The organism is Streptomyces sp. NPDC047917 (assembly GCF_043204345.1).
In the GTDB taxonomy this organism is placed as follows: domain Bacteria; phylum Actinomycetota; class Actinomycetes; order Streptomycetales; family Streptomycetaceae; genus Streptomyces; species Streptomyces sanglieri.
Genome location: NZ_JBIDCA010000022.1, coordinates 1 through 54,797, shown reverse-complemented (window position 1 = coordinate 54,797; position 54,797 = coordinate 1). Strand labels below are relative to the sequence as shown.

At 69.0% G+C, this 54,797-nt stretch carries 59 protein-coding genes and 4 pseudogenes (1 of these 63 running past the window's edge); 40 read left to right on the top strand and 23 right to left on the bottom strand.

Features of this window, described 5'->3' with window-relative positions; all coding sequences use genetic code 11:
• From ACGF8B_RS39395 to ACGF8B_RS39380, 4 genes are all read left to right on the top strand, one after another.
• A protein-coding gene (locus tag ACGF8B_RS39395) for a protein kinase (RefSeq protein WP_392747430.1) crosses the window boundary here: on the top strand, positions 1-970 show its 3' portion. 185 nt of this gene lie to the left of the window's left edge; the window shows 970 of its 1,155 coding nt (coding positions 186-1,155); its start codon lies off the left edge, out of view; its stop codon occupies positions 968-970.
• A 468-nt stretch (positions 971-1,438) separates the two neighbouring features.
• Positions 1,439-2,980 carry a hypothetical protein gene (locus tag ACGF8B_RS39390; protein ID WP_392747429.1) on the top strand — a complete coding sequence of 514 codons (1,542 nt, stop codon included), beginning with the start codon at positions 1,439-1,441 and terminating at the stop codon, positions 2,978-2,980.
• Between the two features lie 372 nt (positions 2,981-3,352).
• The gene (locus ACGF8B_RS39385; RefSeq protein ID WP_392747428.1) at positions 3,353-5,797 is read left to right on the top strand and encodes a UvrD-helicase domain-containing protein; all 2,445 of its coding nucleotides are present in this window, start codon (positions 3,353-3,355) and stop codon (positions 5,795-5,797) included.
• 140 nt (positions 5,798-5,937) lie between these two features.
• Positions 5,938-6,186: a hypothetical protein gene (locus ACGF8B_RS39380; RefSeq protein WP_392747427.1), complete on the top strand. Its 249-nt coding sequence runs from the start codon at positions 5,938-5,940 to the stop codon at positions 6,184-6,186.
• 704 nt (positions 6,187-6,890) lie between these two features.
• On the opposite strand, the gene ACGF8B_RS39375 is transcribed toward ACGF8B_RS39380, so the two are convergent.
• The gene (locus tag ACGF8B_RS39375) at positions 6,891-7,643 is read right to left on the bottom strand and encodes a cytochrome c biogenesis CcdA family protein (protein ID WP_392747504.1); all 753 of its coding nucleotides are present in this window, start codon (positions 7,641-7,643) and stop codon (positions 6,891-6,893) included.
• A gap of 565 nt (positions 7,644-8,208) precedes the next feature.
• On the opposite strand from ACGF8B_RS39375, the gene ACGF8B_RS39370 reads away from it, so the two are divergent.
• The 5 genes from ACGF8B_RS39370 (at position 8,209) to ACGF8B_RS39350 (ending at position 10,916) form a co-directional block, all read left to right on the top strand.
• Positions 8,209-8,487, top strand: coding sequence for a DUF6233 domain-containing protein (locus ACGF8B_RS39370; protein WP_392747426.1), 279 nt, complete (start codon positions 8,209-8,211; stop codon positions 8,485-8,487).
• A 56-nt stretch (positions 8,488-8,543) separates the two neighbouring features.
• Entirely contained in the window at positions 8,544-9,422 is an 879-nt protein-coding gene (locus ACGF8B_RS39365; RefSeq protein WP_392747424.1) for a DNA ligase, read from the top strand.
• A 130-nt stretch (positions 9,423-9,552) separates the two neighbouring features.
• Positions 9,553-10,170: a hypothetical protein gene (locus tag ACGF8B_RS39360; RefSeq protein WP_392747422.1), complete on the top strand. Its 618-nt coding sequence runs from the start codon at positions 9,553-9,555 to the stop codon at positions 10,168-10,170.
• Positions 10,171-10,281: 111 nt separating this feature from the next.
• Positions 10,282-10,539, top strand: a complete 258-nt coding sequence (locus ACGF8B_RS39355; protein ID WP_392747420.1) for a hypothetical protein — start codon at positions 10,282-10,284, stop codon at positions 10,537-10,539.
• Positions 10,540-10,547: 8 nt separating this feature from the next.
• Positions 10,548-10,916 (top strand): hypothetical protein, encoded by a 369-nt coding sequence (locus tag ACGF8B_RS39350; protein ID WP_392747503.1) that lies wholly within the window; start codon positions 10,548-10,550, stop codon positions 10,914-10,916.
• A 50-nt stretch (positions 10,917-10,966) separates the two neighbouring features.
• On the opposite strand, the gene ACGF8B_RS39345 is transcribed toward ACGF8B_RS39350, so the two are convergent.
• Positions 10,967-11,773 (bottom strand): hypothetical protein, encoded by an 807-nt coding sequence (locus ACGF8B_RS39345; protein WP_392747418.1) that lies wholly within the window; start codon positions 11,771-11,773, stop codon positions 10,967-10,969.
• Between the two features lie 47 nt (positions 11,774-11,820).
• Complete coding sequence (locus ACGF8B_RS39340) at positions 11,821-14,508, bottom strand: ATP/GTP-binding protein (protein WP_392747417.1); 2,688 nt, start codon at positions 14,506-14,508, stop codon at positions 11,821-11,823.
• A gap of 119 nt (positions 14,509-14,627) precedes the next feature.
• On the opposite strand from ACGF8B_RS39340, the gene ACGF8B_RS39335 reads away from it, so the two are divergent.
• The gene (locus ACGF8B_RS39335) at positions 14,628-14,924 is read left to right on the top strand and encodes a hypothetical protein (protein WP_392747415.1); all 297 of its coding nucleotides are present in this window, start codon (positions 14,628-14,630) and stop codon (positions 14,922-14,924) included.
• Here ACGF8B_RS39335 and ACGF8B_RS39330 read toward each other — a convergent pair.
• Complete coding sequence (locus ACGF8B_RS39330) at positions 14,902-16,689, bottom strand: zeta toxin family protein (protein ID WP_392747414.1); 1,788 nt, start codon at positions 16,687-16,689, stop codon at positions 14,902-14,904. The two genes, ACGF8B_RS39335 and ACGF8B_RS39330, sit on opposite strands and share 23 nt — an antisense overlap.
• 939 nt (positions 16,690-17,628) lie before the next feature.
• Between ACGF8B_RS39330 and ACGF8B_RS39325 the strand changes: the two genes are divergently transcribed.
• Together ACGF8B_RS39325 and ACGF8B_RS39320 are read left to right on the top strand one after the other, a co-directional pair.
• Positions 17,629-18,081, top strand: a complete 453-nt coding sequence (locus tag ACGF8B_RS39325) for a MarR family transcriptional regulator (RefSeq protein WP_392747502.1) — start codon at positions 17,629-17,631, stop codon at positions 18,079-18,081.
• Positions 18,078-18,389: a replication initiation protein, RepL2 gene (locus ACGF8B_RS39320; protein ID WP_392747412.1), complete on the top strand. Its 312-nt coding sequence runs from the start codon at positions 18,078-18,080 to the stop codon at positions 18,387-18,389. The genes ACGF8B_RS39325 and ACGF8B_RS39320 overlap by 4 nt, the downstream gene beginning before the upstream one ends.
• A 72-nt stretch (positions 18,390-18,461) precedes the next feature.
• On the opposite strand, the gene ACGF8B_RS39315 is transcribed toward ACGF8B_RS39320, so the two are convergent.
• Both ACGF8B_RS39315 and ACGF8B_RS39310 read right to left on the bottom strand, forming a co-directional pair.
• Entirely contained in the window at positions 18,462-18,836 is a 375-nt protein-coding gene (locus tag ACGF8B_RS39315; RefSeq protein WP_392747410.1) for a hypothetical protein, read from the bottom strand.
• Between the two features lie 524 nt (positions 18,837-19,360).
• Positions 19,361-19,570, bottom strand: a complete 210-nt coding sequence (locus ACGF8B_RS39310; RefSeq protein WP_392747500.1) for a hypothetical protein — start codon at positions 19,568-19,570, stop codon at positions 19,361-19,363.
• Between the two features lie 94 nt (positions 19,571-19,664).
• Between ACGF8B_RS39310 and ACGF8B_RS39305 the strand changes: the two genes are divergently transcribed.
• The gene (locus ACGF8B_RS39305) at positions 19,665-20,240 is read left to right on the top strand and encodes a transcriptional regulator (protein ID WP_392747409.1); all 576 of its coding nucleotides are present in this window, start codon (positions 19,665-19,667) and stop codon (positions 20,238-20,240) included.
• A 306-nt stretch (positions 20,241-20,546) separates the two neighbouring features.
• Here ACGF8B_RS39305 and ACGF8B_RS39300 read toward each other — a convergent pair whose 3' ends face one another.
• Both ACGF8B_RS39300 and ACGF8B_RS39295 read right to left on the bottom strand, forming a co-directional pair.
• Positions 20,547-20,702 (bottom strand): hypothetical protein, encoded by a 156-nt coding sequence (locus ACGF8B_RS39300; RefSeq protein ID WP_392747407.1) that lies wholly within the window; start codon positions 20,700-20,702, stop codon positions 20,547-20,549.
• Positions 20,703-20,746: 44 nt separating this feature from the next.
• Positions 20,747-21,322, bottom strand: coding sequence for a hypothetical protein (locus ACGF8B_RS39295; RefSeq protein ID WP_392747405.1), 576 nt, complete (start codon positions 21,320-21,322; stop codon positions 20,747-20,749).
• Between the two features lie 112 nt (positions 21,323-21,434).
• Here ACGF8B_RS39295 and ACGF8B_RS39290 point away from each other — a divergent pair, with 112 nt between their 5' ends.
• From ACGF8B_RS39290 to ACGF8B_RS39275, 4 genes and pseudogenes are all read left to right on the top strand, one after another.
• Entirely contained in the window at positions 21,435-21,632 is a 198-nt protein-coding gene (locus ACGF8B_RS39290) for a hypothetical protein (RefSeq protein ID WP_392747403.1), read from the top strand.
• A 17-nt stretch (positions 21,633-21,649) separates the two neighbouring features.
• Entirely contained in the window at positions 21,650-22,480 is an 831-nt protein-coding gene (locus ACGF8B_RS39285; protein WP_392747402.1) for a phosphopantetheine-binding protein, read from the top strand.
• A gap of 84 nt (positions 22,481-22,564) precedes the next feature.
• Complete coding sequence (locus ACGF8B_RS39280; RefSeq protein WP_392747400.1) at positions 22,565-23,074, top strand: NUDIX domain-containing protein; 510 nt, start codon at positions 22,565-22,567, stop codon at positions 23,072-23,074.
• Positions 23,075-23,127: 53 nt separating this feature from the next.
• Positions 23,128-23,308: pseudogene (locus ACGF8B_RS39275) on the top strand (DegT/DnrJ/EryC1/StrS family aminotransferase); the annotation flags it as partial.
• Between the two features lie 271 nt (positions 23,309-23,579).
• Here ACGF8B_RS39275 and ACGF8B_RS39270 read toward each other — a convergent pair.
• Together ACGF8B_RS39270 and ACGF8B_RS39265 are read right to left on the bottom strand one after the other, a co-directional pair.
• Positions 23,580-23,927, bottom strand: coding sequence for a hypothetical protein (locus ACGF8B_RS39270; protein WP_392747398.1), 348 nt, complete (start codon positions 23,925-23,927; stop codon positions 23,580-23,582).
• 437 nt (positions 23,928-24,364) lie between these two features.
• Entirely contained in the window at positions 24,365-25,609 is a 1,245-nt protein-coding gene (locus ACGF8B_RS39265) for an endonuclease domain-containing protein (RefSeq protein WP_392747397.1), read from the bottom strand.
• Positions 25,610-25,786: 177 nt separating this feature from the next.
• Between ACGF8B_RS39265 and ACGF8B_RS39260 the strand changes: the two are divergent.
• The 3 genes and pseudogenes from ACGF8B_RS39260 to ACGF8B_RS39250 form a co-directional block, all read left to right on the top strand.
• A pseudogene (locus ACGF8B_RS39260) lies at positions 25,787-26,008 on the top strand (transposase); the annotation flags it as partial.
• A gap of 94 nt (positions 26,009-26,102) precedes the next feature.
• The gene (locus ACGF8B_RS39255; protein ID WP_392747396.1) at positions 26,103-26,243 is read left to right on the top strand and encodes a hypothetical protein; all 141 of its coding nucleotides are present in this window, start codon (positions 26,103-26,105) and stop codon (positions 26,241-26,243) included.
• A 99-nt stretch (positions 26,244-26,342) separates the two neighbouring features.
• The gene (locus tag ACGF8B_RS39250; protein ID WP_392747395.1) at positions 26,343-26,699 is read left to right on the top strand and encodes a nuclear transport factor 2 family protein; all 357 of its coding nucleotides are present in this window, start codon (positions 26,343-26,345) and stop codon (positions 26,697-26,699) included.
• Positions 26,700-26,701: 2 nt separating this feature from the next.
• Here ACGF8B_RS39250 and ACGF8B_RS39245 read toward each other — a convergent pair whose 3' ends face one another.
• Positions 26,702-27,658, bottom strand: coding sequence for a helix-turn-helix transcriptional regulator (locus tag ACGF8B_RS39245; protein WP_392747394.1), 957 nt, complete (start codon positions 27,656-27,658; stop codon positions 26,702-26,704).
• Positions 27,659-27,721: 63 nt separating this feature from the next.
• Here ACGF8B_RS39245 and ACGF8B_RS39240 point away from each other — a divergent pair, with 63 nt between their 5' ends.
• Positions 27,722-28,867: an epoxide hydrolase family protein gene (locus tag ACGF8B_RS39240; RefSeq protein WP_392747393.1), complete on the top strand. Its 1,146-nt coding sequence runs from the start codon at positions 27,722-27,724 to the stop codon at positions 28,865-28,867.
• A 115-nt stretch (positions 28,868-28,982) separates the two neighbouring features.
• Here the strand turns inward: ACGF8B_RS39240 and ACGF8B_RS39235 are convergent, their stop codons facing one another.
• Positions 28,983-29,702: a hypothetical protein gene (locus ACGF8B_RS39235; RefSeq protein WP_392747391.1), complete on the bottom strand. Its 720-nt coding sequence runs from the start codon at positions 29,700-29,702 to the stop codon at positions 28,983-28,985.
• Positions 29,703-29,838: 136 nt separating this feature from the next.
• Here ACGF8B_RS39235 and ACGF8B_RS39230 point away from each other — a divergent pair, with 136 nt between their 5' ends.
• Positions 29,839-30,105, top strand: a complete 267-nt coding sequence (locus ACGF8B_RS39230; protein ID WP_392747390.1) for a hypothetical protein — start codon at positions 29,839-29,841, stop codon at positions 30,103-30,105.
• A 140-nt stretch (positions 30,106-30,245) separates the two neighbouring features.
• Here ACGF8B_RS39230 and ACGF8B_RS39225 read toward each other — a convergent pair whose 3' ends face one another.
• From ACGF8B_RS39225 to ACGF8B_RS39215, 3 genes and pseudogenes are all read right to left on the bottom strand, one after another.
• Positions 30,246-30,515 carry a hypothetical protein gene (locus ACGF8B_RS39225; RefSeq protein WP_392747389.1) on the bottom strand — a complete coding sequence of 90 codons (270 nt, stop codon included), beginning with the start codon at positions 30,513-30,515 and terminating at the stop codon, positions 30,246-30,248.
• 235 nt (positions 30,516-30,750) lie between these two features.
• Positions 30,751-30,865 (bottom strand): annotated as a pseudogene (locus ACGF8B_RS39220) (IS5/IS1182 family transposase); the annotation flags it as partial.
• Between the two features lie 43 nt (positions 30,866-30,908).
• Positions 30,909-31,805, bottom strand: a complete 897-nt coding sequence (locus ACGF8B_RS39215) for a helix-turn-helix transcriptional regulator (protein WP_392747388.1) — start codon at positions 31,803-31,805, stop codon at positions 30,909-30,911.
• Between the two features lie 264 nt (positions 31,806-32,069).
• Here ACGF8B_RS39215 and ACGF8B_RS39210 point away from each other — a divergent pair, with 264 nt between their 5' ends.
• The 9 genes from ACGF8B_RS39210 (at position 32,070) to ACGF8B_RS39170 (ending at position 39,252) form a co-directional block, all read left to right on the top strand.
• Positions 32,070-33,086, top strand: coding sequence for a zinc-dependent alcohol dehydrogenase family protein (locus ACGF8B_RS39210; RefSeq protein WP_392747386.1), 1,017 nt, complete (start codon positions 32,070-32,072; stop codon positions 33,084-33,086).
• A gap of 34 nt (positions 33,087-33,120) precedes the next feature.
• Positions 33,121-33,537: a cupin domain-containing protein gene (locus ACGF8B_RS39205; protein WP_392747384.1), complete on the top strand. Its 417-nt coding sequence runs from the start codon at positions 33,121-33,123 to the stop codon at positions 33,535-33,537.
• Between the two features lie 45 nt (positions 33,538-33,582).
• The gene (locus tag ACGF8B_RS39200) at positions 33,583-34,620 is read left to right on the top strand and encodes an NAD(P)-dependent alcohol dehydrogenase (RefSeq protein WP_392747383.1); all 1,038 of its coding nucleotides are present in this window, start codon (positions 33,583-33,585) and stop codon (positions 34,618-34,620) included.
• Between the two features lie 350 nt (positions 34,621-34,970).
• A complete protein-coding gene (locus ACGF8B_RS39195; RefSeq protein WP_392747382.1) occupies positions 34,971-36,242 on the top strand; it encodes a multidrug effflux MFS transporter in 1,272 nt (423 codons plus the stop codon).
• A gap of 63 nt (positions 36,243-36,305) precedes the next feature.
• The gene (locus ACGF8B_RS39190; RefSeq protein ID WP_392747380.1) at positions 36,306-37,295 is read left to right on the top strand and encodes an aldo/keto reductase; all 990 of its coding nucleotides are present in this window, start codon (positions 36,306-36,308) and stop codon (positions 37,293-37,295) included.
• Between the two features lie 146 nt (positions 37,296-37,441).
• Complete coding sequence (locus ACGF8B_RS39185) at positions 37,442-38,107, top strand: SDR family NAD(P)-dependent oxidoreductase (protein ID WP_392747379.1); 666 nt, start codon at positions 37,442-37,444, stop codon at positions 38,105-38,107.
• Positions 38,108-38,277: 170 nt separating this feature from the next.
• A complete protein-coding gene (locus tag ACGF8B_RS39180) occupies positions 38,278-38,628 on the top strand; it encodes a cyclophilin-like fold protein (protein WP_392747378.1) in 351 nt (116 codons plus the stop codon).
• Between the two features lie 166 nt (positions 38,629-38,794).
• Positions 38,795-39,034, top strand: a complete 240-nt coding sequence (locus ACGF8B_RS39175; RefSeq protein WP_392747376.1) for a hypothetical protein — start codon at positions 38,795-38,797, stop codon at positions 39,032-39,034.
• The gene (locus ACGF8B_RS39170; RefSeq protein ID WP_392747375.1) at positions 39,031-39,252 is read left to right on the top strand and encodes a LexA family protein; all 222 of its coding nucleotides are present in this window, start codon (positions 39,031-39,033) and stop codon (positions 39,250-39,252) included. Before ACGF8B_RS39175 ends, ACGF8B_RS39170 begins: the two co-directional genes overlap by 4 nt.
• A gap of 5 nt (positions 39,253-39,257) precedes the next feature.
• Here the strand turns inward: ACGF8B_RS39170 and ACGF8B_RS39165 are convergent, their stop codons facing one another.
• A complete protein-coding gene (locus ACGF8B_RS39165; RefSeq protein ID WP_392747373.1) occupies positions 39,258-39,548 on the bottom strand; it encodes a hypothetical protein in 291 nt (96 codons plus the stop codon).
• Positions 39,549-40,179: 631 nt separating this feature from the next.
• On the opposite strand from ACGF8B_RS39165, the gene ACGF8B_RS39160 reads away from it, so the two are divergent.
• The 5 genes from ACGF8B_RS39160 (at position 40,180) to ACGF8B_RS39140 (ending at position 42,591) form a co-directional block, all read left to right on the top strand.
• Entirely contained in the window at positions 40,180-40,521 is a 342-nt protein-coding gene (locus ACGF8B_RS39160; protein ID WP_392747372.1) for a hypothetical protein, read from the top strand.
• Between the two features lie 2 nt (positions 40,522-40,523).
• A complete protein-coding gene (locus ACGF8B_RS39155) occupies positions 40,524-40,856 on the top strand; it encodes a DUF6233 domain-containing protein (RefSeq protein WP_392747371.1) in 333 nt (110 codons plus the stop codon).
• A 56-nt stretch (positions 40,857-40,912) separates the two neighbouring features.
• Positions 40,913-41,572, top strand: a complete 660-nt coding sequence (locus ACGF8B_RS39150) for a DNA ligase (RefSeq protein WP_392747370.1) — start codon at positions 40,913-40,915, stop codon at positions 41,570-41,572.
• 213 nt (positions 41,573-41,785) lie between these two features.
• Positions 41,786-42,244, top strand: a complete 459-nt coding sequence (locus ACGF8B_RS39145) for a hypothetical protein (protein WP_392747369.1) — start codon at positions 41,786-41,788, stop codon at positions 42,242-42,244.
• A gap of 149 nt (positions 42,245-42,393) precedes the next feature.
• Complete coding sequence (locus tag ACGF8B_RS39140) at positions 42,394-42,591, top strand: hypothetical protein (RefSeq protein ID WP_392747368.1); 198 nt, start codon at positions 42,394-42,396, stop codon at positions 42,589-42,591.
• A gap of 366 nt (positions 42,592-42,957) precedes the next feature.
• Here the strand turns inward: ACGF8B_RS39140 and ACGF8B_RS39135 are convergent, their stop codons facing one another.
• The 3 genes and pseudogenes from ACGF8B_RS39135 to ACGF8B_RS39125 form a co-directional block, all read right to left on the bottom strand.
• On the bottom strand, positions 42,958-43,812 hold the full coding sequence (locus tag ACGF8B_RS39135; RefSeq protein ID WP_392747367.1) for an IS5 family transposase: 855 nt from the start codon (positions 43,810-43,812) through the stop codon (positions 42,958-42,960).
• A gap of 54 nt (positions 43,813-43,866) precedes the next feature.
• Entirely contained in the window at positions 43,867-44,295 is a 429-nt protein-coding gene (locus ACGF8B_RS39130) for a RacP protein (protein WP_392747366.1), read from the bottom strand.
• A gap of 3 nt (positions 44,296-44,298) precedes the next feature.
• Positions 44,299-45,417: pseudogene (locus tag ACGF8B_RS39125) on the bottom strand (DUF6192 family protein).
• Positions 45,418-45,998: 581 nt separating this feature from the next.
• On the opposite strand from ACGF8B_RS39125, the gene ACGF8B_RS39120 reads away from it, so the two are divergent.
• Positions 45,999-46,181, top strand: a complete 183-nt coding sequence (locus ACGF8B_RS39120) for a hypothetical protein (protein WP_392747365.1) — start codon at positions 45,999-46,001, stop codon at positions 46,179-46,181.
• Between the two features lie 22 nt (positions 46,182-46,203).
• Here ACGF8B_RS39120 and ACGF8B_RS39115 read toward each other — a convergent pair whose 3' ends face one another.
• On the bottom strand, positions 46,204-46,938 hold the full coding sequence (locus tag ACGF8B_RS39115) for an HNH endonuclease family protein (protein WP_392747364.1): 735 nt from the start codon (positions 46,936-46,938) through the stop codon (positions 46,204-46,206).
• Positions 46,939-47,782: 844 nt separating this feature from the next.
• Here ACGF8B_RS39115 and ACGF8B_RS39110 point away from each other — a divergent pair.
• The 3 genes from ACGF8B_RS39110 to ACGF8B_RS39100 are packed head-to-tail and all read left to right on the top strand — an operon-like array spanning position 47,783 to position 49,265.
• On the top strand, positions 47,783-48,025 hold the full coding sequence (locus tag ACGF8B_RS39110; RefSeq protein WP_392747362.1) for a hypothetical protein: 243 nt from the start codon (positions 47,783-47,785) through the stop codon (positions 48,023-48,025).
• Positions 48,026-48,032: 7 nt separating this feature from the next.
• Positions 48,033-49,019, top strand: coding sequence for a helix-turn-helix domain-containing protein (locus tag ACGF8B_RS39105; protein ID WP_392747361.1), 987 nt, complete (start codon positions 48,033-48,035; stop codon positions 49,017-49,019).
• A 24-nt stretch (positions 49,020-49,043) separates the two neighbouring features.
• Positions 49,044-49,265: a hypothetical protein gene (locus ACGF8B_RS39100; RefSeq protein ID WP_392747359.1), complete on the top strand. Its 222-nt coding sequence runs from the start codon at positions 49,044-49,046 to the stop codon at positions 49,263-49,265.
• Positions 49,266-49,532: 267 nt separating this feature from the next.
• Here the strand turns inward: ACGF8B_RS39100 and ACGF8B_RS39095 are convergent, their stop codons facing one another.
• From ACGF8B_RS39095 to ACGF8B_RS39085, 3 genes are all read right to left on the bottom strand, one after another.
• A complete protein-coding gene (locus ACGF8B_RS39095; RefSeq protein ID WP_392747358.1) occupies positions 49,533-49,736 on the bottom strand; it encodes a hypothetical protein in 204 nt (67 codons plus the stop codon).
• 366 nt (positions 49,737-50,102) lie between these two features.
• The gene (locus tag ACGF8B_RS39090) at positions 50,103-50,915 is read right to left on the bottom strand and encodes a hypothetical protein (protein WP_392747356.1); all 813 of its coding nucleotides are present in this window, start codon (positions 50,913-50,915) and stop codon (positions 50,103-50,105) included.
• An 871-nt stretch (positions 50,916-51,786) separates the two neighbouring features.
• A complete protein-coding gene (locus tag ACGF8B_RS39085) occupies positions 51,787-54,288 on the bottom strand; it encodes a Helicase associated domain protein (RefSeq protein WP_392747498.1) in 2,502 nt (833 codons plus the stop codon).
• Positions 54,289-54,797: the final 509 nt, after the last annotated feature.

Below are 54,797 nucleotides of genomic sequence, written 5' to 3'. Positions count from 1 at the left end.
CGGGCTCGCCCACCCGAACATCGTCACCGTTCACGACTTCGGCTCCACGCCAACGCACGACGGGCAGACATGCGTCTACCTGGTGATGGAGCTCCTGGCCGGCCATCCGCTCAGCGCCGCCCTGGAAAAGGGAAGACTGCCCCTGCCGAAGGCCCTGTACATCGCGGCCTGCGTTGCCGACGCCTTGAAAGCTGCACACCGCGCAGGCCTGACCCACCGGGACATCAAACCGTCCAACATCATGATCCGGAGCAACGGCAAGGCCACCGTCGTGGACTTCGGCATCACCAAGAGCAACGACCGCCGGCACGATGTCACCACCACCGGCGTCCTGATCGGCACCCCGGCCTACATGGCACCCGAAGCGCTGGCCGGAACCTTCGACCAACGCTCCGACCTGTACTCGCTCGGATGCGTGCTCTACGAAATGGTCACCGGCCGCCGGCCCTTCACCGGAACGTCCTGGCACCTGATCAACCAACACCTCCAGGAGCAGCCCGCGCCGCTGCGCACCCTGCGCCCGGACGTGCCCGTGGAACTGGAGCGGTTCGTCAGCCGGCTCCTGGCCAAGGAACCGGCTCAGCGGCCGGACTCCGCCAGGGTCCGGGACGCCCTCAAGAAGATCAGCGACCGTCACTTCGGGGCCACACCGCCCCGCCGCGGCGCGGACCTCGCGCATGACATCTACGTCAGCCAGGCGGAAGCCACGGACGGCGCGATCATCCCTTTGCGGATCACGGTCCATCGGACGTGCCCCGCATGCGCCACCCGGGCCGACGAGAAGGCGGCACGGGCCTGCACCACCTGCAAGGGGGAGGGCCGGATCATCCACGAACAACACACCCACAAGGTCCGCATTCCCGCGGGCATCAGGCAGGGCCAGAAACTCCGTATCCGCGAACTCGGCGGCCCCGGCGAGCATGGTGGCGCCCCCGGGGACCTGTACGTGACCGTGCACGTCGACGACTGATCTGCCGCGCGGTATTCGGCCGGGGCCGGTCATGCGCACAGAATGCCGGGCCGGGCGGCGTTGCTGATGGAGAGTTGGCTGTACCCCGGGCCAGAGAGCTGATCCGGGGTACAGCCGGCCTCGTGGCAGGTCGTGGCCCAGTGACAACTCCCGGGCACGGGTCCTGCAACGCCTCGCCGTCGAACGAGCCGGACTGTACAGCCGCTGATTCTGGCACCGTGGGCCTATGGAAATGGCTTCTCTGAATGGCCGTAACTTGCTAGTTCGGGCGTGGTGTTTGTTCCCGCTGGGCGACCATTGAATTGGTGTTGAGCTGCACCGATGGTTGCGTTCAAATTCGTGTTCGAATACCTGAGTTGGTGTGTTTTCAGCCTCGCCTGGAGCTGTCCGGAGATGCTGCGCCATTCGTTTTGTCAGTGCCTCGCTCTACCTTGAGTTTCAAGGGGTTCCCAGGGGAGGGCGGTAGGGGTGACGAACGGTGTATGGCACTCCGGGTTGAATCTGATTCTCGAGCTCGACAAGGAAGATCTCGGGCTTCCCTGCAATAGCGGAATCGGTGCCGCTGATCTGCGTTCGGAGATCCTTCTCCGTGTTGCCGACCGGCCACGGGATCTTCTGGTCTGTGTGGAGCGCAGTCTCGGCCGGGAGTGCAAGGCCGAGCTGCTGGGCGTCAAGAGTCCTTACATGTATGTGCGTCAGCATCGTGGGCCGGACGGGCTCTTGCGGTTACGGGCTGTGCACCTGCCCACCCCGCACGAGATGACAGCTGAGGAAAGTGACCGCCACAAGGCGATGAAGGATTTCGTCGCGCGCCACTGTCAGTCCGCAGGCATCGAATCGAAGATTGAGAAGACCACGAGGAGCCGTACTTCCCGGCCGGATGTCACGGTCATCGGGAGCGGGGGTGTCAGCCTCGGGTGCGAGGCCCAGTTTTACAACGCCAGCCCCGGTTCTGTTCTGCGCCGGTCCGGGGCACACGGCGATGCCGGTCTTGTCGCCAACTGGATCACTCATGACGACACCTTCCATCTTGTTGACAGGGCCAACTGGATGCTGATCCGTGACGCCTCCTGGCAGGAGATCGCCCGGGCTGCCGATCTTCCGCTTTTCGGTGGGTACCGTGTCCTCGCCGACTGGCATTGCACAGCTGCTGCCGAGCGGCCGTGTCCGGCAGGCGTGGTGAAGACCGGGTGCGGTAAGCGTCACTTGCAATGGGACACACCCCGTCGCCTGGACGGTGAAGCAACCGGTTGGACCGGCTACCGGGGCGACCGGCTGGGTGTCACCGTCGGCCGCACCCTCATCGGTGCTGCCACCGGGAGCGTCGTGCCCCTTTTCGTTCCGGGGCGCAAGGATCGCCGGGCCGGAAGCCATATGTGGGTTCCCGTCGAGGACCGGGACACCTGGGCCGAGCACCTTAGAGAGCAGCCTCCGGCCGAGGAGCCGCAACCGGAGGTGAGTCAGGAGCTGCATTTCTCAGGCAGGGAGGCCGACAGAGGGTGCCGGTTCGGGGAGAAGACCTGGGTTCCGAGCGCGCCGCTGCCGCGCCGGGGCATCGCCGGCGTTGAGCTCACGATGACGGTGGACGTTTGGATTCCTCAGCAGCGCATCCCCAAACAAGAAATCGAACACACATATCATTCTGGTATGGCTGAGACAACGTTCCCCGATGATCTTCGCGCTGCGCAGGTCCGTTTGCACCAGGCCACCGCAGAGCTCACCGCGTTCGGGCGCACGCTGCCCTGGTCCGTGGAGCCGCACGAGGGATGGCCAGGGAAGGAGCATTCACATACTGGTGAGGTCACGGGCGGCCGGCCACCGTCGCCTGGCTGGACGGACGAGCAGAAGGAGACCATCAGCGGGCTCCGCCAGGAGTGCCTGACCCTGTCTGTAGCCGTCGTTACCCACCCGTACTGGAAGTCGCTCACCGGCGAGGACCTGGTGAAACGACGGATGGAACTCAAGTCGACCACTCGGCTGGAGGCTGTTCCCACAGCTGGCGCAGCCTGACTCGGCGGCCCCTGTCGACAGCCCACACCGCTATGTGTTTGTAAGCGGGACACCCTGGCCTGACGGCTGGGCTCTTCCCGAGGTGGACTGACCGTGCGGCCGACCGCCAGATTCATGCTCTGAAGAACGCGCACGACGGGCGCACGACGCGGCGGCGCAGCCCCGTTCCAGCGTTCGGCTCAATGCGCACGTCGCGGCGACGCGGTGTGGAGCTCACGGTCCTGCTTTCGCCCTGGTCCAGCCCGCCAACGCGGAGGGCGAGCTGCTGGTTCGAAGTCAGCTACACCGAGAGTGTGGTTGACCATGGGTGGATCACCCATTCACGCTCTGTGTAGCGGTCGATGAAGCCGCTTTACCCAGAGGGGGAAGACTGTGGCTATCAAGCCGACGGAAGAGCAGCAGGCTGCCTGCGACGCATTCACCACCAGCGGGGATCTCGCCCTCGTCGCGGGAGCCGGTACGGGGAAGACCTCGACCCTGGTGTTGATGGGGGCCGCCGCGGGGAGACGGCGCGGGGTGTATGTCTCCTTCAACCGGGAGATCGCCGATCACGCGAAGACTGTGTTCGGCCCGAACGTGGAGTGCCGTACCGCGCACTCCTTCGCCTACCGGGCGGTCGGGCGCCGGTACGCCGACCGCATCCAGAAGTCCGCGCACCTGCCGCCGGCGGAGACCGCCCGCCGCCTGGGCCTGCGCCGCGACCTGGTCGTCAACGGCCGCGTGATCAAGGTCAACCATCAGGCCCGTCTGGTGATGGGCATGGTGCGCCGCTTCTGCTACACCACCGCCGAGAAAGTGATGGCACGGCATTTGGAGCCGGTCAACGGCTTAACTCCCGAAGAGCAGGACTACCTGGCCGCAGTGCTGCACCCGTACGCAGCAAGGGCCTGGGAGGACATCCAGTCACCCCAGGGGAACTTGCGGTTCGAGCACGACCACTACCTGAAGATGTGGGCCCTGACCCGCCCGGTACTGCCCGGCGAGTTCGTGCTGCTGGACGAGGCACAGGACACGAATCCGGTACTGGAGGAGATCTTTCTCGGCCAGCGGGCGCAGCGGGTGTGCGTGGGTGATCCCGCCCAGCAGATCTACGCGTGGCGGTTCGCCAAGGACGTCATGTCAGGCTTCCCGGCAGTGCAGCTGCGGCTGACCAAGTCGTTCCGGTTCGGGCCGGCGGTCGCGGAGCAGGCCAACCGCTGGCTGGAGCATGCTGGTTCCGATCTGCGCCTGGCCGGGTTCGAGGCGCGCTCTTCCCGGCTGGCGGAGCTGCCGGAAGCGGACGCGGTGCTGGTGCGCAGCAACAACGATGCGGTTGCGGAGATCATCGGCTACCAGAAGCTCGGGGTGCCGGTGGAGCTGTGCGGTGGGGGCAACGCCCTGCGTCGTATTGCCCAGGCCGCGCAGCAGCTCAAGGAGGGCAAGGGCAGCTCTCACGCGGAACTGTTCTTGTTCCGGACGTGGGAGGAGGTGCAGGAGTACGTCGAGCACGACCGTGCGGCGGCCGATCTGCGCACGCTGGTGAGGCTGGTGGACGCCTACGGGCCGGAGGCGATCGTCCAGGCGGTGGACCGGCTCGCTCCCAAGGGGCAGGGCAGGGTGGTGGTCTCCACCGTGCACAAGGCGAAGGGGCGGGAGTGGGCGCGGGTGCGGATCGGGCCTGGCTTTCACCCGCCGGCGGCGGATCACAACGAGGTGCCGCAGCCGATCCGCCTGGACGAGGCGAGGCTGGCTTATGTGGCGGTCACCCGTGCCAGCGACACCCTGGACATGGAGGGGCTGTCGTGGCTGAACGAGCACGAGCAGCAGCTCGCCGCGCTCGCCGACGACAGCGGCAGGCTCACCGCACAACTGATCGCCCTGCCGCTGACCAAGCAGCTTGCCTACCCGGGCGCGCCCGTTTCCCGTTTCATGGCCCGTCATCTGCCCGGCAACCAGGCTGTGCGGGACGACTACCTGCGCCGGGCCGCCGACCTGCCCCCGGCTGTGCAGCCGCTGGACGCCCGCTCCCCGAACTGGCCCAGCCTCGGGCATGTGATCGACTACCGGCTGCGGCTGTCCCTGGGCTCTTCGCTCGGCGGGGCGGTGCCCTACGGTGTGCTGCTGGTCCAGGACGAGAGCGAGCCGCTGCGTGGCACCGCCCTGCGGGGGGTGGCCCGCAAGAGCCTCGGCGCGGCCGGCCAGGAACTCCTTGAACGCCTCGCCGTCTACCAGCGTCGCCCCGACACCATGGACGACGATGAGCTGACCCGCCTGTGCTATGTCGCGTCCCAGTTCGAACGCGTCTACCGGGAAGGCGGCATCGAGGCCACCAGCCTGCTGGCCGGCCTGCGCCACGAGGTCACCCTCGATGGCCTGCTGACCCGCGTGCCCACTTACGCCGTGGACGACGCCGCGGCCCAGATGCGCCTGGCCCAGCCCGTCTTCGAGCGCTTCTGGCAACTGCCGCCCGAGAAGATCAAGTGCGCCCCGGTGCCCGAGGGTGCGGCAGACCTCGGCGGAGCGGATGGCGACTTCGTCCTCGACGGGCTGCTGCTGGACTGCAAGTCCACCCTCTACCCTCGCCGGATCGGCCGCGAGGAGATCTACCAGCTCGCCGGATACACCCTGCTCGACTACGCGGGCGCCTTCGGCATCACCAGGGTCGGCTTCTACCTCTCCCGCCAGGGAGCCCTCATCGACTGGCAGCTGGAGGACTTCCTCGCCCTGCTCGGCGCGTCAAAGCCCACGCACAAGCTCCGCCAACTCCTCAAGGCCGAACTCTGGCAGGTCGGCCGCCAGCGCCCCGACCTTCCCCTGCGCGTCAACGGCGCGCACTGACGAGCGGCCACAGCTCCTGGAGCCCGAAACGAGGCGCCGACTGTCGACGGCCAACCTGGAGCGCACTGACCGCTCCATCTGGCCCGGGTGCGTGAAGGACGGAAGAAGCCCGGATAGCTACATCGAAGCTCTTCGAGACCGTGGCCAGCACCTGGACCTCCGTGGTCGCCGAACGGCGCCCCTCGGCCTGCGCGTGGCAGTGGTTCACCCAGACCGTCGCACGCCGCAGCGGCCGCACCTCCACCGCCATCGAGGACACCCACCTCCTGCACCACAGACTGAGGCTGAGCATCGATCAGATCGCCACCGTGACAGGAGCCGAGCCCGCGACCGTCTGCGCCCGCCTGGCAGCCGCCAGGCGAGAACAGATCTCCGGGGACGCCGGCTGACCAGACACCGAGGCTGCTCCGGACGGACGGCCCTGCCGTGCCTCGGGGCGGCCGTTGCCCCGAGGCACGGCAGGGCGGGCTCACCCGGCCGAGAAGATTGTGGCGCTGCAGCAGTGCCCGCCCGCTCCGACGCCGACGGGATGCCGCAGGTGCGCTCCGCGCCCGCGAATCCGGACACTGGGGAGAAGGCCGGTGCCTCCGACAAGACCGGGCGTGGGAAGAAGCCTGCCGCGAAGAAGCACGCCAAGCCATTGGGTCACTTCGGTCGCTGACCAAGACCGAGCTGTACGAGAAGGCCACCAAGGCCGGAGTCAAAGGACGCTCCGGCATGACCCACGACCAGCTCGCCGACGCCCTCGCCAAGGGCACCTGAAGTGCTTCGGCGACGGGCGGGGAACCCTTGCCCTCTCACGGCCCTTCCTCAGGTGCCTTGGGCCCGATGCGGGGCGGTGGCGGCTCGGGCTTCGCCGAGTCGGGCGCGCGCCACCGCGATGTCGACGCCGCCGTCGGGGGTGGTCAGTGGATCACAGCCGTTGTCCAGGCTGCGTGGAAGACGTGGGTGTCCTGCGGTCTGGAGAGGGCGAGGATGCGGACGGCTGGGATGTCGAGAAGCAGGGCAGGTCGAACGCGTACGCGACCTGTTGCGCACCATCACCCGCTGACCCCCACCCCAGGCCGCCCCGGGCATGGAGAAGTCGCCTCCGTCAGATTCCAACGGTGAAGTCGCTGGACCATGTCTGCATCTGTTGCACCAGGAGGTCCCAGGTGCCGGTCAGCAGCAGCACGCCGGTGGCAATCATCATCGTGCCGCCAGTGCGCATGACCCACACATAGTGGCGCTTGGCCCAGCTGAAGGCACCAAGTGCCTTACGGAAGGCGATTGCGGTGAGGATAAAAGGAACACCGAGACCGAGACAGTAGGCGATGGTCAGTATCGCGCCCCGGCCCGCGCTCGCCTGCTCGGAGGACAAAACGATCACGGAGCCGAGAGTGGGACCGACGCACGGCGTCCAGCCGATCCCGAACAGGGCTCCGAGGACGGGGGCGCCGATCAGCCCGGCAGTGGGCCGCTTGTGGAAGCGGAACTCACGCTGCGTGAGCCAGGGCATCAGCCCCATGAAGAACACACCCAGCAGGATCATCAGCACGCCAAGTACCTTGGACAGCGTGCCCTGGTACTCCAGCAAAGTGGAGCCGAAGAAGCCGAAGAGCGCTCCGCCGGAGACGAACACGGCGGTGAAACCGAGGACGAACAGGAAGGCGCCGGTGGCCATCCGCCCCCGCCGCGCCTCCGCCAGGTCGGTACCGACGACGCCGGTGACATAGGAGAGGTAGCCGGGGACGAGCGGCAAGACGCAGGGAGAGAAGAAGGATACGAGCCCGCCGAGCAGAGCGATCGGCAGAGCGAGGAGCAGGGCACCGTGCTCCACTGTCGCGTTCTGTGCGGCCAGCGTCATGAGTGCGGACACGTTATTTCTCCCCAACGATCGGCTGCACCATCTTCAGCAGGGCGCTTCTGCCGAGCGCTCCTATTGCTCGTGCCGCGACTCTTCCGTGCCGATCGATGACGAGTGTGGAGGGAACCGACCAGCGACTCCGTACCCGTCGGCCGTAGTGTCGACCGCTTCCAGCCTGTCCCCGTTGGGGATCCAGTACGCGGCGCCCACCGCCTTGCCGTTATGGACGACCAAAAAACCCATCATTCCGTCGCTCGTAGGGCCCTGATAGCTGAACGAAACACCCGATGGCGTCGCCGCAGCGGCAGTGCCTGCGCCCAGCATCAGCGCACTCCCTGCCAGGATGCTTGCGGCCCCGAGGACGGCAGTGGCGCGCATGCGTATGGAGCTGTTCATTTCCCCTCGTTTCTTCGTACTGCAGGTCGATGATCACCGTATGCGAACTAGCGTTCACTTAGGTGAAATTGAGTCATCATCAGATCAGCTGCATGCGTTCAGCTCGTCACGACGGCTGCATCCGCGCCCGGGCCCAGGCTCCGCTGCGCAGCACCGGCGAGCGCAGTGGTTGGAGTGGCAGCTCCGCCAGGTCAGAGGCCGGATCCGGGAGCTGGAGGTCGCGGAGCAGCGGGAGCGGCGGCGTCAGGAGCAGGCGCATGCCGCGCTGCGGTGGAAGATCCAGCCGCAGCGGTCGTCGTCGGCGGCTCTGGTGCACCGTGGGGACTGCGCCCTGTATCCGGTCGAGGGCGGATTCCTCGACCGTGAGGAGGCGGTGATCGCTTTGGCGGAGCCTGACATCGAGCCCTGCCAGATCTGCAATCCGCAGACGGGCCTGGCCGGCGGGTAGGGCCGTACGGACTGTCCGGCGCGCTTCGGGGGCGCCGGGCTCGCAGGATCGGTTCCGTGGAGTTCCCGATCAAGGTGGCGCTGGCCCAGGCGGTTCCGGTCCTGCCCGAGGGTCCGGGCTGGTGGTACGAGCCGAAGCTCGACGGGCACAGGACTGTGCTGCGTCGTACCGACGAGTCCGTCGTGCTGTACGCCCGGTCCGGCAGGGTCGTCACCCAGCACTGGATGGACCTGGCCGTCGCCGGCATGGAACTGCGCCCCGGCACGGTCCTGGACGGCGAGGCGGCGATCTGGCGGGACGGCCGGCTCGACTTCGCCGCGGCGCAGTCGAGGGCCGCGTCGTCCGTGACCCGGGCCCGCGCCCTGGCGGCCCGGTACCCGGCTTCCTACATCTGCTGGGATGTGCTGCAGCACCCGGACCCGGCGATCGGCGACTGCCGAAGCCGCCCGTACACCGAGCGCCGCGCCCTACTCCTGGATCTGCTTGCCGATGTCGGGCCGCCGATCCAGGCCGTCCCGGCAACCGACGACCGGGACGTCGCTGTGCTCTGGTACGACGCCCTGCGGGAGCAGGGCATCGAAGGAATTGTCTGCAAGCGGGGCGGCGCGAGCTATCCGTCGGGGCAACGCAGGGGGTGGGTCAAGGTACGGCACGCGGACACCGTGGACGCCCTGGTGCTGGGGTTTACCGGCCCTCGGCTCAGGCCGCATCACCTGGTTCTGGGGGTGGGGGACGAGGGCGGTCCGGCCAGAGTGTCCGCACGTCTGGAGCCCGTTCTCGCGGCCCGTGTCGGTGAGGTGCTGGACGGGGCGGTGGTGGTGGGGGAGCGGAGGGCGGAGGGGGAGCCGTATACGCGGGTGGAGACGGATCTGGTCGTGGAGGTGCTGGCCGGGTCCGGTCGGCACGGAACCCTCACTGTGGTCCGGATGCGGTGAGAGTGCCGTGCCCGCTGGTCAGGAGTGTGTCAGCGCCGAGGCCGGCCCGCTCGGCCGCACGACGCTGCAGAGCACGGACGCGGTCACCCGCAGAACGACACTCTTCCCTGACGAGGTCGTTGGGTGAGGCATGTACCCCGTCCTTGCCCCGGGCTCCAAGACAGCCCAGGTTCCATCTCCGACTGATCCCGGCGAAGCGAAGAAGGGAGAACCTGCCTGCGACGACGCAGCAACCGCCCGTGAGCTGGCCCGTCAGGCACACGCCGCCTGGGCCCAGGGCGACCGTGCCGCCGCCCGTGCCATGGCCGATGTCGCCCGTGTCTACGCCTGTCTCGCCGAACGACCGGACCACACGGCCGCCCGCCTGGACCTCGCCGCCGCCCAACTGAGAGCGGATATCGCACGTGCAGAGGCTGTTGCTGAGGCCGCTGACGACTACGCCCGACTCACTCCGCGCCAGCGATCAGCACGTCGGGTGGCTCGGATGCTGCAGGCCGCACAGCCAGACACGCCGGTCGACAAGATCGATCACGAGGCTGTCCCACTCACCACGGTTACAGAACGGTTGAACGTCTCCCAGAGCACTGCCTGCGAGATCCGCAAGGAGGCCGCGGCGCTGCTGCTGTCCGGCTACAGCCACCGCGACGCCGGTGCCGATGCCGCCTACGAGACGGGCGAACCACGAACTCCCGCCGTCTTCCCAGACAGCGAGCTCGGCGCGCACTCCACCTCCACGGAGAAGACATAGCATCCACCGCTTGCGCCCGGCCCGTTCTGCCTGGGCGTCCGCAGGGAAGAACAGCAGGGTACGGATACGGGTACGTACCCGTATCCTCGGGGGATGGGAAGGAGTACGACGATGTCTGATGCCAATGTCCGTATCCCCGAGGCGGCCAGGGACCGGCTGGCCGCGATCGCGGCCGCCGAAGGCCTCTCGCTGCGCGCGTACCTGGCGCGGCTTGCCGAAACGATGCTGACTCCGGCAGAACGTGCCGACCGGGCCGAGAAGGCACGGACCGCGCTGGAGAAGTGGAACGGCTACGCCCCCACCGGTTCCGAGGAGGATGCCCTGGACAGTGAGCTGGACCGGCGCCTGGCCCGGGTGACGAGCCGGTGAGCGACGCCATGCACATCGTCCTGGACGACACCGCGATGACCGCGGCCGGCCAGGGCAACGTCCTTGCCTCCCGTCTCATCCACCGGGCCCACGCCGAACCCGGGTGGTTCCTGTACGCCCCGGCGTGCGCGCTCGTCGAGGCCGACCGGGCGCGGCCCGGTACGGCCGAGCACCTGGCCGCGCTGCCGGGCATCACCGTTCTGGACCTGGACCTGTCCGCCGCGCTGGCTCTCGCCCGGCAGGAGACGTGGGCGGCGGCCCACAGCCATTTCGCGGCGCAGCCCACCCCCGACCGCCCGGACGGGGCGATCATCGCGACCACGGCCCCGAAGCGGTGGGAGGGCGAGCCGGTGCGCGTTCTGGACCTCAACACCTGAGCAGCGGTTCCCGAAGGCCGCCGGCCCTGTCGTGGACGGGGCCGGCGGCCTCATCGCGTGGTGTCGAGCTGGGCACGTGCCGCTTCCAGGAACGCTGCTCGTGCTTGATCGAGGAATTCGAGAGAGTCGTGTGTCTGTTGGCTCATCTCGAACCGTCCTTGGTGGGCGGCGTCGTGCAGCAGGGTGCGTGCCTGGGCGTCGGAGACAGCCGGGCAGTTGGCGAGTGCGGCAGCTGCGGCGGTATGGGCCTGCTCGATCCGTTCGTACACGGCCTCGGGTTCGGTGCCCGGGTCGGGAGCCCAGAGCACAGGATCGGGTCGTTCCGCCGTGTGCCGGACGCCGCGCATCAGTGGCACCAGTGTCGAGAGTGCTGCCTGCGCGTCGTGGGCGGGGGTGGGTGCGTTGCTGAATAGGTTTGCCCGTTCTTCCTGTGCCGCCCTTTCCAGGGTGTGCCATGCGCGGGAGGCCAGCAGGTCGCCTTCGACGAGCTCCAGGTAGTCGTTGCATTTGAGCCGTAACCGGTTGGCGGCCTCCACGACGGGAGGCGGCCCTTCCAGCTCAAGGACCACCAGCGTTGTCCTCATGGCGCGGCGCAGCGCGGGGAGGTCCTCGTCGGTGCCGTTGAGGGCTGAATGGCCGGAGCTGATGGCGTCTTCGACGGCGAGGAGGAATGCGGCCCAGGTGTCCCGGCGGATGCCGCGGCGCCATTGCTCGTGGGTGGCTGTCGTCTGGGCGGCGGCTTGGTCGAGCGCTGCGCGGTAGGTGGCTTCGGCGCTGCGCAGGGCTGCGCGCATCTGCCATCTGCCGACCAGGACGGTCGCGGGGATTCCTACGGCGGCGACGAGCATGGCTCCCATCGCGCCGATTCCTTGAAGGTCCATCGGTGTTCGTGTTGTCGGGCCGGTCAGCCTGCTGCGTTCGGAGTGTTGCGGTGGGCCGCGGTGGCCAGGGTCCGCCACCGCTGCCGGGTGGCCTGCTGTGTGTCCAGCCAGTGCGTCGGCGAGGGGCCGGTGGCGGGGAGGCCGGTGATGAAGTGGGCGATGTCGGTGTAGTACGTGTAGTCGCCGCCGCGGGTGAGTTCTTCCAGCCGGGCGATGTCGCCCCGGGCTGCGGTGTCGTCGCCGCGCACGGTGTGGTGCAGGACGAGCGCGAGTTCGAGCAGCAGCGCGGCGGCGGTGATTCCGGCGGTGGTGATCTCTGCCCGCAGCAGCGCGGCGCGGTCCACGACATCCGGGCCCGGTGTACCGGCGTCGCGGACGAGGGCGGCGATCTTCGTGGTCAGGGTGGTGGCGCGCTGGTCGAGCCCGGCCAGGAGCTGCTCGGCGAGGGCGATCTCCCGTTCGGCACGGCCGGGGTAGGTGAACGCGAGGGTGAGGGCGAGGTGGGCCTGGGCGATGGCCTGTTCGCCGGTGTTGCTGTGCTGTTCGGCTTCGGTGCGGGCACTGGTGTAGGCGGTGGCGGCCTGGGCCATGTCGCCGTGGGCGAAGTGGATGTCGCCCAGGACCCGTTGGCCGCGGCCGGGCCAGCCCAGGGTGCGGGCGGTGGCCAGTGCGGTGGGGAAGTCGCCGGTGGCGCGGGCGAGGTGGGCGAGTCCGCGGGCGGCGTCGGGGGCGAGGCGGCCGCCGCTGTCGGCGACCTGGCGCATGCCGTCGCGGGAGGCGGTGCTCTGGCCGAGGTCGCGGTGTGCCTTGGCCCGGTAGTACAGGGCCATCTCCGTCAGTTCGGCGGGCAGCAGGCCGGTGTCCAGGATGGTGGTGAGCCGGTCGGCGGTGCGGGCGCGGTGTTCGTGCTGGCGCCGGGACAGGGTGCTGAGGAGTTCGGCCAGGGCGTCCGCAGGGGTGGTGAGCGCGTCGTCGCCGTCGTCGGTGCGGGCGGGAAGGGGGAGGGGTTCCCAGACGTAGTCGTCGGTGTAGGCGTAGGCGGCATCCGTGAGCCAGCCGAGGTCGAGCCGGTGATCGCGGGCCAGGGCGAGGCCCTGGCGCAGGCACCCGACGAGCAGGCGCCGGCCCGGCCCGGGGACCGTACGCCACTGTTCGCCGAGTGCATGCAGGGCCCGTTCAGCGGCGGCCTGCCAGTCGGCGTCGGTCCAGCGGTCGTCGGTGGCGTCGTCCGCAGTACGCAGGGTGGAGCGGATCAGGGCGTGCAGGTGGTAGGGCCACAGCGCGTACGGGTCCTCGCGGACGAAGGGCCGCTCGACGAGGCGGGCTGCGGCGGCCTGGTGGGGGAGGCCGGCGGTGGCGGTGGCGAGGGGGAGGTCGAAGGCATCGAGGAGGGACACCGAGCGCAGGATGTGGCGTTCGTCGGGGGTGAGGTCGGCCAGGGTGCGGGTGATCAGCGCGGGGAAGTCGGCGTCGAAGTCGGCCGGGGTGGGGGTGTGGCCGGTCCGGCGCAGTTCCAGGAAGCGGAGGACGGCGAGGTCGAGGTAGAGGGGCAGGCCGTGGGACCGGTCGGTGATGACGGCCCGCAGCTCGGGGGCGATGAGGGGCCGGCCGTCCTTGACGAGCCGGCGGGCAAGGTAGTTGTCGCAGTCCTGCGGGCTGAAGTCGCCGATGAGGATCTGCCGCCCGTTCCCGGGCCCGTCGGCGGGGCGGGGGCCGGGAACTGCTTGCTGGGTCAGGCCGGGCCAGGCGGTGGGGCCGGTGTAGTCGAGCTGGCCCTGCAGGGCGGAGTCGGCCCACTGCAGGCGGCTGCGGCCGGTGACGACGAAGAACGCGTTCGGCATCAGCCACACCACACGTTGCACGAGCCGTTCCAGGTCGCGGTGGGTCCGGTCGCCGGTGTCCTCGAACGTGTCCAGCAGAACGACGGGCACGACGGACTTGCCGACGGGAAGCCGGGCGAGCTCCCAGGCCAGCAGGTAGGGGTAGTACGACAGTGCATCAACGTCCGGCTCGGCCACCAGGAGGTCCGCGAGCAGCGGGCAACCGGCCAGGGCACGCACGGTCTGGCGACGTTCGCGCAGCGCGGTAGCCAGCGTGCCGGTGAGCTGGCCGACGGCACCGCCGACCGAGCCGGGCAACAAAAGCGCCTGGGCGACATCGCCGAGCGCGGACTGCACCTGCTGCGGCAGGGCCTTGCCGAAGCGCGCGACGAGTCCACCGCGGCTCAGGTACTCCTCCAGGCTCTCGCCGGGGTGCTGGTGCTCCCAGTAGCGGCGCAGGGCGATGTCGAAGGCGGGCAGCGGCCGGCCCAGGTGCGCGGCCAGGGCGAGGCGGATGGTGAGCAGGACCCGCTCGAAGTCGGTGCCGGCGGAGCGGGAGAGGTCGATCCGCACGGGCAGAAGCGCGGGGCGGGCGGGCCAGGAGGGCTCGCCCCACCGCGCCGGTCGGCCGGCAGTGTCGGTGAGCGCGGCCTCCAGGGTGCGCGACAGGGTGGTCTTCCCGATCCCGCCGACGCCGTGGAACACCAGCACGTTGGTGCGCGGCGCCTCCAGGTCCTCCACGTCGAAGCCGGCGGTCGTGGTACGGGCCAGGTGTTCGCCGAGCGCGGCCTGGACGATCTGCCACTGGCCCTGCCGGTTGGTGAATGCCTCCCCGGCCTCCACCTTCCGGTCGTTGGTGCTGAACAGCGCCCGCAGATCCCGTCCCGCCATCGAAAACCCCCTGGTGATCGCCCTTCTGCCCAACCTATGCCCGGTCACGGGCCGGTGAAGCCGTGTCACGGACAATGGCCGATCCAGCATGTCAGCACGACCCGAAGGCGGCACCCCTCATGTCAGAGCCCCTTACCCCCGAAGGCTCCCCCGAGCAGCAGCCGCTGCACCAGCCCGGCGGTGACGCCGAGCAGGCAAGAGAAACCGTGGAGCAGGTGATCAGCGAGTACAACACCCGCCTGGTCGCCGCCCGCAGGAACCCGGGCCGCCATACCCCGGACGTGGTGGCCGGGTGGCGTACGGCCCGGGACCAGGCCGTGGACGACCTGGAACGGCTGGAGAGCGCAGGCGAGGACGGGACCGTACAGATCGCCCTCGTCTACGCCGCCCGGCTCAAGGAGCTGAAGGCGACCTGAGCCATCCGGCGGGTACCGGCAGCCGGCCCGGGACGGAGCGGTTTCCCACCGGGCGCGGCTGCCAGGAAGCGGGCATCAGCGGCCGCGCCTGGGCCGCCAGACCGGCCACTTCCTCCCGCATCCGGGGCAGCGCCTGGTGCAGGGCCCGCTGGACTATGTGAAAGCGGGCTGCCTCCTGGTCGGTGTAAGGGCGGCTCTGCTCGGCGGCCAGCGCCCAGACAGCCCACACGTCCCGGCCCAGCGTCTGTTGGTCGCCATTGATCACCATGACCGTGCTGACATCCGGGCCGACGGCCGCGGCCGCCACGATGCCAGCCGCCGTACGGCGGGCCCGCGCGTGCGCGGCCGGGGCCGGCAGCGCGGTGATCACGTCGAGCTGAAGGGCGCGGGCGTGGTTGACCAGGGTCCGCTGACGGCTGTCCGCAGCACGGCCGGCCAGGGCCACGACCTCGATCCGGTATCCGGCCCGGACGAACCGGGCCGCACTGGCCTCGAAGTCGGCAATGGCGGCGAACGCGGCCTCGATGACGAGGTCTCCACGCCGCTCGCGCACGTACGCCTCGGCCTCGGCCTGCCAGACGTCCGCGTCGGCACGGACCGCCTCGTCCGCAACGCGGGGGTTTTCGATGACGAGGCGGGAGTAGTCCGGGTGAGATCCGCGCAGGCTGCGCGGATCCAGGCGGACCGTTCCCACACGCATGGCGCGCCGCAGCGTCCTCGACGCCTCCAGCTTTCTCACGCCCGGCTCGCCGATCAGATAGACGACGACCGGGTCCGGACGGAAGGAAGCCCGACGGAGATAGGAGGGCGCGATCAGCTCGTCGAAGATCCACCGGTGCTCGTCCCCACTGAGCCGGTGATAGTCCGTCCCGGGAGGTCCGGGCAGCGCCTGAGCGACCCGGCGCACCGGCTCGGCGGCCGCCGCAGCACGTTCCGCGTCCCGGGACACCGCGAGCCTCCGGTCCGCCGGCAGCCGCTCGTCATGGACCAGCACCTCCACGCGCACCAGTTCCCGCCGGAACACCCGGGACCGCGACGCGCCCCACGGACGAGACCGCTCCGCACGGACCACCGCAGCCGCGGCCACCTCACACACCCACTTCCCACCGACCAGCTCGTTGTCGTACAGCGGCTCCAGACCCCGGCGGACCACACCCACCCGGTCCACCAGGCGCTCCTCCTCGACGACCGCGAGCGTCTCCAGCAGACCGGCCGCGCAGCCGTCCTGGTTTTCCCAGCCCACGTAACGGCCCCCACCATGCGCGGGCATCCCGAAGAACCGCTGCAGGACACCGAGCTGACTGTCCGCCTCCGCAACGGCCAGCGCCACCAGCTCGATCCGGTAACCGGCCTCCCGGTACACCGCCGACACCGACCTGAACTCGGCCGGATCCGCCAGAGCCGTCTCCACCACTACATCCAGCCGGGCCGAGCGCGCATACGCCTCAACCTCTGCCTGCCACCGCCGCGTATGCGGCCGTACCCGCACCCCAGCCGTCCGCACATCCGCCAGCATCAGGGCTTCGTACTCCCGGTGAGCCGTCTTGTAGAGGTCGCTACCGATCCGTACCGCGCCCCCGCGCCGGGCGAGCGAAGCATGCAACAGGTCGGCCAGCGTGGTCTTGCCGCTGCCCGGTGGCCCGGCAACGAACACTGCAAGGGGCCGCTCCTGAGCGACCGCACCCGCAGTCCAGGCCGACAGACTTCCGGCGAGAACCCGCTGATGTTCCGCCTCGCTGAGCACCGACGGAATGGTGTGGTTCACCAGCCCTCCCCAAAAAAAGTATATGGGTACGGGTACGTACCCGTACCCATAGTGTAGCTGTCGTCCGGGGCGAGATCGGGGCGCAGCCGGAGCAAGGAGGGGTGTCGAAGCAGTCCCCTTCTCGTTCGGGCAGGCTGCTGGAACGTCGACTTGGACGGCCCCCATCACCCGCTGATGGCTCCGAACGGAGCCAGGGAAGGTCGCAGGCCGGCGCTCTTCGCGCCTACTGGCCGGTGCCCCCTCGGCCCTTGGGGGCCTCCGGTGCACCGACGGGATCCACAGGTGATCGGGCGGCTGCGGGCGCTGAGTGGCAGTAGCGAACAGAGTGGCTCAGGACAGTGGGACTGATCGTGGCACACGTGACGAGTGCTCGGCTGACTGCAGCCGCGTAGTGGCGTGCTTTCGTGGGCTGAGGACGGGGGAGGCAAGAGGGTTTTTACCGATGGGCATGACGAACGAAGGGGGAAGGGCCTGCCCGACGTACCGACCATCGCCTTGCCCGGCAGCATTCAGAACCCGAGGCGTCCGTGGAGCTGTGTCCGGGACAGCCTGTCCTACCTGTTAAAGAGAGCGCAGCCTTGATATGTGTCTTGACCTGCGAAAACAATAATTTCATGAGGTTCTGAAGATCTGGCAGCCAGTCCTCAGCATCGTGCACCCAGTTCTTGAGGTCCGGGCAGGCGGATTTCAAGAACTGGGTGCCGATGTCCTGAGGACCGTAACCACTGCTGTAGGACCTGAGTAGATTGACGTGACGTACATCAGCAAGTGCCGTGGCCGGGCGCTCCGACTGCAGCGACGGATCGACGTCAGGTCGATCGACACGCCCTGGAAGCGGGGTCCATGCACTTCCAGCTCATGTACGTTAAGTTCATCTGGTCGGTCCTCAGGGCCGCTGCTCATGTACTTCACAGCAATGCCCAGTCAGGGGAGGGCCCGTTGGGAGCGGTACGCAGACTGGTCGATGCCGACACGGGCGAGGCCATTCCCTATGCGCCCTACGCCTTCTCCGGCGAACACATTCAGGTCGACAAGGCCAGGGTCGAAGCGATCACCGAGAGCAAGGAATTCACCCCGAGCCAGAAGTACATGGTGCTGTGGTGGATCGGGGTCTCCCCACAGGGCATGGCACCGCTGAGGGCGACCGGTGCGGACATCGCCAAGAAGGTCGGCATGACCGCCGATGCGGTAGGCAAGATCAACCGGAAACTCCTCAAACGCCGCATCCTGATCGAGCGCGGGCGCATCGGCAATTACAGGCTGTACCGCATCAGCCCGTACATCGCCTTCCACGGACCCGGGATCGAGCAGCGGGAAGCAATCAAGACGTGCAACCCGCCGGACATCCCCGGCTTCGACAACACCGTCCCTTCGCTCTGGGAGGCCCAGTGAACAACGACGACAAGCAGAAGCTCCTGGATATCCTCCACCGCACCGCCGGCATGACCGCCAACCAGCGCCTGGTCGTCATGCTCTACGCGATGCATCCCACCGACCGCGGCGGCGCCGTCATCGAGACCGGCGCCAACCTCGCCCGGCTCGTCGGCATGTCCCCAACTGTGTTCTCCCGAACCCGGCGCCAGGTCATCGGGGCCGGCTGGCTCGAAGAATCCGACCGGCTCGCACACATCAGCTACTACCGACTCAGCGCGAAATGCACAGGCGAGGACGTCGTCATCCCCCTGCGCCGCGCAACCTGAACGGCTCCGAGCAGCAGAGCTCATGTACGTGAGGTCAATGAGTACAGACCCCAGGGTCTGTACTCATTGACCTCACGTACATGAAGGCCGAATCGGCGCCCCCCGAGCCGCACCCCACCGCTGCGGTGCGGCCGGAGCGGGCTGCTCCGTGGCGGCCAGCGGCGCCTCGGAAGTAGGCCCTTCCTCAGCAACGGCCTCGGCGAGCATCTGCTGGAGCTTCCTCAGATCTGCCTGTACGTCGGCGAGCAGTTCGGCGCTCGTCCCCCTGCCGGCGGGAACGAGATCCTCCCATGCCTCCTGAACGGCAACGGCCTCGGTGACGGGATCGAGCGGGCGGTGCTCGCTCTGCCCGCCGGGCCGGTCCACGACGGCAGTTCTCCGGACAGGTCCGGAACCGTGGGCGTCGACGGAGGCGTCGCTCCGGGCATCGTCTCCAGTCGCGGCCACCTCTTGCCCGCTCCCTGCTTCGGGCCCGTTCCTGTCACTGTCGCGCTGGGTCTTCCCGGCAGGTGTGGGCTCCTGGAGCTTGGCTGGTTACGGGGCGGGGACGGGGGTGTAGGCGCGGGCCTGGGTGGTCCACATCGTCCGTTTCCCCGGTTCCGGACATGGCTTCGGAGCACTGTCTGGGCGCGGCCCTCGACACGTTCTGCACACCCTGCCGCACATGGCTGCGACCCGGAGGGCGACTGATCCACCGCGCGGTATTCAGCCAGGCACAGTGGCTTTGTGCCATTCGTGGGCATCCCACCTCCAACATCACTGCGGCCCGGCTACACAGGAAGGAAGAGGTGGCACGCAGCGGCCTCATCTGTACGTAGGCCGGTCGTGCGGGAGGTCTGAGCGGTTGCTGACTATCAACGTAGCTGTGGTGCTTGCCGTCATTGAGCCTCGGCCAACTTGAAGTCGCAGGTCAAAGAGCTGGTGTGATCGGTCCTCTGGTCGTGGGCGTAAGTCCACGGAGAGATCATTCGTCAGCGGTTGACTTCGAGGTTCGTCAGGACGAGCAATGCGCGTAGGAGTTGGGTGGCGCGGGCGGGGGCGGTGCGGAGTTTGGTGAGGATCCGCCAGTTCTTGAGGTGGGCGAAGCCGTGTTCGACCGGCGCGCGTCCGACGGCGAGGAGGATGTGGCCGTGGCGGGCGGCGGTGTTGTCGTGGGTGCGGCCAGGCCGGGCCGCGGATATCCAGATCAGGCGGCCGTTCTCGTCGGTCAGGGCGAGGAAGCGCAGGCCATACTACCTTTGTAGACAGCGGAGTTCGACGGAGAGGGGGTGCGAAGTGCCGGAGAGGAACATCGACTTCGGGAAGTTCGGCGCCCGGGGCATCAAGGGCAGCGACGCCGTCATCCGGCAGCTCGACGACCTCGCGGGCGGTATCGTCACCCCGGTCACTGCGAGGCGCGGCCTGATGGCCCGCCTGCACTACCTGACGAAGACCGACCACAGCCTCGCCGCGGCCAAGGACGCCGGCCTGGCGGTGACCGACCGGACACTGCAGGCATGGCTGAAGGGCACGCGCCGACCGTCGAAGGCCAACCTGGAGCGCATCGACGCTGCCTACCAGGCTGTGCGCCGCCGCAACGTGGCCCGGCATCTCCTAGCCCGTCTCAACCGCGAAGGGCGCGGGACCAGGGTGGAGATCCACCCGCTGAACCAGTCGCAGGTGGCCAGGCCCCTGCAGCGGATGGTGGAGTACCGCACGATGAACGTCCGCCGCTGGGACCGCATCGTCGAGGCCTGGGCCGCGGGCGACGTCCAGGGCCTTGACGACGAGTGGACCACCGACGTTCTGCCCGACCTCGGCTCCCAGTGGGGCCAGTACGAGTACGTCACCAACATAGGCTTCGCCGCGTAGCCCCACTCGGCCGAAAGCCGACGCCTCCGGTGAGCTGATCAGGGTGGTGAACGGGCGAGTGCCCAGGCCGCAAGGACGAGGATGCCGTCCTCGCAGCCCTGCGAAATCAGCATGGACAAGGTCCCGTGGACGGGCCTCGTCCTGCTGGCGGGGGCTGTCGCCGCCAGGGTGGCCGGCGCTCACGGCTGGATGCTCTGACCTGACGGGGCGGGGTAGCCCTGCGGAACATGCGAAGCGACCGAGGGGCCACCCCAGGAGCACCGTCCTGTCAGGGCACTCATGTCCGACCGTACGAGCTGCGGTGGGTCACCGCCCGGTGAGCTGCTGCATCCGCGCCCGGGCCCAGGCTCCGCTGCGCAGCACCGGCGAGCGGACGAGCGTCAGCAGCCGCTGATACTCCGCCTCACCCTCTGGTTGAGGCTCGTCCCGGCGCTGGCCGACTTCCAGCCCCTGCCCGTTCACGCGGATCGCCCCCGCCAGGGGCCGGGCGGGGCACACGGTGACGGTCAGTGGATGCCGGCGGTGGCCCAGGCCGTGTGGATCTGTTCGTAGGCGGTCTGGACGTGAGTGTCCTGCGGTGTGTTGAGAACCAGGGCGGTGGCGAGCGTGCGAACGGCGGGAATGTCGAGCAGCAGTACGGCGAGCACGCGGTTGAGCCGGCCCGCAATGTCGGCGGCGGACTGGGGCGGGTGGCATTCCTCGCTCACTTCCTGAAGCAGATTGCCGAGCCCGGCGGCATCCGGTTCCCCGTCCTGTGTCTGTTTCAGGGCGATGTGGACCTGCCACAGGGCCTCGGTCTCCCACGCGGGTACCGCCCGGAGGAACACCGTGTCGGAAGTGACCCCGAGGCTGGCGGCAGAAGGGCTGGCGGGGGGCTGGGGGAGGGCCGTGGCGAGGTTGTTGATGGCGTCGGCCGCGGCTCGGTACGGGGCATCGGGCAGTCCGGCCGCACTGCCGGTCTCGGTTTCGTCCTCGACGGCGTCGGCGAGCTGGGGCAGCACCATGGTGTCGAGAACGTGCACGTCGTGAAGCCACGACGGAACGCCGGGCAGCACACAGGGGTGATCGGGGTGCGAGGTCATCCGGGCAGGGTTCCAGTTCCGCACGCTCACAGGGCTGCCTTTCGAAGAGATCGTCAGATCAGGGGATGGCCCTACCGGGCACAGCGGCCGATGCCGGCCCCGCACATCGACGATGTCCTCGCCCAAGGAGCACCTTTCGCTGTCCCAGCAGGCCGAGTTCGCCGCCTTCACCAGCCTGGCGCTGCGCGCCCTGCTGGGCGAGGACTCGAAGTCCGGGGCCGCGATGCGGCGTTTGTGGGAGCGGGCCCCGGTCATCGAAGCCGTCCCGGCGCTGTTTACGCTCGCCCGCCATCTGGAGGCGCTGCGGTAAACGCCGCCGACCGTCTTGTGGAGCAGGTCCTGGACGCGGTCCGGCAGATCCGCCCCGGCACCGCCCCGGAGCCGGACACCGACTTCCGCGACGTCGGGCTGGATTCCCTGGACCGGCTCACCCTGGCGGTGGCCGTCGAACGGGCCACCGGTCTGGCCGTCCCCGGCCCGGCCCTCTCCGATGCCGCCACCCCCGCCGACCTGGCCGACCGCCTGCCCACCACCGACAGGAGCGCTCCCGTGCCTCAGGAACACCACGACGACACGGCGGAACCGGGCTGGTCCGATCCGGGAGCGAGCGTCGGAGAAGGCACACGTCTGTGGCATCAGTCCCAGATCGCCGGTGGCGCGGTGGTCGGCGCCGGCTGCACCTTGGGCAAGGGAGCCTTCATCGGCGCCGGCAGCACCAGCGGTGACCGCGTGAAGATCGGGAACTACGCCAACGTGTTCGGTGCGGACGTGGGCGACGAGGCGATGATCTGCCCCGGTGTGCTCGTCCTGGAGGATCCGGCCCCGCGGGCCACCACCCCCGACGGACAGCGCAAGGGCCCCGAGGACTGGACCCGTCACCCCGTCACCATCGCTGCCGGGGCCACGATCGGGGCCGGGGCCGTCATCGCGCCCGGCGTCAGCGTCGGCCCGCACGCCCTGGTCGCGCTCGGCGCAGTCGTCATGCGCGACGTCCCCGCCCACGGCCTGGTGATCGGAAACCCCGCCCGGCAGGACGGCTGGGAATGCCAATGCGGCCACACCCTGGACGCGGCACTGCGCTGTACCACCTGCCCGCGCACCTACCGGCGCGACGGCGACGAACTGGCCGCCGAGCACCAGCCCGTGCCACTGGAGTGAGAATCACACCGGTTTGTCACCGTTCTGTGTCAGGCAGATGATGCTCTCCGGGTCGTACGAGCGGCACAGATAGCGTCCCGCTCCATGAGCACCGTGCATCTGCCTCCCGCCGAGTACTACGCCACCCTCCCCAAGATCATCGGTGGGGCAGGAGGCGCCATCCGCGACACCGCCGGCCGGTTCCTCCTGGTGAAACCGGTCTACCGCGACTACTGGGAGGTCCCGGGCGGCGGCCTGGACCTGGGCGAGGACCCGAGGCAGGCGTTCCAGCGCGAAATCAAAGAGGAGCTGGGCCTCGACCTCACCCCGGGCCGGCTCCTGGTCGTCGACTGGGTGCCCGAACAGCCCGACGGCCGCCCCCCGCTCGCCAACTTCATCTTCGACGGCGGCCTGACCACACAAGACGAGGCCCAGCAGCAGGTACGCCTCGGCACCGGCGAACTGACCGAGTGGAAGCTCGCGGCCCCCGAAGAGTGGTACATCCTCCTCCCACCGCACATGGCCCGCCGCCTCCACGCCTGCGCCCGCGCCCTGACGCACGACACCACCCTCTACCTGCACCACGGATTCGACCCCACCCGAAACCACACCTGACGCCCCGCCACCCTTCCGGTCGGCGCCCGGCGTCCACCGGAAGGAACCCCTTCGTGAACACAACACCGATCCCGGCTGCCACGCCGCGCCTGGACGCGGCCGACATCGCTGCCGCGGTCCGCGTCCTGGAATCCGGCCACCTCGTCCAGGGCCCCCGAGGTCGCCGCCTTCGAGGACGAGTTCGCGGACCTGGTCGACGGCCACTCCTGCATCGCGGTCAACTCCGGAACCTCTCGTCCAGGCCCGCCAGGAGCTGGACCGCAACTTGACATACGTGTCCGATCCCTTCGCAGGGCAGCCGTTGGCTGACTTCACGGCGAAGGCAGTCGGCCTCGCGCGGAAGCAGAGCCGCGGGCGAATACCTTCACGCATAGCCATAACAACTTCAACGGGTGGCACGCCCAGCCGTAACGCCCTCGCTGCCGACAAGGAGGTACGCCGTCCTGCCGGCAAACCCGCCCGGGGGCACGTACGGACAACGTCGCCCCGCCCGATTCGAATTGGCCTAGATGAGATGGGTCAGCTCGTGGTTCCCGGGGGTGCAGATCTCCCGCAGCGGCTCGCACAGGTGCCAGGCCCGGTGCAGGGCCTCGGCCTCGTGGATCGGGCCGATGGTGTGCTCCTCGCGCCACGTTTCGCAGATGCCGCAGTCGGGCCGCCGGCCGGGCAGCCACGTGGCGTGCGCGGTGATCAGGTGATCGTCCAGGTGAAGCCGCGTCAGGGTGAGCGCCCGCTCCCAGTGGCGCGGATCCGCGTTCCAACGGCGGGAGCTGATCACGTTCATGCCGTAGTCGACGGCGAGATTCCGGCAGTCATCGCACGCGGCCATACGTTCGATGAGTTCACAGGGCATGGGGCCTCCTACTGAGCCTGGTGGATGCGATGTGTTTTGTGCCCGGCGGCAGAGGTCGCGTGCACGCTGACCGGCGCGGTGACCCGCACCGAGGAGCCCTGCGCTCGGCGGATTGTCTGCCTGGCGTCGAGCGCCTGACGGACCGTCGTCGGCGACGTCGCCCTGGACAGCTACTGTCGAACAGCGCGGACAGGCCGTTGGGCAGCGCCACAGACCTCGGCACGCCCGTGAACACGTCACCCCTTCAACAGCGTCTCTGCTCGCCTGACCACCCCGAGACCGCAGCCGGCGACGTACGGTTCCAGCGGAAGGGGTGCACCCCTTCCGGTCAGGTCTGCCCACCAGGCCGCTCCCGCCCGCCGGGCAGCACCCTGGCGGGACAACCCGGTGACCAGATCCGGCATCCCCTTGCCGTAAGTGCTGCATCAGCCGCTCGACTACCGGTTCTCCGAACCCAGAACCTTCTCGATCAGTTCCCGAAGAACCTCTCGGGCCTCGGTCGCAGGGAGTTCGGCATCCCACCGACGGGGTGCCCGGGAGTGGTTCGGGCAGCCGATCTCGCAGACGGCCGTACCGTCCGGCTGCCAGCGGACAGGGCCCGCACTCACGTAGCCGGCACGCGAGCATTCCCGGCGGTGAACAGCAGCGAGGTGGTTACGGATGACGTCCTCGTGGTGGCGTCGGGGAAGCGTGTGCTGTGTCCGGCAGCTCGTGCACTCCAGCAGGTGCTCGACACTTCCCGGCCGGTTCACGAAGACCATGCCATTTCCTTCGAAGGTGTTGCAGCTTGCGCATACCGGCCCCCGGACAAGACCGTGATCGTGGCAATGGTCCCAGTAGTAGGCCCGTTGAGGCGTGGTGCACAGCCGGCACAGATAGTCGTCGGCCCGCCGGGTACGGCGGACGGACTCGTACGCAGAACCTCGCAGGTGTCCGGTGTACGGGCGGAACTCCGCTGCGGTGCATTTGGAGCACCGGGTTACCCAGCCGTTAGACCCGGAACTGCGCCGCTCCCAGCGCTCGCCTGACTTCCCGCAGCCCGTACAGATGCTCGCCTTCTCGTTCTTCTCACGGACGGCTTCCTCCCATTGATCGAGCAGGACGGCGTAAGCGCGTGGCACGAGCCACTTCTTCCCGTTCCAGGTGAGCGCGGCGAAGGGAAGGGTGCCCGCGATGACGAGACGAGCGCACGTCTCCCGGAAGGCGTCCTCCGTCAGGCCGCACGGCAGCCCGTTCTCCAACAGCCCGCTGCTGCGCCGGCAGGTGTCCGGTGGCCCGCAGGGGCAGCCGTCCCGTTCCCTGGTACTGAGAGCTTTGCTGGTCATTGTGCTGCCGGCGATCGCCCGCCAGTCGGGCCACTCCTCCTGGCCGGTGAACAGCCAGGCGTCCACCAGATCGTCAGGATTCCACTTCACCTGGACGAGAGCCTGGGCGGCCTGCCGTACCTCCCGCTCGTCGAACCGCCACTGTCCCTGCTTGTTGTACTTGATTCCACGCAGTGCACTGGCACCGATGAACAGGTGGCCGTTTTCTCCGAGCCAGCCATGCTCCAGAGCATCCGGGGCGATAGGGATTTCGCACCCTGCGGCGGCATCGAGCAGGGTGATCTGTGCTGTCTTCCTTGTCATCAGCATGCTGCGGATATTGGCAGACGCCACTGACAGTGGTTCCAGCCTCTCCACAGAAGAATTAAATGCAAATAGTCTTAAGTTTCACCTCGGAGACCGAGGAGTGGTCCTGGCGAGACAAGTGATGCCGGTTCCGGAAGCCTGACTGCCGGTCCTCTACGTGGTGGTGAAGCAGGCGAATGAGTTCGCTCATATCACTCGTCCAACGGAAATGAAGAAGTGGATTCATTCACCGGGCTCCTCATGCCCCACCGACGCACCCCGGGCACGGAATTACCCGAGTGGAAGAAGGAGCACAACCGCTCGCATAAACAGGTCCGCGCCCGTGTGGAGCATGTCTTCGCCCGGATGAAGACCTGGAAGATCCTCCGCGACTGCCGACTCAAAGGCGACGGCGTTCATCACGCGATGCTTGGCATCGCCCGCCTGCACAACCTCAACCTCGTCGGATAGTCGTCTGGCTGTGGCAGTTTCCGGGAAGTCATTTCGGAGCGACTTGGGGAGCCGGTCCGCGGCGGGCCGTTTGATCAATACCAGTGACTTTTGGATGCCGCTCACTCGGACACTGTGGGTCGGCAGCGCGGCCGTGGTTCTGGCGAAGGTGTTCAAGCTCGTCGAGTCTGCGCAGACCCGCTGGCGCGTGATCACGGCAGCCCACCGGGTGCCGCTGATCCGCCTCGACGTCTGATTTGAGAACGGCGTCTTGACCGAACGGGCAGACACGCGAGCCGCGTGATCTTACGGTTCATCTCGCAGGCTGCCACCCGCCGGGGCAAAGGAGAACACGATGGACGCGCACACGGACCCCACCCACCACGTTGTGCAGCGGTACTTCCATATGTGGAACACGGGTGACACCTCGATCGCTCCGGAAGTACTGAGTCCGGACTGGGCTGATCACGCGCACCCAGAGGTGACCGGGCCCGCCGACGTTCAACGCGCTGTCACACATATCCATGCAGAACGGCCAGGACTCCGCTTCCGCATCGAGACGATCCTTGGTACCGACGATTTGCTGTCCGTCATCGGCGGCGTCGGCCACGAAAGTCGCCCCGGCACCATCGACAGCCATCTCATCTGGCTGATCCGGCTCCTCGACGGTCGGATGGCCGAGATGTGGACCTACCGCCGGAGCACCCCCTGAAACTACTGAAAACGGGCGTAGCGCTCCGCGAGCCGGCGCAGGTGGTCGACCAGTTCCGCGGGTTCGGTGACGTCGAAGTCGAAGTCGAGCATGCCGAGGTAGACCGCGAGGGTCTGCACGGTGTCGGCGCCGGTGGTCAGGACGCAGGTGTCGGCGTCGAGCGCCTCGACGGTGCCGACGGCGGGGTTGATCCGCTCGATCACCTCCGAAGCCGGGGCATGGACGGTCACCCGTGCGTGGTGGCGCCAGGCCGCGGCCGACACCCGTCGGGAGACGTACGCCGCCACGTCGCCGCCGGGCGGTTCGCGCGGGGCGAAGCGCGGTCCGGTCGGGGTGCGGGGCTCGATCCGGTCGACGCGGAAGGTCCGCCAGTCCTCGCGCTCGACGTCCCACGCGACCAGGTACCAGCGCTGCCCCCAGTTCACCGCCCGGTACGGCTCCACGACGCGGCGGGTGGGCGAGCCGGCGTGGTCCAGGTAGTCGAAGCGCAGCCGTTCCCGGTCGCGACAGGCGGAGACCAGGGTGGTCAGCACGTCCGCCGAGACCGTCGGGGCAGGGCGGTCGGCCGGCACGGCCACGGTGTACGCCTGGAGAGCCCGCACCCGCCGGCGCAGCCGTGCGGGCAGCACCTGTTCCAGCTTGGTCAGCGCCTGCAACGAGGTCTCCTCGGTGCCGGGGACGGCGCCCTGCGCCGCGGTGCGCAGGGCGATCGTCACGGCGACGGCCTCCTCGTCCTCCAGGAGCAGCGGGGGCATGGCCGCCCCGGCGCCCAGCCGGTAGCCGCCGGTGGCTCCGCGGGTGGCATCCACGGGGTAGCCGAGCTCGCGCAGCCGGTCGATGTCGTTGCGGACGGTTCGGCCGCTCACTCCGAGGCGCTCGGCCAGCTCGGAGCCCGGCCACTCCCTCGGTGTCTGCAACAGGGAGAGCAGGCGCAGCAAACGTGCGGAGGTATCAAGCATGAAGCCCACTCTGTTCTTCAATTAGGCACGTACCGTGCCTATATGCGGAATACTGTTTTACCCATGGAGAACAGCAGCAACACCGACGCCCGGATCCACCCCTTCCGCATCGACGTCCCGCAGGCCGATCTCGACGACCTGCGCGAGCGGCTGGCTCGTACCCGCTGGGGCAGCGAGATCCCCGGCGCCGGCTGGACCCGGGGTGTACCCACCGCCTACGTCAAGGACCTGGCCGCGTACTGGGCCGACGGTTTCGACTGGCGCAAGGCGGAGGCGGAGCTCAATGAGTTCCCGCAGTTCACGACCGAGATCGACGGCCAGAACATCCACTTCCTGCACGTCCGTTCGCAGAACCCGGCGGCCGTTCCGCTGCTTCTGATGCACGACTGGCCCTGCTCGTTCGTGCAGTTCGCCGAGGTCATCCGCCCGCTGACGGAGGACTTCCACGTCGTCGTGACCTCGACCCCCGGCACCGGCTTCTCCGGTCCGCTCGGCGAGGCCGGCTGGAACACCGGCCGGATCGCGAGCGCGTTCGTCGAGCTGATGGAGCGGCTCGACTACGACTCGTACGGCGTCCAGGGAACGGGTGGCGGCGCCTGGATCGCCGCCGAGATGGGACGCCAGGCTCCGGACCGGGTCATCGGTGTCCACGTCAACGGCCTGGTCACCTTCCCGTCCGGGGACCCCGCCGAGTTCGAGGGACTGACCGCCGCCGAGCAGGAGCGGCTGGCCCGGATGGAGAACTTCCAGCAGGACAAGATGGGCTTCAACGCCATCCAGTCCACCCGCCCGCAGACCGTCGCCTACGGACTCCATGACTCGCCGGTCGGCCAACTCGCCTGGATAGCCGAGAAGTTCAAGGAGTGGACGGACCCCGCCGCCGAGCTCCCCGAGGACGCCGTGGGCCGCGACCGGCTGCTGACCAACATCAGCGTCTACTGGTTCACCGGTACGGCAGGCTCCTCGGCCAACCTGTACTACGAGTCCGGCCACGACCCGAGCGCCTGGGCCCCGAAGCCCCGCGGCACCGTCCCGACCGGCGTGGCCGTCGCCCTGCACACCGACATCGCCATCCGGCGCTTCGCCGAGCGCGACCACAACGTCACCCACTGGACCGAACTGGAGCGCGGCGGCAACTTCCTCGCCCTGGAGCAGCCGGAGGCGTTCGTCACCGACGTCCGCGCCTTCTTCGGCTCGCTCGACGCCTGACACCCGCGCGCGGCGCCCTGGGAGCGCCCCGGCAGCCCCGGCCCGAACCATCGGGCCGGGGCTGCTCGGGCTGCTCGGGCTCGAAAGTGCACGCAACCGGGCAGTCCGCGCCTGATCATCTCGACCATGGTGGGCAGAACTCCACGTGGAGTTGTTCCCAGTCATGCGCATCCAGATCCGACCAGTGGTAGATGCTGCGGCAGACGTGATAGTTGCATCCGCCAGGGATGTACACCCTTGTCGCGGCAGCGGGCGGGCCTTCCTTCACGACGGCGAATATGTGCGAAGCCGCTTCCCGGAACGCTGTCGTGCTGCCCGTCAGGAACAACGTCTCGGCGTGGACGTGCTGCTGGAGCAGGTTCCTTGTCGCCGGATCGCTCGGGGCCGCGTACTCGATCTCGCTGGCCCCGACTGCCAGGTCCGTCTCCGGCACACTCGCGGTGCGTACTTCGCGGGGAGCGTTCCCCGCAGCGATGCGCGCCCGCAGATTCTTCCATTGGGAGGGCCGATACTGCACGGCTCGGTGGGCCAGTACGAGGTCGAACGGCTTCTCGTCCTCCCAGCCGATCCCGGGCGCCGTCGCCGTGGTGCGCATCGGCAGGTAGACCAAGGACCGCGGGGACCGCGCCGCGAGCAGCAACAGGGTCCCGATGCGTCGGCCGTCCGGCCGGTCCACAAGCATGTCGTATGAGCTACGGGTTTCGTAGAACGCCCCGTTCTTTAACGGTTTGGCCGGGCTGATCACTCGGTATTCCTCGCCCCCGAGTCGCACCTGCTGGATGGTGACCTTCAGCCGCAGGCTGTCCCGTGTGAGAGCGGCCCTCGATGCAGTCATCCGTTGTCCCCTGCCCCTTGATCTGATCTCTCGCACTGCGATTGTGACGGTCAGGGGTGGCCCTCCGCCCGCCGCTTCTTCCCCTGGACCGCCAGGAGTTACGGGACAGCGCTTAGATGAGCAGCAGCCGCCTGCTGTGAAGCCTGCCCCGTCTCCGCTCGTCGACGCGGTCACCCTCAAGGCCGCGCTGGCAGACATCGAGCAGCCGCTGTCCGGAACCGTGCTCGTGGACCGGCTGCACCTCGTGGAGCAGCGCCACGACGGAGCGCACATTATGTGGGATCCGGTCGCCGAAGTCCGTACACCCGCCGCCGAGGAAGTGGAGCAGTCATTGGATCAGGCTGGCACCGGCCGCCCGGCGACGTCATCCGTTGTCCTGTGCCACCGAACCTTGAGCGATTGACGTCGAAGAAGCATCGAAGACGCTCGGTCACAGGCGGCGGGGGCAAAGCTCGGGGACCGTATTGGTCCGGACGCCGGCGAAGTCGACGTGGGCCCGCTCAATGGCTTGGGGGGATGCCTCGCGTTTGGTGCTGTTCTTGGTCAGCGCCCGTGTTCGCCGTGGCCAGTGCGCAGTCCGGGGTCGTCGGACATGGCACGCGGCATCGCGGCGGTCTGGGCATCGGTGAGCGCGGCACCGGTGGCCCGGCGGCGCGAGTCATCAGCGAGGCCGAACTCGGCTTCGAGCGCGGCCATCGCCGCGGGTGTGTCAGTAGCGGGTGCGCCGTCGGCTTTGTGGCCGAGGCAGATGAGCGGCTCCGGCAGGTCACCGCAGCGAGGGCAGCGCAGATCGTCGGGGGTGGGCTCGGACATCGCGTCTCCTTGACCTGCGGTGCTCAACCTTCGCTGACACTAACTAGCGTTCGTCGGAGTTCGTTGGCAAACGGTCAAGATTCGGTGGCGAGGGACATCCTTGTGCCGGAGCGCGGTACATGTCACCAGAGATGTCGGTCTGCCTGGGCGTATCCGTAGGACGGAGCACGACGGTTGTCACCGTCTGCTCAGGATTCTTGACACCTGTCGTTGAAGATCAGCTTCGAGCAGTGCGATGGGGGTGGGCCGCGGTCAGGTCATGGCTGGGGCCCAGGCAGTGCGGACGAGATCCACAGCAGGTTGCCTGCGGGGTCGGCGACGACCTGCACGTTCACGCCGTGACCGCGGTGCTCCGGGGCGTGGGGTGGCTCGGTGGGCGGGACGGCGGGGACGTCAGCTAGCCGGGGGCGTCTGGGAGAGCGGGGCTGAGGTGTTCTCGGTGGCGGCCCAGGAAGCGAGCAGGCGCAGTCCCTCTTCGGAGGGGGAGCCGGGTTCGGCGGTGTAGACGGTCATGTGGAGTCCGGGTTCGGCGGCGAGGTCGAGCGCCTCGTAGGCGAGGGTGAGCTCGCCGACTGTGGGGTGGTGGAAGCGTTTGGTGCCGGTGCCGTGGCGGCGGACGTCGTGGGCTCCCCAACGCGTACGGAAGTCGTTGCTGCGGGTGGACAGCTCGCCGATGAGGTCGTGGAGGCCCTTGTCGTGGGGGTCGCGGCCGGCTTCGCGGCGCAGTATGGCGACCGCCATGTCGGCGAAGAGGTCCCAGTCGGGGTAGAAGCGGCGGGTGGCGGGGTCGAGGAACTGGAACCGGGCCAGGTTGGCCTGGTTGTCGGGGTTGGCGAACAGGTCGGTGTAGAAGGCGCGGGCCAGCGGGTTGGCGGCCAGGACGTCCATGCGGCCGTTGGTGACGACCGCAGGCCCGGCGGTGATCGCGTCGAGGGTCCACTGCAGGCTGCGGTGTGCCTTCCACTGCCGTGGGGCCGGGCGGCGACGGGGGCGGGTGAGGGAGTCCGTGCCGTCTGCGGCCTGGGCCAGGTGCAGCAGGTGGGCGCGTTCTGCGTCGTCGAGCTGGAGGGCGCGGGCGACGGCTTCGAGGACGGCCGGGGAGGCGCCGGCGAGGCTGCCGCGTTCGAGCTTCGCGTAGTACTCGACGCTCATGTCGGCCAGGGCGGCGACCTCGCTCCTGCGCAGTCCGGGCACCCGGCGCCGGGTGCCGGAGGGCAGGCTGGCCTGCTCGGGGCTGATCTTCGCGCGCCGCGAGGTGAGGAACTCGCGGACCTCCTCGTGGTTGTCCATGCCTTCGACGGTACGGTCCGCCCGGCGCGAAAGGGATGTACTGGCAGTACACGTCTCACTGGTGACTCCCTGCCTTTCGGAATGAGCGGTTACCTGGATTCCGGGCACTCCCCAGGCGGCACAGCCGCACCTGAGGTACTCCGGCCGCACGGCGGCGCGGGGCCGGCAGTGCCTTCGATGCCCCGGTTCGTGGCTGCACGGCCAGGGCCGGCTGCAGGGGCCGCCAGGCGCGCGGCCGAATTCGATAGACGGAAGGATTTCCCCATGCGCGGAGCAGTGATCCACGCCCCCGGCGATGTGCGTTTCGAGACTGTGGACGACGCCCGGATCATCAAGCCGACCGACGTCGTCATCCGGACGGCCGTGACCTGTGTGTGCGGCTCGGACCTGTGGCCCTGGCGGGGCCTGGACGTGACCGCAGAGCCGCATCCGATGGGCCACGAGTACGTGGGCTTCGTGGAGGAGGTCGGCGCCGAGGTCGCCGGTCTGCGGCCGGGCCAGTTCGTCGTCGGCTCGTTCGCCACCTCGGACAACACCTGCGCCAACTGCGCCAACGGCTTCCAGTCGAACTGTTTGCACCGTGAGTTCATGGGAACCTGCCAGGCCGAGTACATCCGCATCCCGAACGCCCAGGGCACCCTCGTCGCCCTCGACGAGACCCCGGACGAGTCGCTGTGGCCGAGCCTGCTGGCCCTGTCGGACGTCATGGGCACCGGCTGGTGGGCTGCCGACGCCGCCGAAGTCCGCCCCGGCTCGACCGCCGTAGTCGTCGGCGACGGCGCGGTCGGCCTGTCCGGTGTAATCGCGGCCCGGGAGATGGGCGCCGAGCGGATCATCGCCATGAGCCGCCACGAGTCCCGCCGGAAGCTGGCCCTCGCCTTCGGCGCCACCGACATCGTCACCGAGCGCGGCGAAGAGGGCGTGGCCCGGATCAAGGAGCTGACCGGCGGCATCGGCGCCGACTCCGTCCTGGAGTGCGTCGGCACCGCCGAGGCCATGCGGCAGGCCCTGCACTCGGCCCGCCCCGGCGGCAACGTCGGCTTCGTCGGCGTCCCGCACGACGTCGCCGTGGACGGCGAGGAACTGTTCTACTCCCACGTCGGCCTGCGCGGCGGCCCCGCCCCCGTCCGCCGCTACCTGCCCGACCTCATCGACCGCGTCCTCACCGGCCGCATCGACCCGGGCAAGGTCTTCGACTTCACCCTCCCGCTTGAGCAGGTCGCCGAGGGCTACCGAGCGATGGACGAGCGCCGCGCGATCAAGGCTCTCCTCAAGCCCTGAGAACCCGGCAACCCCCGTCTGGACAAGGCCCCCCATGAAGATCACCCGCAGTTCGATCGCCACCGTCAAGGGCCCGGCCGACTGGTTCACCGGCGACGTCTACATTGACGCCGTCGCCGTCGCCGTCGCCGTCGCCGCCGGCCCGGCACCGTCCCGGGTCACCGCCAATCTGGTGCACTTCACGCCCGGCGCCCGCACCCACTGGCACCGCCACCCGCTGGGCCCGTCTTCGTCACCGAGGTCGTCGGCCTGTGCCAGCGCCGCGGCGGACCGGTCGAGGTCATCCGCGCCCCAGCGACCGCGTCCTCTTCGAAGCCGGCGAGGAGCACTGGCACGGCGCCCCCCCGACCGCCTCATGGTCCATCTCGCCATGAACGAGGGCGACGCCGACCACGACATTGTCCACTGGCTGACCGACGAGGAATACGCCGCCGCCCCCGCCACTGACTGACCCCTCACCCGAACCCTCCCCCACCCCCGACGAGGAGCCCCTCTCATGCGCGTGAACGCCTACGCCGCCCACGCCGCTGGCCGCCCCCTGGCCCCGACCACCATCGAGCGTCGGGACGTCGGCCCGAACGACGTCCTCATCGCCATCCAGTACGCCGGCGTCTGCCACTCCGACATCCACACCGTCAACGGCGACTGGGGCCCCCAGCCCTTCCCCGTCGTCCCCGGCCACGAGATCATCGGCACCGTCGCCGACGTCGGCAGCGCCGTCACCCAGCACCAGGTCGGCGACCGGGTCGGAGTCGGCTGCATGGTCAACTCCTGCGGCGAATGCGCCAACTGCCGTAACGGCGACGAGCAGCACTGCCTCGACGGCACCGTCTTCACCTACGCCAGCCCCGACCGCGACGGCACCCACACCCAGGGCGGCTACTCCACCCACGTGGTCGTCGACGCCGGCTTCGTCCTGTCCGTGCCGGAAAACCTCGACCCGGCCTCCGCCGCGCCGCTCCTGTGCGCGGGCATCACCACCTACGCCCCGCTGCGCCGCTGGGGCGCGGGCCCCGGCAAGAAGGTCGCGGTCGTCGGTCTCGGCGGCTTGGGTCACATGGCGGTCAAGCTCGCCCACGCCATGGGCGCCGAGGTCACCGTGCTGTCGCAGTCGCTGAAGAAGCAGGAGGACGGCCTGCGCCTGGGCGCCGACCACTACCACGCGACCTCCGACCCGGACACCTTCGCCGCCCTCGCCGGCCGGTTCGACCTCATCATCAACACCGTCAGCGCCGACATCGACACCAACGCCTACCTCAGCCTGCTCGCCGTCGACGGCGCCATGGTCAACGTCGGCGTCGCCCCCAGCCCGATGTCCGTCAACGGCTTCCTCCTCAGCTCCCGCCGCGTCCTGGCCGGCTCGATGATCGGCGGCATCGCCCAGACCCAGGAAATGCTCGACTTCTGCGCCGAGCACAACATCGGCGCCGACATCGAGGTGATCTCCGCCGACCAGATCAACGAGGCATACCAGCGCGTGCTGGCCTCCGACGTCCGCTACCGCTTCGTCATCGACACCGCCACCCTCGCCTGACCCGCAGAAGCGTGTTGAGCGGGCCGCGCGCCTGTCGCCCTCAGCACCGGCAGGGACCGTCGCCCCGGGCGGACCCGGCTTCCCCGCCCCGGCGGCCTGCCTGCCTGCCTGCGTTTCACCACCGGGCCCGACGCTGCGCGAGGCCCCGGTGCGGCCATGCCCGAGAAGGCCGAAGGCCGTGTCGTCTGCGACAGGCATGTACTGCTGGTACATCCCTCCACAGAAACTCCCTGCACCGGGCGAAAAGCGGTTGCCTGGAAGCGGTGAAGTTCCGGCAGCGCCCCACCGGCCGCCGCCTGCAGGCCGCCGCCTGCAGCCCCTCTTCCTCGTCCTCATCGCATAGGAGTCTTGTGAGCACCCCCCAGATCACCGAAGCGTCGCGTGAGCGGCAGGTCGGCCGTGCCCTGGCTGTCGTCCTGGCGCTGCTGACCGTCTTCGGGCCGATCTCGATGGACCTGTACCTCCCGGTCCTGCCTGCCCTGACCACAGACCTGGACGCGGCGACCTCGACCGCGCAGCTGACGGTCACGGCCTGCCTGCTTGGCCTCGCGCTCGGCCAGGTCGTCGCGGGGCCGCTGTCGGACCGGCTCGGCCGCCGTCGCCCGCTGCTGATCGGCGTCGCCGCGTACATCGTCACCGCGGTCCTGTGCGCCCTGAGCCCCAGCGTGGAGACGCTGATTGCCGCCCGCTTCCTCCAGGGCCTCGCCGGAGCGGTCGGCATCGTGATCGCCCAAGCTGCGGGCCGTGACCTGTACTCCGGCAAGAAGCTGGTGCGGTACTACAGCCGTCTGACCGTCATAGGCGGGCTCGCCGCGATCATCGGGCCGGTCCTTGGCGGGCAACTCGCCGCCGTCACCGACTGGCGCGGCCTGTTCCTGTTCCTTTCGGCCGCCGGCGCGGCCATCCTCGTCGCCGTTCTGGTCGTCTTCCGCGAGACGCTGCCCCGGCACGAGCGGGCTTCCGGCGAGTTCCGGCAGACCGGGCGCGACTTCCGCCGCCTGCTGTCCGACCGGGTCTTCCTCGGCGCGGTCCTCGTCATCGGCTTCGTGTACGCCGCCCTGTTCGCCTACCTCAGCGGCGCCACCTACGTCCTCCAGGGCATCTACGGCCTGTCCCCGCAGGGCTACTCCTACGCCTTCGGCCTCAACTCCCTCGGCTTCATGATCTTCGGCTTCGCCGCGGGCCGCCTCTCCGGCCGCTGGTCGGAGAAGGGCACCTTGGCCATCGGCCTGACGATGTCCCTGGCCGGCGCGGCCGGCGTGCTGGTCACCGCGCTCGCCCAGCTGCCGCTGCCCGCCGTGATCGTCTCCCTGTTCGTCCTGGTCAGCGGCGCGGCCACGACGACGCCCCCGGCCACCTCCCTGGCCCTGGCGGGCTACCCCGACATCGCCGGCACCGCTTCCTCGCTCCTGGGCCTCGCCCAGTTCGCCTTCGGCGGGCTCGCCGCACCGCTCGTCGGCCTCGGCGGCGCCGGCACAGCCGTGCCCCTCGGCCTGGTCGCCGTCGCCGCTACCAGCCTCGCGGCCGCGGTCTACGCCGTGACGATCCGCCGCCGCACCCAGACGCCCGGACGCGAGATCGCCCGGAACGAACCGCTCGACCGAGCGACCGCACACCTCTGACCTGCCCGTCCCTCACAAGACGGGTACGTATCCGTCCCGACCCCTGAAGAAAGACTGATGATCATGCAGTACACGCACCTGGGCCGCAGTGGGCTCAAGGTCGGCCGTCTCGCGCTGGGCACCATGAACTTCGGCGACGCGACCGACGAAGCCGAAAGCTTCAAGCTCATGGACGCGGCGGTCGACGCGGGCATCAACCTGTTCGACACCGCAGACGTCTACGGCGGCCCGCAGACCCCCGACATGGAGCAGGGCTATGGCCTGTCCGAGGAGATCATCGGCCGCTGGCTCGCCCAGGGCGGCGGCCGGCGCGACAAGATCGTGCTGGCGACCAAGCTGTACCAGCCGATGGGCCTCGGGCCGAACGACAAGTACCTGTCCGCCTACAAGATCCGCCGGTCTGCGGAGGCCAGCCTGCGCCGGCTCCAGACCGACCACATCGACCTCTACCAGATGCACCACATTGACCGGTCGACTCTGTGGGAGGAGATCTGGCAGGCGATGGAACAGCTCGTGCGCGAGGGCAAGGTCACCTACATCGGCAGCAGCAACTTCGCCGGCTGGCAGATCGCCACGGCCCAGAGCGAGGCTCGCGCCCGCAACTTCATGGGCCTGGTCTCCGAGCAGAGCCTCTACAACCTCACCGCCCGCACCATCGAACTCGAAGTCATCCCCGCCCTGCGCCACTACGGCATCGGCCTGATCCCGTGGAGCCCCTTGGCAGGCGGCCTGCTCGGAGGCGTCCTCAAGAAGCTCGAAGACGGCCGCCGGACCACCCCGCACATGCAGCGGACCATCGAGCGGTACCGGCCGCAGCTGGAGGCGTACGAGAAGCTGTGCGCCGACCTCGGCGAGCAGCCCGCCGACGTCGCCCTGGCCTGGCTCCTGCACAACCCGGTCCTCACCGCCACCATCATCGGCCCCCGCACCGCCGACCAACTCGCCACCAGCACAGGCGCCCTGGACATCACCCTGTCCGCCGAAACGCTGGACAGGCTCGACGAGATCTGGCCCGGCCCCGGCGGCGAAGCCCCCGAGGCATACGCCTGGTAACCACGCCCACAGGCCCCCCGATCGACCGCAAGGCCGCAGAGCCCGCACGCGGCGCGGCCACCCTCCCCGCCGCCGCCACGACTGTCCGCAGCCTGAATCCGCCGCCCGTCTCCCCGTCCGACTCGAATTTCTCCCAGGAGCCCACCATGACCACCTTCGCTCTCATCGGCGCCGGCCCCGGCCTGGGCGCAGCCGTCGCCCGCCGCTTCGGCCGCGAAGGCTTCGACATCGCCCTCATCTCCCGCAGCCAGGACCACCTCGACGCCTTGGCCGCCGCACTGCACAAGGACGGCATCCACGCCCGCGGCTTCGCCGCCGACGTACGCGACGACCAGGCACTCACCGCAGCCCTCGATGCCGCGACCGCCACGCTGTGGCCCATCGAGGTCCTGCAGTACAGTCCGGTCCCGCACCAGGACTTCATGAAGCCCATCCTCAGCACCCACTCTGAGGATTTGTACAGTCCCCTGGCCTTCTCCCTGTTCGGCCCGATGACCGCCGTGGAACAGGCTCTGCCCGGCATGCGGGAACTCGGCCGGGGCACGGTGCTGTTCGTCAACGGCGGCAGCGCGGTCCACCCCCACCCCGAACGGGCCGGCACATCGATCGCCTTCGCCGCCGAAAGCGCCTACGCCACCATGCTGCACGGCGCCCTCGCCCCCGAGAACATCCACGTCGCCCAGCTGATCATCCCCGGCGCAATCGCCCCCGGCGACGAACACACCGACCCGGCCCTCCTCGCCGACACCCTGTGGAACCTGCACCACCAGCGCGGCGCCTTCCGCCACTACGCCTCGCCCATGGACACCTGATGCCCCTCAGTCGGCCACGCGCCTACATCCCCTGGGCGACAGCCCTCGCCGTCCTGACAGCAGCCGGCTGCACCACCGGCCCGGCCCACGACGACACCAGCCCCGCGGAAACCGCATCCGCGCCTACCCCGAGAGACTCACCAGCCTCCCCATCCGAAAGCGAGCACGCCGTGAACATCCGCCTGACCACCGAAAACGGCAGCTTCGAAGCCACCTTGAACGACAGCGCCGCCGCCCGCGATCTGGCCACCCTGCTCCCGCTCACCCTGGAGACGGAAGACTTCCACCAGACCGAACGGGTCGCTTACCCGCCCCGCAAACTCGACACCAGCGGCGCGCCAGACGCCTCCCACCCCAAAACTGGCGACCTCGCCTACTACACCCCTTGGGGCAACCTGGCCCTCTTCTACCGCGACGGCCAGCACTCCCCGAGCCTGGTCATCCTCGGCCACCTCACCGACCGCGCGGACGCCCAGCAACTCGCTACCGCCGAGCGCATCACCATCGAGAACCAGCCCTGAACCGCGTCGGGCGCACGCTTCGCACAGTCGCACTCAGTTGAGCCCATTCGCTTGTGTCAGGTACCGAGCTCAGGTGACAGCTATCGCGCTCCAGCACACATCCTTTCGAGCGGACTGCCCCGGATCGAGTCGCACCAGAAATCGAACAAGTGCTCTAATTAAGGGTATGACGTATCCCTTCCCCGACGACCTGGTCCGGGCCCAGCGCGACTGGCTCGCCACCTACCGGCAGCTCGCCGAACCCCGCCCCCGCCACACCACCGCCCTGCGCCGCCGCCTCCTGGACCTGTCCGCCTACCTGCTGTGGCATCCGTTCTGGTCCACTCTGCCCGGCACACCCGCCGCCCGGGTCGAGCTGCGTCGGCTCGCTCACCGCCAGGAGCAGCGCGGGACGCGCGCGGCATGACCCGGCCCGATGCCCTGTCCTCCCGGCAGGAGGCGATCCTGTCCGCGATCCGGGACTGGATCGCCGAGACCGGTGAGAGCCCTACTGTCCGGCAGATCGGCGCCCGGGTCGGCCTGTCCAGCACCAGCTCCGTCGCCTACCAGCTCGGCCGCCTCGAAGCCCGCGGACTGATCAGCCGCACCGGCCACCGCTGGCGCTCCTGCCGCCTGAGTACCTGATCCGTTCACGGGCTGGTGAAGATGTCGTGCCCGCCGATACGGCGCCAGACGATGTGAGCGCCGCGTATCCGTTCCGTCCCGTACGACCAGGTCGCCCGGCCGCCGCCGGACCAGGTGAGCTCGTAGACGCCGGGTGCGCAGCGGACGCGCTTGATGCGCAGGCCGGCACGGAAGCGGCCGGAGCGGAGGTCGGGCACGAAGGCCCGCGTCACGGTGCGGCGGAACGCGTGGCGCTGGTCGGGGGTGAGGTGGTGGAGGTCGGTGGTGAAGCGGGGCAGGGCCTCGTAGGTGGGCACGGCGATTTCCTCCAAAAAGCACGAAGCCCCCGGCCGGTGGCCGGGGGCAGTGGTGGTGGCTGTTCGTGTTGAAGGGCGTCGGTGACGTGGTGCTCAGTCGTGCCGGCTCGGGGGAGCGGTTCGTAGGTACGCGCGATGGAGTCGGTTGTTGGCGGTTGTTGGCGAGAACCGGCGTCAGACGGTGTGGGATCGGCCACGGACGAGCCGTGCGGTCAAGGGGCGGTGATCGAGCTCCTGGCCGAAGCCCGGACGTGCAGCAGCAGGACCTATCGGCCTCGGCCTGCGCATGACTGAGGGCCCGTCCACACGGACGGGCCCTCAGTCACACCGTGGCGGGCGGCGCGGGGCGTGGTCGGGCCGACCACGAGCACGGCCAGCTGGGCGCGTGCGGCGTTGATCCGGGTGGGTGCGACCCGGGTCGGCGGAAGACCTTCGAGCGCTTCGTTCAGATCGTCGGTCAGGGCGAGCGCGTCCTGTGGCCGGCCGAGGTCGACCGTCCTCGGCACACGCCCGGCGGCGCCCCCGTTCCCGCGCTGGCGAGGGCGGTTTCTCCCAGACCTGGTCGTGTCCGATTTGTGGGGTTCCGGCGCGTCACTGGCATCCAGTATTCGAACAGACGTAGCATTACTGTGTGCTCAAGTACACCTTCCCCGAAGATCTCCGCGCAGCCCAGCTCGCCCTCCACCAGACCCGTACCGCGTACGAGCAGTACGCCACTACCCTGCCGTGGGCAGCCGAGCCGATGCCCGGCTGGGAAGGCGACAAGCAGCTTCACTCCTCATACCGGTCCCACAAGGAGGACTCTCCCGGGTACACGGAGGAGCAGGCCGCGGAAGTTGCCCGTTTCCGCGCGCGGCTGCTGGAGCTCAGCATCACCGTGTCCACGCATCCTTTCTGGGATTCCGTCGACGTGGGCGGCCGTGTCGAGGCCCGCATGGCACTCAAGCACGCACACGAGCCGGCCGAGGCGTAGCCATGCCCGGCGGTGGCATATCTGACCTGGACAAGAACCGGGCGCTGGAGCAGTGGTTGGAGTGGCAGCTCCGCCAGGTCAGGGGCCGGATCCGGGAGCTGGAGGTCGCGGAGCAGCGGGAGCGACGGCGTCAGGAGCAGGCGCATGCCGCGCTGCGGTGGAAGATCCAGCCGCAGCGGTCGTCGTCGGCGGCTCTGGTGCACCGTGGGGACTGCGCCCTGTATCCGGTCGAGGGCGGATTCCTCGACCGTGAGGAGGCGGTGATCGCTTTGGCGGAGCCTGACATCGAGCCCTGCCAGATCTGCAATCCGCAGACGGGCCTGGCCGGCGGGTAGGGCCGTACGGACTGCCCGGCGCGCTTCGGGGGCGCCGGGCTCGCAGGATCGGTTCCGTGGAGTTCCCGATCAAGGTGGCGCTGGCCCAGGCGGTTCCGGTCCTGCCCGAGGGTCCGGGCTGGTGGTACGAGCCGAAGCTCGACGGGCACAGGACTGTGCTGCGTCGTACCGACGAGTCCGTCGTGCTGTACGCCCGCTCGGGCAGAGTCGTCACCCAGCACTGGATGGACCTGGCCGTCGCCGGCATGGAACTGCGCCCCGGCACGGTCCTGGACGGCGAGGCGGCGATCTGGCGGGGCGGCCGGCTCGACTTCGCCGCGGCGCAGTCGAGGGCCGCGTCGTCCGTGACCCGGGCCCGCGCCCTGGCGGCCCGGTACCCGGCTTCCTACATCTGCTGGGACGTGTTGCAGCACCCGGACCCGGCGATCGGCGACTGCCGAAGCCGCCCGTACACCGAGCGCCGCGCCCTACTCCTGGATCTGCTTGCCGATGTCGGGCCGCCGATCCAGGCCGTCCCGGCAACCGACGACCGGGACGTCGCTGTGCTCTGGTACGACGCCCTGCGGGAGCAGGGCATCGAAGGAATCGTCTGCAAGCGGGGCGGCGCGAGCTATCCGTCGGGGCAACGCGGGGGGTGGGTCAAGGTACGGCACGCGGACACCGTGGACGCCCTGGTGCTGGGGTTTACCGGCCCTCGGCTCAGTACCTGTTTCTGAGCTGGGCATGACATGTCTCTTCGGTGTTTGCCCAGCTCAGAATTCGAACGTCAGGGTCTGAGTGGTGAGGTTGGGCTTTTACCCGCGACCTCATGTCTTCCTCAACTCCCTTTGTGAAAGCGATCGTTATGGGTAGCCTCTCGGTGACCTTGGTGAGGAAAGCCGAGCCGGACATGGTTCGGCTGCTCGCCATGCAGAATGGGGGAAGCCAGGATGAAAAGGTTCGCACGATTTCTCGGAACGGGTGCCGTCGCACTGACCTGTCTCGTCGTCACTGCCACATCCGCTCACGCCGGCACCACATACCACGGCCAGGGCGTCAAGTACAAGCGCACGTCCAAATCCATCGGCTGTCAGAACCACGTCTATATGTGGACTGAGGGCGGCAACAAGGTGAGGGCCTACGCAACGCAGCACTGCGACAGGGCTGTACCCATCAGCCGGCCCACCATCGCGCTTTCCGGTAACAACGGAAAGACATTCGTCACCGGCGGCAAGGCCTGCAAGGCCGCCACGTACTGCCAGACCGAATACGTCACCCTCAAGATGACGAAGGGGTGGACCTACCGCGCGTCCAACGCTGGCACCGCGTCCACCGGCGCCCCGGGCGAGGGCGACGCCGTCTGGCCTGACAACACCGTGGCGCGCGTGACTAAGAAGGCACCGTTCTGACCGACCGGCCCTGAGCGGAGGACGGTCTGGCAGGGCGCCAGCCAGCGACCGGGCCGCGACCACCGGAGCCTGAGTACCAGCACCAATGTCGGCAGCGACTGCTGCCGTGGTCCGGCTCCGAGGAAACCGACGAAGGCCGCCACCGAAAGGTGGCGGCCTTCTGGACGCCCAAGCAGGAGACGCAGATCCAGGCCATCGTGGAGCAGATTTGCAAGGTGCGGGATCTGAACCGGCCGGGCGGGGGCGGGTGGCGTCGGTGGCGAGCAAGGCGGGCGCAAGGACGCCTGGCCGATCTGATGATGGACGGTGGCCCGGAGCTGCTGAACGAGGCGGATCTGTGGTGCTGAAAGAGCAATGCGATTGTGGAGATCCTGACGGGGTTGACCGGCGGCGCAAAGCCGCGCGGTGTTGCTCTGCTTCAACCGGTGTGCGGCGCCCCGGCGGCGCGGGAATCGGGTCGGCGAAGGCAGAACGAACCGGGGATGCCACCGCGCAGGGCCCCGGCAGCAGTGTCGGCACCGGCATCGACTACAGCTGACTACCCGGCAGGCCCGCAGCACTTCACGAGAGAGGGAACCCCTTGGTCGACGGCTGGCGGCCGGCCTCGCTGTTGCGGATTGGCCGGTGGAGCTGTCGTGGTGGTGCGACAATGAGGCCGGTTCAGGGGCTCGGTGGCGTCTTGGTGGCACTGCTGACCGTCAGTGCCGAGACGATCAGTCGCGGTGAGCCTCGCGGGAGGCAGGTTGTCCGCTCCTGCGGGAGCTTCGGCGGGTGATTCGCCTGGTCATGAGTGTGATCGCGGCCCAGGTGATGAGTGATTCCGAGTGCTGGATGAGGCGTTCGTAGTCGCGTGCGTGTCGGCGGGCGTGCATGATCCAGGCGTGTGAGCGTTCGACGACCCAGCGCCGGGGCAGAACGACGAACCCGGGGACGTTCTTCGGGCGGCTGACGGTCTTGATCGTCAGGTTCAGGTAGGTCTTCGCCCAGGTCACGAGCTGTCCGGCATATGCGGAGTCGGCCCAGACGATGGTGATTTCGGGGTGCATCAGCCGCAGTCGGAAAAGCACTTCCTTGGCCGCGTTGCGGTCGGTCATGTCGGCCGGGGTGACCATGACGAACAGCGGCAGGCCCTTGGTGTCCACGACCAGGTGCCGTTTGCGCCCGTTGATTTTCTTGCCGGCGTCGTAGCCGCGGGAGTCCTTGCCGACGGTGTCGGCGGCCTTGATCGACTGGGAGTCGATGACGGTGGCGACTGCTCCGGGGGCCCGGCCCATCTCGCGGCGGATTCGTTTGCGGAGCTGGTCACGGATCTGTCCGATGACGCCGGCGGCTGCCCAGCGGGCCATGAAGCCGTAACACGTGCGCCAGGGCGGGAAGTCCTTGGGCAGTGCCCGCCACTTGCATCCGGTGTCGACGACGTAGCGGATGGCGTCCACGATCTCCCGGCGAGGGTGTTTTTCGGGACGGCCGCCGACCGTGGTCTCGCAGGCCGGGACCGGCAGTAGTGGTTCGATCAGGGCCCATTCGTCGTCCCAGGTGTCGGAGGGGTAGCAGCGCCTGCGCGGCAACGTTCCCTCCCTCAGGCGGGGCGGGGCCGGCCGCTTCGCGGGCGGCCCCGCCGGTCAGGCGTCGGTGAAGTCGGCGATGACGTCGAGCGTGGACTCGACCAAGCTGAGCTGGGTGTTGAGGTGTTTGATCCATCGGCCCTTGGGCTGGAGGGCGGCGTGCGGGGCGACGGTCCCGGTGATGAACCGGCGGATCTCGGTGAGCTTCCCGCGGATGATCGCGACCTCGTGTGCTTGGAGTTCGGCGGGGTCGGCACAGAACTTGTAGCCGTCCTTCAGCGTCCAGATCAGCGGCGGCCAGCCGCGTTCGGTGATGATGTCCCGCAGGCAGGCCAGGCCCGAACGGGTCTGGTGGGGCGACAGCTCGCTGGACCTGACCAACTGGGCGAAGGTCAGACCGGCTGGCCGTGCCTCGAAGAGCACGAACCGGACGGTGTCGGTGTGTCGCTGGGCGGCGGGTGATTTGTGCTCGGAAGCGCGGGGCATCGTCTATTTGCCTTGCAGCAGGCGGGCCAGCTCGCCGTCGACGTCCACCTTGCCGGTGTCTACCGCGGTCTCGATTCAGTCCAGGGTCGCCCGGACCCGGGCGACGTTCTCGTGCACGATGGTGCGTTCGTCGTTGCCGAGCTGGCGGTCGCGCAGGCCCGGGACGACGCGGCTGGACGCCGCGACGAACGCGTGGCAGGCGGTGACCAGGTCCAGGAACTCCACCGATCGGTCGATGCTGCGGATCGCCGGGGCGACGGGACTGGTCTCCTCGGAGTCCTCACGGGCCTGCCGCCCGCGTTCGACCTGAGCGTGGTTGACCTGGTGGCGGGCGGTGTCGTCCGACATTGCCCGGAAGGCGACGTCCGGCCTGCGCAGCAGGCCGGTGGTTACCTCGGCGGCGACGTGCTCGTCACGGGTCAGTTCCTCGACGACCTTCACCTTATCCGCCTTGGCGACGCGGGCGACGACCGCGGGGCGGCGCAGGAAGTCCGGGGCGACGGCGGCGGCGACCTGGTCCTCCCGGGTCAGTTCCTCCACCGCCCGGACCTTGTCCTCGTCCCTCACCTGAGCGACGACCGCCGGACGCCTGAGCAGATCACTGGTGACGGTGGCGGCGACCTCCTCGTCCTGGGCGAGCGTGTGAATCGCGCTGACCTTCTCCTGCGGGGTGACGGGCTTGACGACCTGCCGGCTGACCCGCCGGTTCGCCTCGTCCGGCGTCCAGCGGGACTTGCCCTCGGGCGGGTTGAGGACGGTGGTGAACCGTTCCTCGTCGTCGGCGATCGACGCCAGGATCTGGTGGACCGTGAACGACACCCCCGTCACCCGCCGGTCCTTCGGCCACTTCGACGCGGTCCACCGGGCCTTGTCCACCATCGCGTAGGACAGCCCGATGTCCTCGGCCAGGCGGAACAGCGACTCCTTGACCGTGAACAGCGAGTCGCTTCGCTCCTGACCGCCGGACTCGCGCATCGGCTCGACTTCGAGCGCGTAGTCGCCGACCGTGAACTGGATCCGGCTGGCGGTCTCCACCAGCTTCCGCAGCTCGGCCACGATCTCCGCGTACCGGTTCGCGCTGACACTGCCGACCTTGTCGGCGTCGTTGATCTGTTCGGGCATGGCATTCACCACCCACCGCGGGGCCGGGGCGCGGCCAGCGGCTGCGGCGAGACCCGTCCCGCTCTCGCCCGAGAGTCAGACAGGAGATATGACGATCACAACGAACGACAGTAATTGACCAGTTTCTGAACGGAGTTGGAATCCGGATGCGTTCGCGATGCGGTCACTGTGACCGTTCGCCGAACGTTTCCTTCCGGGCCCGCCAGGCCCTCGTGACGCACCGCCGCGAGCAGTAGACGGCGTTCGAACGCCGATCCACCCCGGCCACCCAAGTCGCCCTGCACTCGGGGCACTCGGCCTGGCCGGCACCGCTCAACTCGGCGGCCACCCGCTTGCGCAACCGGCGGTCACGGCGCCACTGCCTGGAACGACACGCTGCGGAGCAGTACACGGCAGCGGGCCGCGCGTCCGGCCTCAGCCGTTCACCACAGCCCCCGCACGCTCGCTCCCCGGCCTCCCCGGCGTCCTCGGACACCCAGCCAGCCTAGGTCCCAAAGCTAACCAAAACCGGGGATCAAAAACAGGCACTCAGGCCGCATCACCTGGTTCTGGGGGTGGGGGACGAGGGCGGTCCGGCCAGAGTGTCCGCACGTCTGGAGCCCGTTCTCGCGGCCCGTGTCGGTGAGGTGCTGGACGGGGCGGTGGTGGTGGGGGAGCGGAGGGCGGAGGGGGAGCCGTATACGCGGGTGGAGACGGATCTGATGGTGGAGGTGCTGGCCGGGGCTGGCCGGCACGGCATCCTCACTGTGGTCCGGATACGGTGAGGGTGCCGTGCCTGACTGATGATCAGGGGGCGACCTCGTACTTCACGACGGTGTCCGCGCAGTCCTTGGCCAGCTTCTCCAGGGCCGCGCGCTCCTTGTCGTCCGCGGTGAGCTTCCACCGCAGCTTGGTGCCCACCCAGTCGGCACCGTACGTGCACTGTGCGGACGCGGCCGGCGGGAGCCATTCAGCCGGATCCCGGTCGGCCTTGCTCCTGTTGGTCTTCGCGGTGACGGCGACCAATGACCTGTCGGCGGTGAGGTCGTTGGCGTACTGCTCGCGCCGGTTCGCGTCCCACTTCGAGGCTCCGGAGTCCCAGGCTTCGGCGAGCGGTACGACGTGGTCGATGTCGAGCTTGGTGGCCGCGGTCACGGTGACCTCGTCGTAGTAGCTCAGCCACTCGCCTCCGCTCAGTGCGCACCGGGCGCCCTGCTCGGGATCCTTGACCGCCTCGGCGATCAGGACTTCCTTCCTGGTGTCGCAGCCGTCCTTGTCCGCGTCGACCCACAGGTGGAAGGAATCGCGCTTGTACCCGGTGCGGTCCTCGGCACCGGCCGGGATCTTGGCGATGGCCTCGGCCAGGGACAGGTCGCTGCCGCCCGCAGGTGCGCCGGGTGCTGGGGACTCCTTGCCCGGCTGGGAGGCGGCGGGGGCCGAGGGCTTGGAGTCCGACTCGGATTTGGCCGCGCTGGGATTGCATCCGGCGAGGGCCGCGATGAGAAGGGCGGTGGCGATCGGGGCGAGGCGACGTGCTGTCACAGCGGTACTCCGGCAGGTCAGGGGCTGGTGCGCCCTCATGATGGCAGGAGTGGACAGCTGGTGACAGGCGGTCAAATGTGCAGGTGGTAGGCCCTGCTGCGACAGCACGGCATTCAGCGACGGGACGGCTGACGCTGCGGTGGCGCACGGGGATGCGCGCGTTCGAGAAGGCCGGCGTCTTCGACGTCATCACCTTGAAGCCGGTCACCGGTCCCCCGGATGGAGGCCCCGGTGCTCAGCCAGCAGCCTCGGTGGCCTGTGCGGAGATGCCTGGCTTCCCTCCCGGAGGACCCACCCGGCGTTGGACGGCACTGAGGCGCCGACCGCGCAGAATCACCAGTATGCGAACGAGCCGGCGGCCGTGAGGCCGTCGGCTCGTTCGCTGTGGGCCAGGAGGCAACCTGGCTGCACGATGTCCCTGATCAACTTGGTGAAGCCAGTGGTGCAGGGGCGTACCAGGATCGTCCCGCGCGCGGCGGATACGGGCAACCCAAACTGGTTTGCGCATGGGTGTTTACATGATCATTCAGTAATCGGTGCCCCCTTGCCGGATAGGCACTGATGAGCGACCGGATGAATGCCCTGGTCAAGGATTCCTCTGCCCTGAAATTCCGTCATGCCTTGGCCAGGGATTGCTGTCCGTTCTCACCTGCGGGCGCCAAGAACGAGCATGTTGAGGGTGAGATGCGTGTGAAGGAAAACCACCGATCGGTCGTGACGCCGGGTCACATAGTGGCAGCATTTCCGTCACCGCAACGAGGGGCGAGGCAACGCTCCGCGGCAATTTGGTGAAGCCAACCGGCCGGCGGCGCATGCCGTCGGCCCGAACGAAAGACAGCACACGATGTCCATCATCACTCGCGGCGTGCCGCCGCGCCCGTGCCTGCCGGGGGCGACCGTCATTACGGTCCTCATCGTCGTCGCCGCCGTTCTGGTCCTGAGGGGGGTGGCCCCGGCCGACGCCCTCGCTCTCACCGGCGGGGCCGGCCTTGTCGGCGCGGTCGTCGTCCGTATCTCCCAGGACGGGGCGCTGACCGCAGTCCTGCGTCCCCTTGCTGCGGTTCTGCAGGCGCCCTCGTCGGCCTGAGCGAGCGATGCAGCAGCGCAAGGTCCGGCGCCTGCGCGAGGTGCCGGACCCCGACAGCCCCGTCGGCCAGTTGGCTCGCGCCTTGCGCGTCAGCCGCAGAACGGCTGGCCTGTCTCAGGGCCAGGCCGCCGACGCGATCGACGTGTCCTCCTCGACCGTCCAGCGGGCCGAGGCCGGCAGGCGGGTTCCGGACCGAAGGGTCGTCGACGGATACGTCGGCAAGCTCGGGCTCGATCCTGAGCTCGCGGACCGGCTCTGGAACAAGGCCAGTCGCCCCGCAGGACGGCAGCGCCGCACTCTGACCGACTCGCCCTCCGCCTGGATGGTGAGTTCCGCAGACGAGCTCGGCAGAGCTCTGACACGGGTGTGGGAGGAGGACGACCGGCCGTCCATGCAGGTTATGGAGGACCGGGTCAGCGCCGCCCGCGAGGCCGAGAAAGGCCGGTACATGTTCTTGTCCCGGAGCACGGCCAACCGGATCATCCGCCGCCGTCAGCTACCGACCAGCGTCGAGCAGCTGCGCTCCTACCTGCGCGCGTGCCAGGTCCGGGAGCGCCAGGTCCGGATCTGGATCGATGCCTACCGACGGGTCAGGCTGAGAGAGCAGGAGGAGGCGAAGGCCAAGAAGGAAGCCGAGGAGGAGGAGAGGAAGTGGTGGCGCGGACAGAAGGGATACCGACGTGCCATGAGCATCGTGATGGCGGCCGGCTTCCAGCCGGTCGAGCCCTTCCCCGGCTCCTCCACCACGCCCTGGGCGGTGCGATGCAAGAGCTGCTGGCGCTTCTCCCGGGTCCGCCTGGCCTCCATCGTGAGCGAGCGCCACAGGTGCCGATGCGCGCCAGCGAATGGCCAGTACGCCGGGCCCATCACTGAGACCACCTTTCTGACGGCCTGGCCCGCCAACCGGCGGGCCAGAACTCCGCGCAGCCAAGGCCCAGGCGGAGACACCAGCACCCCGTTGCACGGGAGCCCGGCGGCCGGGGCGGGCTGGTGATGCGCTGCCCGTACGATGACCGGCGTGACCGTCCGCCGTGCCCTTGGCTCCGGCCCCCAGGCTCCCGCGCCCAGCATCCGCGCCGCCCAGGCCGACCTGCTCGACACTCTCCCCGGAGAGCGCCTGTCCGACCTCGACGAGCTGCGCGCCCGAGGCGTCCTCGGCACACGCCCGGCAGCACCGCCGTCCCCGCGGCGGACCCTCGGAACCGGCGGCCACGCCAACGAGGAGTCGGCTGGGCTCTAGTTCGGCCCCGGAGATCTGTTGCGGCATCTCTTGCGCCTTCTACTGCATCATCTATTGCACTATCTGTTGCCCTCTCTCCGGGGCGTTGTGGGTTTGTGCAGGTCACCATGCCTGTAGAGGCGTGGTCGGGGTGCTGACATCCCCTCTGCGCACCCCCCTGCCGCCCGAACTGCCGAAATGGAGAGGGTGGGGCGGGGCGGGCGGGAGCGCCTCGGGGATCGGCGGCCGGCCAGTCCCACTCGCGCGACGGCGGGGCCGCGCGCGGGCCTACGGGGCGGCCCGTTGGCCGGGCAGATAGACCATCACGCCACCCGGGATCGGCACACACCGGGTCTCGGTGGGCAGTTGGGAGACGAGACACAGGTTCTCCGCCTGTCCTGCGGCGCTGATGCGCTGGAGGTGGTCACGGCCGTACAGGACCGTCCCGGGGTTTTCCAGGGTGCCGGTGATGCAGAGAACCGGGTCCGGCATGAACTTTCCGCCATCGGCAGTACCAGCGTTCAGCTCGGCCTCATTCGCCGCGGCGGCCGCGTTCTCCAGCGGGCTCTGACAGGCAGGACACAAGATCAGGGCGAGACGGCCCCCCTCCCACTTCCCGCTCCAGCTCTCAGCGGCCCTGGACGTGAGGTCCTTCGGGGCGAAGCAGCGGCATCGGCTGCATCGGAGCCGCGTGCTTATCCGGGTCTGCGGGCGCTTCTTTCGACTCATGCCCGGTCAACGACAGCACCGCCGGGCCGGTACCGGCCCGGCGGTGCCCGGCGAACTCCTGGGAGCCGTCCCGGACCTGCTGGCCGCACCGATCCCGCACGCAGACCCGTATCGGGGGCCGACCTGCTCCTACTCGCCGCAGTGGCATCCCACGCACACCCGGCAGCAGCGGCAGAAAGGGCACTGCTGCTGCATCAGGTCGCCGCACGGCTGGTACTGGTCGTCGGCCGGCCCCGGGCAGTAGCACTCGCAGCAGGAGCCGCATGCGCTGTGGACCCGGTCGACACGGCGGCCGGTGAGCACGGTGGTGCCCCGGTCCCCGCAGTCCCGGCACCGGCGGGGCACGACCGGTACCGGCTCCGGCAGTGCCTCCATCTCCCGCGCCCACTCCCTCAGCGCCTGGAGGTCGGCGACGGTGATCCCGGCGGCCGGGTCGACGGCGTGCGCGAGCACCGGGCCAACCGTCGGCAGGTAGGCGGTGGTCCGGCGGATCTCCTCCCGGTGATGGTCCTTGGCACGCACCCATGCCACCGGGCGGTCGTGGGTGCGCGCCCAGGAGACGATCTCCTCGGCCCGCCAGTGCAGGTCGGCCTCCGCGTCGGGGGACCGGCCGGGGTCTTCCACCCGCATGTAGTGGACGGTCGAGGTGTGTTGCAGCGGCACCAGGGGCGGCAGCGTCTCCCATCCCAGGGCGGGGAGCAGCGGATCCAGCTCGGCCGGGGTGTACGAGGAGACCAGGACCAGGTCCGCCGGAAGACCCGCAACGGCCCGGCCGACCTCGGCATCCAGGGCGAGCCGCAGACCGCGCGGGCGCGGGTAGACCATCGCGGCCCACTCCTGCCAGACAGCCGACGTCACATCGTGCAGGTCGTGCCCGGCGGGCAGCGGCCTGCCGTACGGGGAGAGCACACCATCGATCTCGATCGCAATGTATGGACGCATACCCGCAGAATACGAAAAAAACAGGCGCATCACGATCAAATGCCTTTATTCCCTTACCAGTTGGGTGTACTTGCCGAGATCCCCGCCCGCGTACGCGAGGAAAAGAGTCACCTGCTCGGGCCGCAGGGATGTCTCGGACGCATGAAACCGCCCCTGCTTCGGCACCACCGGGGTAGGGAAGGTGGCACCTCATCTACCAGCGCATGCCGAGCGCATCCAGGTTCGCACGCCGCTGTTCAGGGAGTTTCCCGCGGCGCGCTTGCGGACGTTGTCGAGCCACGTGCCGAGCGACACGCATGAGGGCCCAATGGGCACCCACACCCAAGATCTAGTGGTTGGGTTGTTCCAGCCACCCAGAAGTTGTGGTCCCTGGCCCGCCGGGGGTGTGGCCATCGCCTATGCTTATGACTGTTCCCGACGGCCCGTCACTTACTTCACCGGAATCGGTGAAGCCCTGGATTCCCAGGGCAACTTCGGTGCCTAGGAGGCACAAATGAATATAGAGATGAAGCGCCCGGTTGGGCGCTGCGAGAAGCGTCTGTCGATCCGGCAGATGGTCCTCGACTGGCTGCCCGTCCTGCCCGTCATCATCAAGGCGGTGGCATGGATGGTGCAGAACGTCTAGCGGAAGCGAGACGGAGATGACCCCGGACGATGCCGAGCTCAGCAATGAGCCCGGCCGCGAAAAGTTCGGCCGGGCTCAGTAGCTGCATCTCTGCGATAGGAGGGCCTGGACCGGTTGCCCCCGGCCTGGGCCCTTCGTCGTGGCCAGCGATGACCACCTGTCCATAGTAGACACCACGAAGCATGCGCAGCCAAGTCGCGGAGGCGCCGTAGCGGAAGCCCACTTTTCCGAGCCGCCCCACGTCGGCTACCAGCGCATACCGAGCACATCCAGGTCCGCGCGCCGTTGTTCGGGGAGTTTCGCGGCGCGTTTGCGGACGTTGTCGAGCCAGGTGCCGAGCTTGACCACCACGACCCCGTCAGCGCCGTTCTGACGGCCCGGCACCGCCTCTGCCGTCTCCAGGTGCTCAGCGTGCTTGCGGGGCACTCGAAGGTGTCCTTCACGGGCGTGGAACTGCCGTGCTGCCGCGAGGTTGGCCGCCCACTTGGTGTCCTGCGTCTGCTTCACCGGCCGCTCGTTGTCCTCGGCCGGGGTGAGCTTGAGCGTGTTTTCCAGGATCCACTGCTGTACGGGCAGCAGCTGCTCCCACCCGAACCGCTGCGCGGTGACCCAGCGTCCGAGGTCTTCGCCCTGGACGACGACGTCGGACGCAGCCTCCGGGAGCGTCCCGCCGGCCTGGACGTGGATCTGAACGAGCCGGTAGCAGCGCTGCCACCCGGTGTCCCACACCGGGCACCACCCCGGGTCGATCGCATCCAGCTCGTCCCGCCGCGCCTCGGGCATCGCCCCGGCCGCCGAAGGGACAAGGAGGCCGGCCGCGCGCAGCTCCTCGTTCTCCCGCGCCCTGCGGGCCGACGCACGGGCGTTCTTCGCCCACACCCCGATCGGATGCCCGTCCCAGACTGCGGTGGTCGGCGGGAGGAAGTGGCCGTGCACCGCGGCGTATTCCTTGGCGACGGCGATCCCGTCCGCCCAGGCCGCATCCTGCTCGGACCAGACCATCCCGAGCTTCTCCAGCTCGGCGACCCGCCCGGCCTCCAGCGTCCCGGCCGCATACGCGCGCCGCTGCTCGGCGATCCACTGCCCGAGCGGATACCCGCCCACCCCGCCCCAGTCCTCCGGCGTGACGACCGTGTACGGCACCCGCAGGGCACTGTTCCCGGTCTCCCGCAGCCACCGCGTGGCCGCCTCGATCCCGCGCCGCCAGTAGGCGCCCTCCGGGTCGATGACCCGCAGCCGCACGAACCGCGCCAGCACCGCCGGGTCGCGGTCCTCGCTGAACCGCAGCACACCGGCCGCCGCCCTGCTCAGCGCCACCGCGCCGTCCCCGTCCCCCAGGACGTCCCCGCCGTCGGCGCCCTCGCCGTCGTGCTCCTGGTCCTGGCCGTCGATGTCCTCCCGCCCGCTGCGCACACGGGGATCGGCCAGTGCCTCGATGGTGTCCGTGTCGTGCGCCCGCAGGGCCCCGAGGACCTTCGAGAGGGCCTTATAAGCGTCCGACGTCACCATTTCATCGCCACTCTCGCCCGGCCCAAGAAATACCGGCACGATCAAAGTCGCGAGCTTCCCCCGCCCGGGGCGGGTCCGCAGCGCACGCCCGACCATTTGCACGATGTCGACCATCGACCCACGCGCATCCGCGAAAAGCACCGCGTCGCATGCCGCCGTGTCCACGCCTTCCCCGAGTACCTTTACCGAGCTGAGAACACGCAGCGCGGCAGGGATATCAGAAGTCCCGCCGATGAAATCGGACGCGAATTCGTCCAGGACATTTCGGCGGTGGGCGGGGGAGTGCTCACCGTAGAGCCAGTCCGCCCACACTCGGCCCGCCGGCGGGTACACCTCCGGGTCGTCCTCGGCCAGCGTGGCGGCGACCGCCGGCACCCCGGCCGCCATCGCCTCGGCCTCCCCGACCCGCGAGTGGAAAGACAGCACCCGCCGGATCCGCTCCTCGGCCGCGGCCCGCATCAGCCCGGTCTGGATCGCCGCCATCCTGGCCCCGCGCGCCGCCCCCGACCCGAGCCCCCCGTCCAGGAGCGCGGCATGAAGATCCGGATCGCGAATGTCCAGGCACAGCACCTGATACGGGGCAATAATCCCCCGCCGGATACCTTCTGAGAGCTTCAGCTTGTAAGCCACAGGCCCGAACACCGGGCTGCCCGGATCCATGCTCGCGATCAGCCTCGGCACCCCACCCTCGGCCTCCCACACCCGCGCCGTCGCCGTCATATACAGCCGCCGCGCCGCCGGAATCCGCTCCTGGTCATGCACCGCAGCCCACGGCTTCCCGGCATCACCACTGGTCCTGTGCGCCTCATCAATGATCATCAGGCTCCAAACCGAAAGGCCGGCCCCGTGTGCCCGCTGAAGCACCCCCACCGAGGCGTACGTCGCGAACACCGTCACGGTGTCCAGGCCGTTCACCCACTCCGCGAGTTCGTCCGGGTCCGTGGTGCAGGGGATCCCGTCGGACTCCTCCGCCCGCAGCGAGCACACCCCGACCATCGCCCCGGTTCGCCCGCCCAGCCGCCAGGCACGCGCCATCTGCGTCAGCAGATCCAGCGTCGGCACCAGCACCAGCACACGCCGCGCAGACAGCCGGTGCGCGGCCTCCACACCGATCAGCGTTTTTCCCGATCCCGTTGCGGCAATTACCTGCGCACGAAGACCCTCGACAGGAATATCTCCGCCAGGCGGATTCGCGAGAGTCCGCAGAATCCCATCAACTGCTTCCGCCTGGTGCGGCATCAATTCCATTGGCGGCATTATGACTTCCTCTCACTCAGCTCAAGAGACCTGGTGCGACGTCACTCCAGCATTTATCCTGCCGTCGAATTGACGCACCCCCAGAAGAGGTGGCAGGCGAGACCGTGAAGAGATCCCGATCTTGGGTATGTGGTCTATCGTCAGAACAGAACCTATCCCACTCTTGCAGTTGACGCACGCGAGGTTCGGAAGTGTTCGTGACCGTTCTAACCTGATCGGTCATCAAGCAGGTTCTGCACGAGCGAAGTGACTACCCGTAACATCACGACGCGCGAGACACCCCTACTCGTAGCCAGCTGCCCGCGCAGCGGGCCTACTTACCAGGCGCGGAGCGGCTGGTAAGTGATCCGCCTTGGCGGATCGTCACGGTTGGCGCGGAGCGCCTACCGTGACCCAGGGCCACGGAGTGGCCCAGCAACCCGGGTTGCGAAGCAACCCGGGAAAGTGCCGCGTAGCGGCACCGCGTCGCGTCTGCGGAGCAGACCGCGCGC

Bases quoted from the DNA above. Each gene is read 5' to 3' on its own strand.
- ACGF8B_RS39375 (WP_392747504.1), bottom strand. From the start codon at position 7,643: ATGACGCTGGCCGCACAGAACGCGACAGTGGAGCACGGTGCCCTGCTC.
- ACGF8B_RS39360 (WP_392747422.1), top strand. From the start codon at position 9,553: ATGTACCCCGTCCTTGCCCCGGGCTCCAAGACAGCCCAGGTTCCATCT.
- ACGF8B_RS39355 (WP_392747420.1), top strand. From the start codon at position 10,282: ATGTCTGATGCCAATGTCCGTATCCCCGAGGCGGCCAGGGACCGGCTG.
- ACGF8B_RS39350 (WP_392747503.1), top strand. From the start codon at position 10,548: ATGCACATCGTCCTGGACGACACCGCGATGACCGCGGCCGGCCAGGGC.
- ACGF8B_RS39345 (WP_392747418.1), bottom strand. From the start codon at position 11,773: ATGGGAGCCATGCTCGTCGCCGCCGTAGGAATCCCCGCGACCGTCCTG.
- ACGF8B_RS39340 (WP_392747417.1), bottom strand. From the start codon at position 14,508: ATGGCGGGACGGGATCTGCGGGCGCTGTTCAGCACCAACGACCGGAAG.
- ACGF8B_RS39335 (WP_392747415.1), top strand. From the start codon at position 14,628: ATGTCAGAGCCCCTTACCCCCGAAGGCTCCCCCGAGCAGCAGCCGCTG.
- ACGF8B_RS39295 (WP_392747405.1), bottom strand. From the start codon at position 21,322: ATGACCTCGCACCCCGATCACCCCTGTGTGCTGCCCGGCGTTCCGTCG.
- ACGF8B_RS39290 (WP_392747403.1), top strand. From the start codon at position 21,435: ATGTCCTCGCCCAAGGAGCACCTTTCGCTGTCCCAGCAGGCCGAGTTC.
- ACGF8B_RS39280 (WP_392747400.1), top strand. From the start codon at position 22,565: ATGAGCACCGTGCATCTGCCTCCCGCCGAGTACTACGCCACCCTCCCC.
- ACGF8B_RS39270 (WP_392747398.1), bottom strand. From the start codon at position 23,927: ATGCCCTGTGAACTCATCGAACGTATGGCCGCGTGCGATGACTGCCGG.
- ACGF8B_RS39255 (WP_392747396.1), top strand. From the start codon at position 26,103: ATGCCGCTCACTCGGACACTGTGGGTCGGCAGCGCGGCCGTGGTTCTG.
- ACGF8B_RS39250 (WP_392747395.1), top strand. From the start codon at position 26,343: ATGGACGCGCACACGGACCCCACCCACCACGTTGTGCAGCGGTACTTC.
- ACGF8B_RS39245 (WP_392747394.1), bottom strand. From the start codon at position 27,658: ATGCTTGATACCTCCGCACGTTTGCTGCGCCTGCTCTCCCTGTTGCAG.
- ACGF8B_RS39240 (WP_392747393.1), top strand. From the start codon at position 27,722: ATGGAGAACAGCAGCAACACCGACGCCCGGATCCACCCCTTCCGCATC.
- ACGF8B_RS39235 (WP_392747391.1), bottom strand. From the start codon at position 29,702: ATGACTGCATCGAGGGCCGCTCTCACACGGGACAGCCTGCGGCTGAAG.
- ACGF8B_RS39225 (WP_392747389.1), bottom strand. From the start codon at position 30,515: ATGTCCGAGCCCACCCCCGACGATCTGCGCTGCCCTCGCTGCGGTGAC.
- ACGF8B_RS39215 (WP_392747388.1), bottom strand. From the start codon at position 31,805: ATGGACAACCACGAGGAGGTCCGCGAGTTCCTCACCTCGCGGCGCGCG.
- ACGF8B_RS39210 (WP_392747386.1), top strand. From the start codon at position 32,070: ATGCGCGGAGCAGTGATCCACGCCCCCGGCGATGTGCGTTTCGAGACT.
- ACGF8B_RS39205 (WP_392747384.1), top strand. From the start codon at position 33,121: ATGAAGATCACCCGCAGTTCGATCGCCACCGTCAAGGGCCCGGCCGAC.
- ACGF8B_RS39200 (WP_392747383.1), top strand. From the start codon at position 33,583: ATGCGCGTGAACGCCTACGCCGCCCACGCCGCTGGCCGCCCCCTGGCC.
- ACGF8B_RS39190 (WP_392747380.1), top strand. From the start codon at position 36,306: ATGCAGTACACGCACCTGGGCCGCAGTGGGCTCAAGGTCGGCCGTCTC.
- ACGF8B_RS39185 (WP_392747379.1), top strand. From the start codon at position 37,442: ATGACCACCTTCGCTCTCATCGGCGCCGGCCCCGGCCTGGGCGCAGCC.
- ACGF8B_RS39175 (WP_392747376.1), top strand. From the start codon at position 38,795: ATGACGTATCCCTTCCCCGACGACCTGGTCCGGGCCCAGCGCGACTGG.
- ACGF8B_RS39170 (WP_392747375.1), top strand. From the start codon at position 39,031: ATGACCCGGCCCGATGCCCTGTCCTCCCGGCAGGAGGCGATCCTGTCC.
- ACGF8B_RS39155 (WP_392747371.1), top strand. From the start codon at position 40,524: ATGCCCGGCGGTGGCATATCTGACCTGGACAAGAACCGGGCGCTGGAG.
- ACGF8B_RS39145 (WP_392747369.1), top strand. From the start codon at position 41,786: ATGAAAAGGTTCGCACGATTTCTCGGAACGGGTGCCGTCGCACTGACC.
- ACGF8B_RS39130 (WP_392747366.1), bottom strand. From the start codon at position 44,295: ATGCCCCGCGCTTCCGAGCACAAATCACCCGCCGCCCAGCGACACACC.
- ACGF8B_RS39110 (WP_392747362.1), top strand. From the start codon at position 47,783: ATGTCCATCATCACTCGCGGCGTGCCGCCGCGCCCGTGCCTGCCGGGG.
- ACGF8B_RS39105 (WP_392747361.1), top strand. From the start codon at position 48,033: ATGCAGCAGCGCAAGGTCCGGCGCCTGCGCGAGGTGCCGGACCCCGAC.
- ACGF8B_RS39095 (WP_392747358.1), bottom strand. From the start codon at position 49,736: ATGCCGGACCCGGTTCTCTGCATCACCGGCACCCTGGAAAACCCCGGG.
- ACGF8B_RS39090 (WP_392747356.1), bottom strand. From the start codon at position 50,915: ATGCGTCCATACATTGCGATCGAGATCGATGGTGTGCTCTCCCCGTAC.
- ACGF8B_RS39085 (WP_392747498.1), bottom strand. From the start codon at position 54,288: ATGCCGCACCAGGCGGAAGCAGTTGATGGGATTCTGCGGACTCTCGCG.